This is a genomic window from Parapedobacter sp. GCM10030251 (genome assembly GCF_042666505.1).
In the GTDB taxonomy this organism is placed as follows: domain Bacteria; phylum Bacteroidota; class Bacteroidia; order Sphingobacteriales; family Sphingobacteriaceae; genus Parapedobacter.
The window spans coordinates 518165-575835 of the sequence record NZ_JBHTDN010000003.1 but is presented as its reverse complement, the minus strand read 5'-3'; the positions used below and the strand labels follow the sequence as shown (position 1 = coordinate 575835).

Genomic DNA, 57671 nt, shown 5'->3' with positions numbered 1-57671 from the left:
AGTACAATATTTCGTATTGAAATCGAACGTGAAAAATTATACCATTGATCCTAAAAAATAGTACAATAACAGTTTATACCAACTGGTTATACCAACTGGCGTAAAGGCTAGGCGTTCGTAAGTTAGGGTTGGGAGAAGAAGATCGAATACGTACCGAAAGGGATTAATCCTTCAAAACCAACGTATCGCCCGTGTCGATTACCTCATAGATCTGCGCACGCTCCTTGCCGCCCGGCGAATTGGGCTGATGAAAGGTGAGCATAAGCCGGCCATCGAACGTCTTGAACAGCATACCGTGCCCACCGTGCTGGTCGAACAATGGGTTTTCTTGTTGCCTCCAGGGCCCGGTCACCTTTCCGGTTGTAGATTCTGCAATACCAATCGCGTAACTGCCTTCTTTGAAGCTCGACCAGATCATCAGCAGCTTACCGGTCTTGGTCCGATGAAGGAAACAGCCATCCGTAACATACGTGAGCGTACCGTCCGGATGTTGATCTCCGGTAGACCACGGGGCGCTTGATGCATGAAAAAGCGTTAACGACGATCCCACTGTTTTGGAAAGATCCGGCTCCAGTTGCACCAGTTCCATCGTCCCATCTTCGATCTGCACCCACTCGTGGCAGTAAATCATATAGGGAGTTCCATTTTCGATCCACAACGTACCGTCCAATGCCATGCGATCCATCGGGGTATGTGGCAACTTCCCTTCAAACGGCAAGAATGGTCCCATCGGATTATCTGCGTAAAATATCTGCGTACCCCGGAAGGTGTACTTCGGAAAATCTTTCCGCTGCAGTTTCCATTCGATATCCGAATTAAGGGTGGCAAACAGATAGTATTTACCTTGATACGCGTGCACTTCAGGCGCCCATATGGCGCCTTTGATCCAATTGTCCTGCGGCGTTGCATAGACCACGTACGGTCCCTCCCAATATTCCAGATCTTTACTTCGGTAAGCAACCACCCCGCTCGCATCGGCCCCTTGTTTATCTTTGACCGGCGCTGATTTATAAAGGAAGTACGACCGACTCGGTTGATCGGCCACGATATACGGATCACGTACGTGCAGATCCCTTATGTGTATTTTTGAAGTTTTTTCCTGCGCTGTTATGTACTGCGCACCCAAAAGAAAAAACGCTGTGAAAATAACCAATTGAAGTAGGTGCCCGTTCTTTCGCATGGCTCAAAAATAACAACAATTGTTACAAATCACCTAACTATCTATGATCGGTTCCGGCTCGCTACTGTCCAGCGTCCCGCGTAGGCCCCATGCTCGACAACCGTGAGACTATCATATAACGCGACGGTGGGGCAAATATGCTGCGGCAATCCATAGAGCACATCGCCTGTTTTCCAGGCGTGTCCGACCGGCGCTTCCAATACCAGGTGTTCCTCGCTTTGGCTGATCGGCTTTAGATCCGGGGCATTAAGGAAATATACCCGTCGTTCCAAGGGGTTTTCGGCTGCGACCGCTTTGTGGCCTAAGTCCACGCACAGCCGGTTCGCTGCGGGCATGGACACAATTCGCGTCAACAGCACCGCCGCGGGAAGAAACGGCTGATCAGGCAGACCATCTGCATATCCTTTATCCCATAAAATGAAGGTTCCCGGACTGCACTCCACATCGGGATAGGTTGCATAAATTGGAAACGACGGTGAGCCTCCAATAACAATGCGCGGCTTGGCAAAACCCGCTGCTTGTACCTGCTCTGCCATGCGCTTGACCTGTTCAAAATTTTGCGTACAGATTACCTTCCGCTTTTCGATATCCCGTTCATGCACCTGACCGTCGTATGCGTGGAAACCCTGAATAGCCAACCCCTCCGACTGCCCACATTGTTGATACAAGGCCATCGCCGCTGCTCCCGGCTGGATACCGGTACGGCCCATACCGATATTCAGGTCTACAAAAACATCAATGATCACCCCTGCTTGCATTGCCGCGTCCGCCAGTGCACGTGCAGCATCGGGATGGTCTACAATTGCTGAAAAATTGGTCTTTGGGAACCTTTTCGTCAACGACACAAAGCGGGATAGCTTCGGACCATACAGCGGGTATGCCATTAGTACATCGGGGGCCTCGCATTCACCCAGCATTACCGCCTCAGCCACGGTCGCACACTTAAACCGCGAAATTCCGGCTTCCAGCTGGAGGCGGGTTAACTCCTTGGTTTTATGCGTCTTCACATGCGGCCGCAAACGCCTGGGATCGTCAATCATGCTTTTCAGAAGGACGATGTTCTGTTGAATACGATCCGGGAACACGAGCAATGCGGGAGAATCGACGTCGGATTCGTTGCGGATCCGGTACCAAGTATCAAGGGGTTGCATAGAATAATGTGGTTTAAAGACTATTGATTTGTGCCTCCAGACTATTTTTAAGAAGTTCTTCGGAATTTTCCGCTAAATGACTTGATCGGCAGCGCCAGCATTCGTAGCCGCCCTGTTCCAACTCATGGACTGGCGGCACATAGCCCACGTAATCATTGGCCAGGCAAATCGTAAAATATTTTTTATCGGGTCGTCCCGCCTTGATATTCAAACCGGTTTCGGCGAAAAATTCACCCGGAAGCGCACCGATCACACCTGATCCGATCCGGAATGCTTGTACCGGCACCTGTTTTTGGTCGGGGTATTCAGCCAGCAACACCTGTTCCCGCGCATATACCTGTCGGTATCCCTGTTGGTCGAAATGGATGTTTTCGTAGTCCGTTTGTCTCACCAGTTCTTTCGCGGACTCCAATTCGGCCGGCGTTGGTTTACGTAACCCCACCGTTACCTCATCATAGCGGCTCCCTAATAAGGGTTGCGCCTCCCAGGTCACACCCGCTAGCGAAGCCGCGACGCCCTCGGCAAGTTCTTTGCCGATCACCCGGCTTTTCGCGTGGTTTCCCGCCGGGTAACGATCCGGTTCCAAGAAATCCCAGATATTCACTTCACCGCTGGTTCCGTTGCTCATCATGCCTACGAAACCGGGCCCCGCTCCCAATAATTCGGTCAGTTCGTTTGCAAACCATCCGAAATAATCCGCGCTGATCGTACCTCGCTCGCAGTCGCCCACGTAATGCAACGAATAATTGGCAAGTAAGCCGATCCATTGATCGTTGGTTCCTTTTACGGCTAAGTACCGCAGTTCCGTATCCGGTTTGGATGTACGCTCTACAATATCGCCTTCATCGCCGAAAGGATTGGTTTTTATCGCATCCACGCCTCCACTTACGGGGTTAAACGGTCGGTAGCCGGCCTTCATGCGATAACGCCTGCATACCATATGCCGGGGCTCGTCGAACCAACCATAGGCAATTTGTGCAGGAACCAGCCGTTGCTGCGCTTTCAAGGCAGCCTCCACAAGCCATGCAGGCAACTTCTTCCGGTAGCCCCAGTCCACATGCCCCATCAACAAATCGGCAACCGAACCAGCTGAATGGGTATGTGTACTTGAGATCAACTGATTTTCCTTCGGGATGCCCGTTTTTGCTAAAATCATGGCTTTTACCTCGTCCAGAAAATCCCGTTGCATGACACAGATGTCGACGACCAGGATGAGCAACGTGGTCGAATCGTCCTGCATAACCATGGCTTTGGCATAAAGCGGATCGGCGATATGATTCGCATAGCGACTCGTAAATTCACCGTTGATCACGGTCCCCAATGGTGGTGTAATGTCCACCTGTGCCGTGCCGGCTTTAAATGAATAATCTTGCATAGTCTATTTATTTCTTCCACGCATTCCGTAAAAACCGAAGCCAATTGCCATGAAAAATATGATCGATATCCATCTCACTGTATCCGCGCCTTTGCAACATGGCTTCAAATTTTTGTAAATCGGCTATCGAATTCATGTCCCAGGGGCTTTGTTCGGTACCAAAGATACCATCCAGGTCGCTTCCGATGCCAATGTGGTGACTGTTACCGGCAAGTTGGCAGATGTGATCCCAATGATCTACCAACTGCTCAAGCCGGATATCCAGTTGCCACGGGTCCGATACGGTATCGATAAACCGTATATCCATTGCCCAGCAATCCAACATTCCGCCAATGACAGCGCCTCTTCGGATCAGCTTTTTGATCTGCTCATCAGTGAGCTGCCGCTGGTTAGGAACGAGTTTACGCACATTGTGATGGCTGGCCCATATCGGGCCCTCGTATACATCAACGGCTTGGTCAAACCCTTCATCCGTAAGGTGAGTGATATCCAAAATCAGATTTAACTCGCCCATCACCTTCATTAACGCCAGTCCCTGCGGATGGATCCGCCCCGCGGTCTTCGTACCGTCCGCATACCGACCCGGGCCGAAATGCGACAAGCCCATTGCCCGCAAACCATAGTCGTATGCCCGATACAGGTAATCAATATTCACCAACGAATCGGCACCTTCCAGACTGAGGATATACCCAATGGGCTTTTCTTCATCTGCCAATTGGTTGTTATTCCATAAGTCGATATGCTTTTCCAGTCCGTCCGGATCCACAATCTGTACCATCTCTCCCAGGGCTTCCATCTCCCGGTACCAGCTGAGCTGCGCCTGGGTCATAGCCCATGCTTGTTGCGGAGAGTTCCAGGTAGTAGGCGTATAGCGGGATGGACTGACCCGCGCCAACTGTGTAGCAACCACCAAGCCTACCTTACCTTTGCGCAGTTCGGGCAGACAGACTGTCCCCTTTCCGCGATCCGGCCGGTCCCGCAGGTTCAATTCCCCTCGGCGTATTTCATCCAATGGGCGGGATAGATCCCGGTTCCATTCCAGGGCGTTCATCGCCAGGTCCAGATGGGCATCAATGATCAATCGGTTCATTCGAAAGAATTTTGTTTTTCAATGGCCTCATGGAACCTGAATTTTCATCGCCTTTTATGCGGCGCTGACACGTCAGGTTTCATGTGGGTATTTTAAAATCAATTCCCGGATTTCCGCACTAAATGTACGAACTATTTTTTCCCAATCGTCCGGCTGGTCAGTGGCATACCCTTGTAAGTTAGCAATCACGGAATCCGGCACTTGGGTGGCTTTCGAAAGCTCGGGGTTCAGGTCTTTCATCACCACACCGTACGCATAGGTACCCATGAGGTCCATGTATCGGAAATTGCCGGCAAAGGGCAGGTAATATCCGGCATCATTTCGGCAGGCGCGGTCGATGCTTTCCATGGAAGCGTAGCCATTCTCCACCAGATAAAACGCCTCCCTCGCCCAAGCGGCCATCATCCGCGCACGCACGCTGAATCCAGATTTTACGGTATAGGGATCTTTATGCCATCCCTCGGTTGCTATTGCCTGCAGTGCACGTAGGTGATCGGGATGGGTCTTTTCATTGCTTATGATTTCCAGAAAGAAAGTCAGATCAGCGGGGTAACACCAATTCAATCCCAACACCCGCTCAGGGTGCCGACTGGAAGTTTGCAATTCCGCCAAAGGGATGCTCTCGGTATTGATGGCAATCAGGGCATCTGCACTAGCGCACTCGTCCAATCGCCGGATGAGTCGCTGTTTTGTATCGATGCGTTCATCCGTAACGATGACGATCCACCGATGGGGTAAAACGGCAGGCCAAACGCTCGGTAAAATCAGTTGTTCCACGTTATCGGATACCGCTTCCTTCACCGCTGAGTAAGCGGCCGCTACATCCGAGGTCAACAAAGTGGTTTCTTGATTGGCGCGCAACATCATAGCAGCGACGCTGTAAGCAAGCTTTCCATCGCCGACGATTGCTATGGGGGGGAGTGATACGTTCGTTTCTTCCATAATTCGGGTCATCGTTCGTTATAAGGACGCTAACACTTCCGTGGCCACCGCGATGGCCTGATCAATCTCTTCCTCGGTATGCACTGCACTGATATACCACAACCCCCTGCCGATCACACGGACGCCCCGATCGTGCAGCCCCGCGATGAACGCATTTAACAGGGCTTTGTCGTTCGAAAGCGTATCCCGGTAATCGCGCACCCGCGTCAACGAGGTAAAGGCGGTATTGAACATCGGCCCCATTCCCTGCACCAAAAGGGGTCGGTCTGCTTTCTGTGCCGCTTCCTGCAGCCCGTTCATCAGTTTCCTTCCCAACCGGAACATGCGGTCGTATGTAAGGGGGTCCTGCTCCAACACCTGAATCGTAGCCAACGCGGCGGCCACCGTCGGGTTACCAGCATTCATGGTACCGGCATGGATCACGCGGGCCGTTTCGATTTCTTCCATCCACTCCCGTTTTCCTACAATGGCACTGATCGGATATCCGCTGGCAATCGCTTTTGCAAAAATGGACAGATCCGGGGTAATCCCGAAATACCGCTGTGCACCGCCAAGGCCAAGCCGGAATCCGGTGATCACCTCGTCAAAAATCAACGCCATGCCGTACGCATCACAAATTTCACGCAACCCTTCCAAAAACCCTGCCTCCGGCGGGATGCAGCCATTGTTGCACATGACCGGTTCGGTGATGATTGCCGCTAATTCCGCATGGTGTTGTGCCACCGTCTGGCGTACCAACTCGATGTCGTTCCAGGGAAGGATGATAAACTCCTCCCGGCTGTGAGCCGATAAGCCCCCCGACCAAGGGTAGGCCTGCGGATGTTCACGGCTGCCCAACGCCTCCGCAGATGGCGTACTGATTCCCCACGCGACGTTGTCCAGCCAACCGTGATAATGGCCTTCAAACCGCAGGAATTTCGGCCTCCCGGTTTTAGCGCGGGCTACGCGAAAAGCCGTCTGTACCGCTTCCGATCCGTCCAGGCAGAAGCGCATCAACTGGGCCGATGGGATGAGTTCACAAAGTTTTTCAGCAAGCTCGATTTCTTTCAGATGCTGCCCTGCAAATAATTGCCCCTGTTCCGAATACGCCTGTATCGCATCCAGTACCGAGGGGTGGGAATGGCCCACGATCAACGGCCCTTGGCTCAGGGTGAAATCGAGGTATTCATTGCCATCCACGTCATAAATACGGCTTCCACGGCCATGTGTATAAAAAATAGCATGCGGATGATTGTACTTCCGGAATTCGGAGGAAACCCCACTTGCCAACACTTGTTTCGCCCGGTCCAACAACCGGGCCGACGCTTGGTAACGATCTATCGCCATGCTTTTTATGGTATTTGTTCTTCTCTTTTCAGGGGAAAAAGCGCTTCGTTATACCGCGAGGCCAGTTCATAAATCTCTTGATTGAATTGTCCAAAAGCCGTTTCCCATTTTTTTGCGCTTTCCTCGGTATAGGTATATAGTCCCGACCGGTTATGTATCCCTTTCGCTTCACTAGCTACCAACTGCCGCATGATCTCAGGGACATCTTCCCGATTGCTGAGTTGACCAAATAGCTGCTTACAGGTGTTTATGGAATCCTCCATGCCCACGAAAGCCATTCGCCTGAAGATTCCCATCAAGGTAATCCACGATCCTGCATCGTAGCGAAGCGCTTTGTCGGCGTCCGCTAACGTCGTATGCCCGGCTTCTACCAACGACAGTGCTTCGCGGTAAACGGCATACATCAACCGATTCGTGATGAATCCGCGGATATCTTTCTTGAGCAGTGTAGGCTCTTTACCCCATTTGAACCCCAGGGACACGACGTATTCTGCAATCCGCAGATCCGTATCGCTCCCGCATGTCACCTCCAAGAAACGCGTCATGTAAGCGGGTTCTGCCCAATGGATTCCGAGGAAGCGTTCGGGATGCGGCACCAATTGCTGTAATTGGCTGATCGGTATAGCCGATGTATTGGAAGCGATAATCGCGCTGCGATCCACCGAAGCCGCTATCTGTTCGTAAACCCTTCTTTTTATTTCCGGATCCTCTACGACACATTCCAACACAACCCTGCAGTCCGCTAGTTGCCCGTATGCTTCGACCAATTTCAGCGCATCGATGCACGGTGGGATACCGCGCGGCAAAACACCCGCCGAATCCGCGTGGCGTAGCAAATCGCCGATATGCTTGGCCGCCTTATCCTTTTCGCCCGGTACCGGAGCAAGGGCAGTTACCGGATATCCGGAGGCCAATAACGATACGACGATACTGCTTCCCATCAGCCCCAATCCCACCACACCGATCTGTATGGGTTTGATTTGTCCGTTGTCCATACGTTTCTACGGCAGCTTCGCGATGCAATCAATCTCCACACGGATACCCTCCGCCAATACCGATTGCACGGTTGTACGCGCAGGCCGTACGCCCGTGAAATAGGTAGCATATACCGCGTTGAAGCGGTCAAATTCAGCAATATCTTTGAGGTGTACCGTGGTTTTTACCACGTCGTCCAGCGAAATTCCGGCTGCGGTCAGAATGGATTGAATATTGTCGAGCGTGCGTTGGGTTTCTTCCTCAATAGAACCCAATACAAATCTGGAAGTCTTGAAGTCAACAGAAGCCTGGCCGCTCACAAAAAGAAAACCTCCCGCAATAACCCCATCGGAATAAGCCCCCGTTACAAAGTCCGCGGCCCGATCCGGATGTACAATTTTTTGTTTACTCATATTCACTACGTTTTTATAGCTAGTAATTACTTGTAAACAAAGGTAGGTCGATCGCGTTTGGAGGTCTATTACATTTATGTGGATTTGTAATATTATTTTTCAACCCCCGTATGCACGGAATACGTTCCTTTACGGCTATAACAAAGTCAGTTCTTTCATCCAGTAAACGCACCGGCCAAACCATTCATCAAATGCCGGAGCCGTTAAAAAGCCGTGTTCTCCGGTAGCGTAAATGTGCAGTCCGGCAGTGACACGATGCTTACGGAGCGCCTCATAAAAAAGCACGCTGTTTTCGACAGACACGACGACATCTGCATCCGAATGGACAAGAAAAGTTGGCGGGGTCAGTGAGTCAACCTGCAATTCATTTGAAAAAAAGCCGATCTGCTTAACGGAGGGTGTGTTGCCCAGCAGGTTGCCGCGGGAACCCGTATGACCAACCGCATCGGTCATACTGATCACTGGGTTGATTAACAGCATAAAATCCGGACGGAGACTGGTCTTCTGCGGATTGGGCACGTAATCTTTTTTGAAATGCGTTCCCGCCGTAGCTGCCAGGTGCCCACCTGCCGAAAATCCCATGATTCCGATTTTCGCGGGATCGATTCCCCAAACGCTGGCGTTTTCCCGCACCAGCCGGATCGCTTGCTGTGCATCTTGCAGCGGGCCGATGGATTTATCAACCATGATTTCGTCATCCGGTAAACGGTATCGAAGTACAAAGGCAGCAACACCAAGCTCGTTAAACGTGCGGGCAACATCCGACCCTTCCCGCTTTGTCAACAATACATGATATCCGCCACCCGGGCAAATGATCACGGCCGTACCGTTGGCCTTTCCGGGCGGGGGCAAAAAAACGGTTAAGCTGGGTTCGGAAACGTGGAAGGTCAACGTATCAACCAGCGCATTCGCTTCCTCGCGCTCCCGGTCAGCTGCCGGTCTGGCGTTAGGCACCGTGCCGTCATATAGAGGGATACGCTGCTGCGCTTGGCAGTAGGTAATCACGAGAAACAGAGCCAAACAAAGTCGCATGATTTTAAAAGCTAGCATGAAGTGAGACCATCTGCTAAAGTACAAGGATTTATTAAACAAACAAGCAGCATCGCCAGACAAGCGAAGCGTGACTGCCGAACTTTGGGAGCCGTACTATTCATAGATTTCCGGCACGTCGATCAACGTACGGGTATACATCCGCAAAGAGCCGTTCACATTGGGGTGATGGTAAATTTTACCCCAATCATAGTCCTCAAAATACATCGTCGTTTTATCCACTACCTGGCCATCGTGAGCCAATGAAGTGGCCAGATCAAACCTGCACCCCTTGATCCCGTATTTCTGACGTATTTTTTCAATCATTTCATTTACCGGAATCTGCGTGCCGCTTTCGTTGCAGGGAATATTGTTCAATATCGGAATGGAACCTTGTGAGCGGACGTACTCCACCAGCTCACTTAGGTTTTCTTCCGTATTTCCACCATTGGTACCGATGGTTATCATCACATACTTAGCCTGCACATAAGGAAGTTCGTTTTTTATGCGTCCGAGCAGCTCATGGATGGTGGTTCCGCCACGGCCGCTTGCCATTGCATTTCCCGACACATTTTTCATGATCAGCTGCGTCCACGATTGCGGAAAATCCACCGTCGGAAAATACCCTTCCGGTTCGGTGATGGAATCGCCATAGATCAGCAAGGTCAAATCCGTTTCCTTAGCCAGCACACAAATCTGCTTGACCCGCATTTCGGTTCCTTCCGCCAATCCGAAACAATAGTAATCATGTTGAAGCCCCACAAAAAAACCTGTACCTTCCGCCCCTGCCCCTACGCCGCCGGTACCATTCAGCGTCGCCTCAACGCTCGCTTGTTCACCTGTAAATAAATCGACGATTCGCAGCGTGGAGGTTTGGTAGTTCCGATGCACTTCGACGAGGTATTCGTGGGTTGGGTCCAAAAAATCCACCTTCCCTTCACTAATGGGATCAGTACCGATGGAGATGCGCTGGCGGCGGACATCCACCATGGCTTTGAAATCGCCTTGATCGCTTTGAAATATACCTACGGCATCTGCCGAAAACCGCACATGATATCGGATCAATCGCTCGGCCAATGCGTAATACTGGTTGAGTCTAACCAGGCTGCCATTCTTCGTCATGCGCAATCCGTCTTCCGTGAACTGTGCGCCTGTACCTTCAGTTAACAACTCCGGGTAGTCTCCGGTCCCGGAAATTATCCGGTTGTACAATACAGGTGTAGGGTCTTTACCATAGAGGGAAGCTACGATACTAAACCACGCAGATAACAACAACGTATATTTCATAATTCATAAGTTTACAAATTCACTTAGTTGGAAATGCCACTCGCGGCGATTCGAGATCAAAATGATTGATTGCACTGATGCTGAGGCTGGAGTCGGCACCCTCCGGCAAAGCAACCACGGTTCTCATCGGCAATGCCGGCATTGGAATCGCATCGTCGCCATTGGTGTCGAAACGTTGGTATACTCCCTGTTCAGGAAACCGCGCAATGAGTCGATCCCCGTCGTAAATACAAAATTGTTTGATACCCGATTCAACATCGGCATCTCCGTGCCAGGTCAATTCAACGGCCATATTATGACGCCGTGTTTTCGTAAGTCCGTAGGGTGCGGGCGGTGATGTGCGATCGATCACGGTACCGGTAATGACAAATTCTTTCCATTTCGCCGCGATCGCCGAATCGGGCAACCACGACCCTGCGGATCGATCTTCGGGATATTTGCTGTAGGCGTACGTATTCAATGACCGTATATCCCCCAGCCACCCCGCGGTTTTATCCAGATCTTTCATGTGCTCAAAGGAAACCTGAGTCCTTGTGGGAAGGCGTTTGGACAGTACCGATTCGTAAAATGGAATGGCCATGTACCTTACAAAACTGTAGTTGTGGTTTTGATAGGGTGTATAGGCAATACTAACCAGTCCCCCTTCCGCCCTCAACTTTTGGAAGGTATTTACCGCCGTTTGCCAACAGCGCACACCGGACGCATTGGCATCTCCGGCTCCCGCGTGACGGATCATTAACGGGATTCTTAACGCGGCCTCCGGGTAATCCCATGCCGGATCAAAGGCGGGGGAATAACAAAACGCAGCCAGTATCCGGTCCGGATAATCTTTCATCATCCCCAGCGTCCAATATCCGCCGCCGGAATGGCCCCATAAAAGCCAAGGAGCCTCCTTCAATTCCGGGTGGGTCGATACCGTACCCACTTCCTCCAGGGCACGCATCAGCGACGGACCTGAACCTGACGCTGGATCCCGCCATTCCATACAACCCGATCGGTAATATAAATCAGGCCCCACAATCGCCAACCCCCATTTCTTTGCAAACGCCTGATACTGGACATCGTATGCCGTAGACTCGCCACGCCCTTCCATACCGCATCCATGCTGGTGGACAAACACTCCGCGAACCGTGTCTAGCCCCTTGGGAATGAAAATGTGATACACCGCATAGTCGGCGGTGTCGGGATTTTTCACAACCACCCGGTAAACCGTGCCATTTTCGATCGCCTGCTTTCCGACTGGCAAAATCGGTGATGCCGTCATGTGAGGCATCCGTTCGACTTGCCACGAAAGCGTCAGCAAGGACAACGCAAACAGCGTACTGACAAAAACGCTTCGGATCCAGGTTGTTTTCACCATTTCGATTGATTGAAGTTACCAGTTACCATACCTGAAACTAAGCCTTCCGAGGGGTGCGCTGTCGCCAGTCACGTAATAATCCATGATGTCATCGTATTTCGTAACATGATCGGCTACCTTAAATTCGATTGCGCAACTTTCAGGTGTCAACCCCAACTGTTCCAACGATACCGCCACCTCCATTACATTTCCGCTAATCTTATAGGATGCCTCTCCGGTCGACACCCACTCGTACCCTCCGATAGACCGTTCCACCGACGTGCGACTTGATCCGGGCTTCCGGTTGATGATATATTGATACCCTGCAAAGTCTTTCTCGCCCGTCGAGCGGACCAAGATGTTCATCCAATTGAGGTCGGTTCCGTTGTAGGGTGTGATGTCGGCCTGGGTTTTAATCCGGAAATACAACTGCTCATCGTCATGGCTAACGTGTATTTCCGTGATATCATTGCGGTTGCTCGTATCGACATAGGTACCTGTGCCCGTTGCGTTCGAAAAATCCCTGGGCCGGGCATCCCCCGCGAAATCGACATACGTCGCCTGCCGCTCGCTTCCCCGCGAATCGCCACCGGCCGCATTTCCGTCCAGAAATTTGAACTTCCGCACATTACGAACCAGCTGCAGGTAAAAATTGTCGTTATAGCCTCCTTTCATCATTTCAATATCGCGCGAAAATTCGTTGTTGTAGACGTCCACGAAAAACACATTATGCGCATCGTTGGCATACTTAATCGCCATCCATTCATTGAAAGAGGTGGCCAACACGTTATCGACCTTCTCCCTGCTGGCGAAAACCGCGTCCCACATCGTCTCAAAATTCGCCCCCGCGGTCCAATCCCTCTCGACTTCCTTGGTCCGGTTGTTATAGCCCCTGCTGCATTCGGGGTCCATACTGCTGGCATAGATGACCGAATGACTGTGCTGGGCTACGGGTACCGCTACCGTCCCGCTGTGATTCCGTTGCGGATACTGCCAGCTCATCCAGGGAATCGAATGCGGATGGTAATCGCCGTTCGGCCATTGGGATTCGCGGACATCGAAATAGTCGTTCATCGCTGGCTTTATGTATTCGGTAAACGGCCTTTCCGGTTGTGCATACTTAGTCTGGTCGGATGCGTTTCCGTTCCTTTCCGTAATCCCGATCATCAGGGGCTTTCCGCCCGGTTTAAACCACAAGGTTTCATACATCCCTGATTTATAAAATAGATCGTAGAGTTTAGCTACCGTAATTCCGGAAGATGAATTGGTATAAAATACAACCTTCGGAACGTCGAATCCCTGCCGTTGGAAATTCAACAAGGCATCCAATAGGTTTTTCGTAGCTGACTCATAAACCACATTGTTCGTCGCATCGATGCAAAGGTAATCAATGGCCGCATTGGTTAGCAATTCGATATGACGGGTCACAATCCAGGGGTCACTCATGCTGTAATAGCCATACAGCGGCTCACCCCAGAAATGGAATTCATGCAGCGGGCTCTCTGAGGTACCTTTCGGATTCTTCAGGGCCGATGGATTCGTGTCCAGTAATCGTTGAATATCGTATATCCCCTGCTGTTCGGAATGATGTTGTCCCAACCAAACGGAATAAAATACGCCGACATACCGGGTATCATCCGGCCTTTTGCGTACAGCTTCGATACGTCTCCCGAGGGCATCCGTACCCGAAAGTTTCATTACGGAAAAGCGGCTGGCTTCCGGTTGAAAATCAACGTTACCCTGAGCGTGTACCCCAGAAACGGATTGCCAGGCGATAACGGTATAGATAACAGTATAAAGGAAATGCTTCATGCTTAATTTACTGGTCTCCGGAACCGATTTCAACCCACACACGGTGATAATCTTCGCGGTTTCGGCAAGACGGCATATACCTACCGGCTTGTTCGGAATCGATATGTGCCCGAACCCGTTTCCACCACCGTATAGCCACCTACACTGCGAATATTTGCAATCTCAGCTACCTGATCCAGAGGCTTTCCTCCTTCCGTGATCACCGTTCCATGGGTTTGCGGAATCCAGACCTCCGCACGGGTGTTTACCGGAATATCCACCGTTAGCTCCAATCCCTTTTCGTCGATGCGCCAAGCACTGCCAATGGCACCGTATACCGACCGGAACTCTCCCTGCGCTTGGTGCAGATCTCCTGCCGGTTGCGGCTTGATCACGATTTTTTTAAATCCCGGTGCACCCTCATTTATTCCCAATAACGACCGGTAAAACCACTCACCCACCGAGCCGAACATGGGATGATTTTTAGAAAACATATCGTCGGAATATTTCCAGGTTTCCCAAAGCGTGGTTGCACCGTTTTCAATCATATGCCCCCATCCCGGGAAATCACGTTGGTCGGCGATTCGGTAAGCCACGTCATTCCGGTCACTTGTTCTTAACACGTCAAACAGCATTTTCGTACCGAATATACCCGTAGATAAATGCCAGTTCTTTTGCGCAAAAGCATCCATGAGTACTTCCCATGCCGCATCACGGTCGATGGCATCTGCCGCGCCGCTCCATAAAGCAAACAACTGGTCCGACTGTGTACCCCTGGCAAAGAAACCATTCCCCCGGTTGAATTCCCGCGCAATGGCATTCCGGATGGTTTGTGCCAACTCGCGATACCGCGCAACATCGCCTTCCTTGCCCAGAATAGCGGCCATATCGGCCAGCAACTGAACGTGCTGGTAGTAAAAGACCGAAGCGGTTAGCGGTTTAGATTTCTCTTCCAGCGACTCGTGATCGCCCAAATCCGTATCGAACAAGTGATTCACCGCCCTGGACCGCAAAAATTCCACCTGCTTACGCACGGCTCCGTAATATCGCTCCACCATGCGTTTGTCGCCGTAGAAGTCGTACATTTTCTTGATAACATGTGCAAACCCCAGCTGAAAACCCAGCGGTCCGGATTGATCGCCCGGTCCTTCATCCGCAATACCGACAAAGGGTGCGGTTTCTGTAATTCCGCCAAGCGGGCGTTGTTCATTGGCATGGTCCTCAACAATCTTCGCGTAAAGATTGGGCATGTCATAGTTGAACATGAACGCTTCCGTCGTACAGAAGATGTCGCCTCCATAAGCCAGCTTTTCGCGACCCGGGCAATCCGATATGGTACTGAACACATTGCTCATAAAGGTCCAGCGGATATTTTCCTGCAGTTGGTTAAACATCGTATTCGATGAAGAGAAGCGGCCATTTTCTGCTAAATCCGTATTCATCCGGAGGCCTTCGATGTTTTCGGCTGTAGGCGCCCCCGGCCACCCCCGTATTTCCACATAACGGAAACCGTGAAAAGTAAAACGCGGTGCCCAGATTTCCTCGCCCTCCCCTTTCAGTGTATAGCTGTCTTCCTGCCAGGCTACCGCTGGTGCACCCGGGCCACCGTTATTCCGCTTAATCTGGCCGGCCACGGCCGTCATTCCGTTTACATGACCATCGGGATATTTATCTTCTCCATAGCGGAGCGAAATCGTTGTGCCGGCCGGACCACTTACCCGGATTCGGGCTACTCCTGCAAAATTCTGTCCCATATCCGCCACAAACACGCCCGGTGAAACTTCTTGTATCGCAATGGGCTTTAACACCTTGGTAACGCGTATGGGAGGTTGCTTCTGTGCCGTGAGTTTACCCGGGGGGCCGCTCACTTCGACAGCGGGTTTCCACGTTCCCGCGGAAGCAGGGCCAGTACACCATGCCGGATCGTAGCGTCTGCCGTCGAAATGTTCTCCCAAGTAAATGTTGTTTCGGATTATCGGTCCGGGAGCCGTTTGCCAGTCATTGCCGGTTCCCAGGGTCTCTACGGCGCCGTCGTCATACACCAAACGAACCATTGCCTTGACCTTTGGCCGCCCGGTTTCCAGTGCATCGCGCATGTTGATAGCTCCCCAAAAGCGCAACGGAAGGGGGTTATACCAACCATTACCCAGCATAAATCCGATGACGTTATCTCCCTTTTTGAGCCGTTCCGTTACATCATAAACTGCATATAGCACTTGCTTTCCATAGGATGTCCAACCGGGATCCAAGACGTGATCGCCCGCCTTTTCGCCATTCAGATACGCCTCGTAATATCCCATCCCGCTTACATACAAGCGAGCCGAAGCGATTTTTTTCGAGGCATGGAAGGATTTGCGAAACAGGGGCATGGGATCTTCCTGATAAAAATCCTCATCCCGGGTAAACTGCTGACTTCCGTCGCCTATCCATTTCCCCTCCCAATCCGAGGGGTCCAACATCGCCGTCTCAAACCAAGCCGGCTTACTCCAGCCGGAAGCTTTTCCCTGCTTATCGTAAACCCGGACACGCCAGTAATACCGGGTAAACGATTGAAGCGGCCGACCGTTGTACGTGACGTGAATATTCTGTTCTGAATCGACCTTCCCGGTAGCCCAAACCGTACCTTTTTTTTTCTGGATATCTTTCAGGTTATCTGCTACGATCAGTTCGTAGGCGGTTTGCTTCTGATCCCGTTTATCCGATACAAGTGTCCAGCTTAACCTGGGCAAACGCTCATCCAATCCCAGCGGGTTTTCCAGGTACTCGCATGTAAGCTTATCCGGGCGAACCGTGTTCGCTAAAGACGCTAACGGAAAAAATACAAAAAGATAAGGTATTATTTTTGAAAGGTGAATCATACAAATCATTGAGTTAAATACGTGTGCTTCCGCTTTTGGCGCATGGATTCCAGCACAATGTAAGGGACGCTCACTGTGGTCAGGTAAACAGGTCCACGCGTATACTGTGGTGGAAAATAGCACTCATAGGGTCCTGAAAACCCGATTCCCTTTCGGAAATCGCTTTCCCTCAGGCCCGCAATGTAGTCGCTTATTAAACGCGATGCGACCGCCGCATCGACATTCGCAATGGCGTAGGCAACCCATCCGGTGGCGGTTCCCCAATAGGCGCCATTCTGATATTGGTTCTTGGGTACGATGGCATCTTCCCAGGCGGTTTCTTCACTAAAATCTTCCCCGTGGATAATGTGCCTTACACTTCCTTTATACGCCAATTTTCCTGCTGCATAGGCTTGGGCCAGATGCTGCCCAGCTTGTTTTGCGTTTTCCCCCTCCAAAATGCCCAGGTAAACCGCCAGCGCAGTTCCCCATACATCGGCCTGTCCGCCTTTACCCGTGGACGCGCGCAACATTCCGTCCTTATTTAAAAAGGTGCGGGGTATCGCTTCTTTTAGCTGCTGGGCGATTTGCCGGTAGCCCCTCGCCTTTTCCCGATCACCCACTTCATCAAAAATAGCGGCCAGTTGATATGCCGCCCGGTACTTCAGAATGGACGGATAGCTAAGATCACCGGTAATACGGATGGCGTCCCGGAAACCGAAGTCAACACCCCGGAATGTATCGTTCGTATAAATTAGGTGATTATCCTGCCGTGACGGTGGTATTTTAAATGCAATCTCCAACCGGTCTACCAAACGCATTCCGTTGATCAATTTATCCAGTATGTTGCGATCTTTCGTGGTGCGAAGATAGTAATCGGCCATGTAAATAAAATAATACTGATCGCAGTAAGGCGGCGTCATACCGAACGCTTCCACACCCTGTTCATCGTAATCATAAGTTCCGGGAAAATAAATGGGCTTCAGATCATCTACCCGGATATGGTCCGCAATGGCGCCAAAAGGCACCAAACTCCCTCCCTCGGTAATCCAGGATTGGTCACACTGGGTGGAAGCAGTCAGGAGCAGCATGTGTTTCTGCTCTTCCTTGGTTACGAAACCCGTTTCCAGTGTCATGGCATAGTCCCGGATCCAGAACGACGGATAGGTTTCCCGGCCTCCAGGTCTGATGAGCGTACCACCCGTGTTGTTCGCACCAAACGGAGACACCAATTGCTGGCCCGGACGTATGCGTGAACTGTCCAGCACGGCTTGGGTCAGTCCCTTCAGAAACTCGAAATCTTCTGCGGTTACGATCGGCTGGGCAATGCTCCACCCCATGGTCAGAAATAGGTATATCGGCGTAATCAGTATCCTTTTCATTTTCGTTATTTTTTAGTTGTTTCGAAAAGATACAATTTTCCTTCCCCTGGAAGAAAACGATCCTCCATCCGCCCGCCGTTAATGCGGACGGCCTTTTTTCTGCCGCTTATGTCGGATATTCGATAGACCCGTTTGATGTTCGCATCCAGAACACCTTGGATATCTTTTTCCTCAGTGAGCGATTTATTGACGATCATCATATACTGTCGGTTGTTCCGTGGATTCCGGAATTCAGTGATAATCAGCTGGTCATTGGTATTGGCGGGCTGCCAGCCAAAATCCGCGGGCAGGGAAACGATTCCTTTTCCTGGCGCTTCCCCGGTGTGATAGACCGCTACCGCATCCAATCCGGCCAGCACACTTCCGATCCGATGGAGCTGTTTGTTTAACCGCCGGAACGGACGGTATAAATCCGTCTTTTTTCCTACGCTATCGATGATGGCGCTGGTAAACTTCTCCACGGGCTGCCCAACGGGTGTATTGTACGTAAACCAAACCAAATTCTTGATCCCATAGGCCAGGTTGGAGAAGGCACTGAATCGCAATTCATGCTCCGTTGGGCGCCGGTAATGCCCTTTGATACCAACCGATTGCAGATACGATGAGGTGCGGACGCCATGTTTTAATCCAGCCCGCCGAATGACATCCAGGTTGTAAAAATTAGTGAGCCTAAAGGACCCGTCGATCAGGAAGGGATAGTTGTCAAACGAAAGGAAAATAAGATTTTCCCTGCCGACCTTGCCAATCCACTTCTCGACATAATTGTGCTCATAGTCCTCATAAACAAAATCCGGCAATAGATTTACATAGGGTACTCGGTCCGGATCGAGTGTTCGTATAAACTGATACGTTTTCGCGGGCCAGTCCAACGCGTCGGCACCCGGTTCGTCTACGATGTAATATCCCCCCGTTGCGGGGTGCCCTTTGTAAGTCTCAACCAGGTCTCGAACATCTTCGTCCGAACCGTGTACGCGCGGATCACCTACGTAATAGGTCAAACCGTGCTTCTGTGCCAAATCGAGTATCTGAAAGTTCCTTTTCTGGGACGCCGTGGCTTCCTGCCGTTTTGCGTCTTCGATAAACTGAATAAAATCGATATGGGCACGTTTAATCCACCGGAACTGCCGGTCATTCGTCAGTTCCGGTGTAGGGCCGTAAAAAATGCCAATTTGAAAGGGACGCTCGACTCCGCCGGGTGCTACTTCTTGCGCCTGAACAGCGGCAATACGGAAACAAACCGCCAGAAACGCCAATGTCGAGTAACGCCTTAACATACTATTGATCATCATTTAACAACCCTACGGCGTGCCTAAGCTACCCATTAATTCGATTTCCATCATGACGATGGGACTTACGTCTGTACCGTAACCCCAAGTGGACGAAACTTGAATTCGCAAATACCGGAATGCGGGGGCACCCGGGGGGATTTCGAATAGTTCCCCTTCCGATATTACGTGCGTCTCCGAAGTAAAATCACCGAGCTTTGTCCAGCTATCCCAGCTGCCGTCGGGAGCCGGATCATTGCTGCCCCATAATGCAAACGTTTTTGGGTTACCATGCCCATAGGCAGTGTCCCAATCTGTACGCTGCCAAAGCCGGAACGAATACAGGGGATGATCTGATGTGCCCAAGTCGATAGTTACATGGGCCGGTTTGGATACATCCGGTGTATGAAAACCGGGGTCAGGATTCGTTCTTCCATCCCACATGTTCCGAAGGAACCATCCGATGTCTTCCCTGGCTGACGCATCGGTGGGAAGACGCAATTCCCGGAATTTCGATTTGTCCAGCTTAAACCTCACGGTATTTCCCGGCACAACGGCCGCCGTAGTTTTTAACGTATCGATGGAGGTTGTATCCGCCAGGTACCAGGTGGTGTAGGAAAGATCCGTTCCTTTTTTATAATCCGCCAAGGCAGTAGCTTCGGTTTCCGGATTGATAAACAACCGCTTTTCAGTCCCCGTCTCGTCCGTGTAGGTGAGCTGGTGCCCGATGCTTCCGTTATGGACATCTGCACCGCCCCAGAACAATTGCAGCTGGCCGTTCGCATTGTCAACAAACGCCTGCGTCAGCGGGCGGTTGAACATATTACCGAGAAAGGTCTCGCCGACAGACCGGCCTTGCACCTCCACGGGTACGGACTGGTTACCCGCATCATCGTAGGTTTTGATAATGAAGGAATAATTGCCTTCGGCTATATCCAGGACATAGGAAACCGTATCCGCATCAGCCGGTATATCGATCTCTACCGAATCCTGATAATTATTCCAGTAGATACGTGCTTGGCTTACGTTGGGATCCGCCGGTGCCTTCCAACCAAATAGTACACGGTTCAGACCGGAATACGTCTTTACCATCTTTGCACGCTCCACGTAGGTAATACCGGAGGGTACCACAAACTTTTTGTACGTATCGTCCATTTTCTTACAGCCGGAAATTACTGCCAGTGCTGCAATTAGGTAATATATACTGATTTTCATGTTATTCGATTCTTGATTTAAGCGTTAATTACTGCCCATCTTGCCCCCATAAGGTAAGCTCCTGTATAACCACCTGTGCCCTACCGCTTGGGATGCCCCAGGTATTCAACGTTTTGAAGCGGATATACCGGACCGCAGGAATACCGGATTCAAATTCGAAATCTTCCCCTAGCGTCAATGCATAGTCCCGGTCCTCCTGGGTCACGGGCCCCGGTCCGGATGGTTTAAAAGAACTGAACGTACCCAATTTTACCCAGTTATCCCGGTATATCTTGTTTTCCAGATCCACGTAATCTCCGTCGGGATTCACACTGTTTGACCCCCAAATTTCAAAGTCCTTGGGGTGGGATCCTTGGTAGGCACCTTCGGGATGAAGCCACGTTTTCATACGGCTTATAATTGTCGGTTGCCCCAAATCGAGGGTAATCGTATGCGGCAGCTGAAATTGGTCTGAGGCAAACAGGCAGCAATAGCCAAAACCACCATCGAATATCTTGTACAGTGGGTAATTTTCAACGTATTGAAAATTGTCCCCGGGCAATTCCAGGGCTTTCCAGGGAGCCTTGTCGATCAGCTTTTCGAACAATGGGGTTACCACAGACTCTTTTGGCTCGGTTTTGTTATTCCACCGGTCTCTTAAGAAAATCGCGACCTTCTTTTCCTCCGTATCCATTCCCCGGACGGAAAAGTTCACTTTATCGGCCGCCGTATAATAGGTAGTCAGCTCGCTGTAGTGGCCGTTGTTGGCGGTGTCTAACAGGACGACGACCGCCAGATTGGCCCGATCCGGATTCTGTAGTTTCACATTGATGCCCCCAAAGGTACCCGAAACAGCCAACGTTTCGTACACCGACTGGATAGCCGGGATGAGCGGCTTCACTGGAACCACCAACGGCTCGGACTCTTTTTCATTTTTCCCGACACTGTATAGCTTCACCTCGTATTCCTGCGTGTCGCCAAACCCTTCGATTTTCAACGTATCGGTGTAGTAAGAGGATTTTACCTCCCATACCGTACCCGGAGCGGTTTCATAAACCGCTTTTACATACCTCAGGTTCGGATCTTTGGGAACTTTATACACAATATGCGCGCCGCCATTCTTCGGTATAACACGCACGTCCTGTACCTGTGCGGGCGCGGGTAGGTTCGGATCCGTATAGTTTATATACTCGTCATTCCGGTCACAGCTAAACGCAACCAGTGAAAGGAGCGCCCAAAACCAGAGCTGAAATTTCTTTTCCATTTTTATAAATAGTTAAAAGGTTGTAAACTCATTACCAACCGATATTTTGTACCAGATTCGTATTCACGTCGCGTTCGCCTTGCGCTATTGGCCAGAAATAATCTTTTATACCGAAGCGTTGCTGAAAAAGATTAGTCGGCCGATAATAGGTCTCCGTGGTGGAGCCGTAAACATTCCAACCGGCAACGGTCTTGTTCATTTCGGTAATGGCCAGCTTCCACCGACGGAGGTCCCAGAAGCGCTGTTGCTCAAATGCGAGTTCATTCAGCCTTTCCCGCTGTATGATTTCACGAACACCATTCTGGGTTGTCACCTTGGCCGGATTGGTGGAAAAATTGGTCCATGCATCCACCACGCCCGGGATGCCAGCGCGCGCCCTTACCTTGTCCAAATACTCAAAAACCTCCGCACCCGGGCCACTCACTTCGTTAAGGCACTCGCTATATAACAGGTAAAGATCAGCCAGACGCATCAGCGGCCAGGGATAATCAATCGTAGTATAGCTGGCCGGGCTTCGTACGTTATCGGGGTGTATCCATTTTTTGATGGAATAGCCCGTAACGGGGCCGTTGAACGCCGAAGTCTTTCCGATCTGATCTCCCAATTTCAGCTGAAGGTAATAAAGATCCGCAGGCACCTTGTCATTAAATTTACCCTGGCCATACCAGATACCGCCATCGAAACCCAAGTATGCATAAAACCGGGGTTCGCGGTCAAAGTTAAGGGCCGCAGTCGCAAATCCGTTTCGTATATATAACTGGTGCTGATCGGCGGTAGTGGCCACTTTGGTTGTATAACGCGCTCCATAGTTCCAGGTTTTATCCTCATTGATGGGTAGCCCGTGATTGGTATAGAACTGTTCAACCACTTTCAATGGTGCATTATACCGGTTGTCCATCCAGACCCTGGCTTGCGCACTGGGCGCCCAGTCTGGTGAAGCCAACACCTGTACCCGGCTGATCCAGCTTTGCGTATTGGCCCAGATGATCTCCGAGTTCCATCGTTCCGAAAACGCCATACGTAGGCTCAGCTCGGTTTGCGTCGTATCGCCGATTAAAAACGCCGCTTTTACGTTCGGGTGCTCATAGAGCAGTATGCCTGCGCTTTCGCAGATGTCAATGGCTTCCCGGCAGGCATCGGCTGCCAGCTGCCACTTGGCGCCGGAGTATTCCGGATTGAACAGCGGGGTTCCGTCGGGATTTTTGAGGCTAGCCTGTTCGGTGTTGCCATTGAAGAGCGGGCTGGCCGCAAACGTCAGCACCTTCGCTTTCAGTCCATACGCCACGGGTTGCGATATCTTGCCATAATACTGCGGATCTACTACGGTTAGCAGTAGGTCGTCTTTGGCTTCATCGAGCAGCTGCACTACATAGCTGAAGCAGTCATCTACCGGTTCTCGAAACACCTTCACCGCATCAGTGCCCGCTGAAATGGGCAAATTGGTTTTGATAAGCGGGATCGGACCATACATGCGTATCAACCAGAAATGGTAATAGGCTTTCAGTACTTTTACCTCGGCGATCCATTGCCGTTTTTCCCGCGGCTCGATATCGGGTACCCGATCAATATTTTCGAGAAAAATATTACAATCGCGTATGGCGGCATACATGTGGTTCCAGAAATTGCCGATCGGGTTATTTACGTTCTGGTTTCCTTCGGCGAGCTGCCGGTATACGCTTGTTTCATTGATCTCCGGAAGTTCCCATACTTCGTCGCCGCCTAATAAAGCTGGACTACCGTTAAACTCTGCGTCGCGGGGCATATACGAATAACAGGTAAACAGGTATTTTTCCGCTTCTCCCCGCATGGCAAAGGCGTTATCGAGTGTAGCTACGTTATCGGGAACAATATCGAGGTAGTTCGAACAGGACGAAAAACAAGAGATGATTGCAACAAGGAAACCTGATGCGAAATTTTGTATGTTGAGCATTTTCATGAGCTTAATTGAAATTAACGTGAACACCCAAATTGAACACCTTCTGGATGGGGTATCCTAAACCGTTGCCTCCCATTTCGACATCCCAAAGCTTGAATTGGCTGATGGTAAGAAGGTTATTCCCGCTGAAATAGACCCTGATAGCGGAGGAACCGATCCTACTGGTAAGCCGCTGTGGCAGGGTATAGCCGAATTCGAGGGTTTTCAGGCGCAAAAAGCTGCCGTTCCGCATGAACCAGGTGCTGGTCTGTGCATTGTTCGGGTGGTCGAAGTTACTGAGACGCGGCCAGAATGCATAAACATTCTGGTTTTGCTCGCTCCAATAATTGTCAGCAATCACCTTGAGCACCTGCCGGTCACCCACAAATGGGTTAATGGCCTCGTACGGCCGATCGGGGCTCGGAGCCTTGTAGTTTATCCAGAATGATTCGTTCGCCAAGCCTTGGAAGAACAGCGAAAGGTCAAAGCCCTTAAAGGAGACAGAGGGGCCGAAGCCATAGACGATTTCCGGCACCGTAGGAAAACCAATGGGCACTTGATCCGCCGGGGTAATCTGTCCGTCTCCGTTTACATCCAGAAATTTAATGTCGCCCCCCAGCACCGGACGGCCGAAATTCTGACCCGGGGAGTTCAATGCTTCCTCGTCGTCCACAAAAAGGCGTTCGGCAATGTACCCATAGACCTGGTTAATGTTCTGTCCGATTCTGGAACGGTAGGTTTCTTTGTAAGCCGGTTCTTCGTATACCAGGAATTTATTGGTGGAATAGGTAAAATTCCCCATCGCCGACAAAAACAATCCGTTGTCGAAAGACTTGCTTACCGTGAGCGATGCGTCGATACCTTGAGAAGAAGCCTCGCCGACATTCGCCCGCACCGGGGCCGACAGGCCCATGGAAGCAGGAATGTGCGCCCGCGTCATGAGGATGTTGGTGCGATGCTGTTTAAACAGGTCCACGTTGAGGGTAATGGCGCTGAGCAATCCCAGTTCCAACCCTAAATTTTGCTGTATGGACTTTTCCCACGTAATGTCTTCGTTGGCATACCTAGAAACGGATACTCCGTTCAGGTACTTACTGGCTCCCACGATGTCCCGCCCGAATCGGGCAGCTCTGCCAGTGGCATTCATATTCACCTCGGATAAATAGAAGAAGCGGTCCGAAGGCTCGCCAATGGCATCGTTACCGATGATGCCGTAGGTATACCGAACTTTCAACGTATTGACGGTACTCTTCAGGTTTTCAAAGAACCGTTCGTTGTGAATGGACCACGCAATCCCTCCCGAGGGGAAAAAACCGAAACGTTTGTCCTGGTAGAATCGCTCGGTACCGTTATATCCAAAATTAAACTCGGCATGGTACCGGCTATCATACCCATAAGTAAACCGGCCCGACAACCCCGTATTTCTAAATGGCAGGGACGTAAGTAGCGTACCCGCGGTTGAATTAAGCCGCTGTTGCACGATCCCCACCAGCATTCCGCTTACCGAATGGGTCTCATTGAATAGGTTATCGTAGTTCAACACCCCCTGTGCATAAAAATTAGCATTGACTTCCCGGAGAGCGGGATGACTATCAAAGCTCAGGTACTCGGTACCGATGGGCCCCACGGGCTGCGGATTGGCGGAAGAGTTGATGACATTGTATGAATAATCTTGTGTAAAGGGATCGTAATTACCCACTTCGTAGTAGAAAGGGTTATAAGCGCGGGTTACCGTATTATAAGCATAGCGCTCGACGTTGAACATCCCCCTGAAATTAAGCCCTTTTACCCAATCTCCTAAATTTTGGGCAATTTCCATCTGCGCCATCATTTTGGAGCGGTTCCAATCGCGGTAGCCCCTTACCATTTCCGCATAAGGGTTTAGATATAAGGACCCCCGGTTACTGCGGGTCACATTATTTCCAAAAAGGATATGTTTCACGTACGCGTGGTCCTCGTCCCTTGGAAAGGTAGCCGGAAATTGCACGGGATTGGAATGCATCAACATGGCATACATTTCCTCCCCATTGTAGATAGGCCCACGGTAGTCGTCGAAATTCCCGTAAAGCCGCACGGTAAGCATCGTGCTTTTGGTTAGGTCAATATCAATATTGGAGCGCAATGAATAGCTTTTCAGATTGATGTTGCTGTTAAAGTTGTTCACCGGATCCACTTTCAGTACGCCGTTGTCCTGATTCAACCCGCCGGAAATAAAGTAGCGGGCCACGCCGCCACCGCCGCTTACGTTAAGGGCATAGCGCTGGTTGCTGGTGTAATCTTTGAATAAGATTTTCCGCCAATCGTTTGCCGGATAAATATAGGGGCTGGCATCCGGTTGTCCCGTCCGATTTATTTTATCGTCCGGATACAGAATGCTTCCCAAGCGATCCCTGGTAAGCACCGCTTCGTTGGCCATTTTCATATAGGTGATCGGGTCGGCCAGTTCAAGATTCGTCGTAGGCGCAGAAAATGCCTGGTCCACGCGGAACGATATTTTCGCCCGTCCTTCCTTTCCTTTTTTGGTCTCGACGAGAATAACGCCGTTGGCGCCCCGGGCGCCATATACAGCCGTGGAAGTGGCATCCTTAAGAATGGAAAACGATGCAACGTCATCCACCGTTATCCGTGCGAGGTCCGTATTGGACGATTCAATTCCGTCAATCAGGATCAGCGGACCGTTTTTATATCCGAATGTGGTTACCCCTCGTACGAAAAAGTCCGCGTTGTCACGGCCGGGCTCTCCCGAACGCTGATACGCGATGATTCCGGCAGCCCTTCCCGCTAACGCATTGGTTAGGTTGCTCGAAGGGATCCGCAGCTCTTCCGGAGAAATGGATGTTACCGCACCTACAACGGCCTCCTTCTTCACCACCCTTCCAAACGCTGTGACGACGACTTCGCCTACCTCCTGGGTAGATGGTTCGAGTGTAACGTTCAAATCGATGCTGCGCGACACCTCGATTTCCTGGGTGACATACCCCAGCATCTGGAAAACCAACGTAACATTCCGGCCCGGCGCCACCAGAATAAAGCGACCGTTGTCATCAGTCGCAGTACCGATTTTGGGATTATCCTTAACGGTAATCGTAACGTTTGGAAGCACGCCCATCGAATCCCGAACAATGCCCTTCACTTCGATCTCATCCTGTGGAATCGGGTTGGGCCGGAGTCCGTGGGCACTGATCTTTTCCGGAATCAAAAAAATGGAAAAGACAAGTGAACATAGCAGAATCGCCAAACTCCGATTTTCAAGTAGTCTATTTTTTCTCATATAAATTAATTAAGTTAATTACTTCACAACCAAGTCATTTATAAATCAATACTAGCGATCTTATATTTATCATTGCAACCGTCCAACCCAAAAAAATATGCGATTCAAAAAGGTTATGTATGAATTGATTACCAAAACAAAACTATCCTAAAACCGTTCAGACACAAATACTGTATTGCCGGAAACTTATACTAAATTGATGCCCTCGTCGCGACGCTCTTTTTGAGGGAAGCCAACCTTACCGAAAGATAAATGTCAGGTGATCTGCGCTTTTTTTCGCATTATCTATCTCATGGATTACGGTATTTCCGATGCGGTTCTTAAAGGCGCGAAGCCGCCTGCCTGTACCATCGGTCACAGTAACCTTGGTTCCATACGCGGTAGGCCAGCCAACCCGGACATCCATGCGGCTTGTTCCACCCCGGATGGCATAACGAATGCTGGCAGAACTACCTTCCCAATCGATTTCAACATCCAGATCGCCTCCATCGGGTAAAGGGATATGCCTGAGCGCCATTTTCTCTCCTTTTAACGATTGGCACAGGTTGGGAGTGATCCGCATTTCCCCGGTAAATCGATCGTAGTCAATGCCAAATATATTTTCGATCAACAGTTGAATGTACTGCGCTGCAGACCACGCATAGCGTTCCACACCCTGTCCGCTGCCGTCGGATGGTTTCAGAAACTCAAAATAGTTATTATTGAATTGCCTGACGGTCTGTAGGGCCAGATAGGCCGAGTGATCATACCTTCCGGCATCTGCTAGTCCCCTAACGATTACTTCATTCCGAAGGCTCCAGATACTTCCTGACCACGCCGGCGCCCCATTGTAGGGGCCGGTCGTTTCGTGATAAATAGCCGATGTTTTTGCGGCACTTGTCAACGGTCGTGTATCCCAGTTGAAATAGGCATCATCCGTAAGCAGGCGAACCATCCGGTCAGCCCGGCTGGAAGGAGCGATCTTCGAATAAAGTGGGTCAAACGCATACACAATCAGCGTGGTATCCTGGCGCCTGTTGACGACATCGTAGGAGAAATAAGCACCAAACCGCTCATTCCACATATAGGTGTTTATGGCGTTCACAAGTTGTTGCCGATTGTCCAGGTGTCGCCTGCGGTCGTGCGGCAAGCCTAACCGGTCGGCAAGCGTTGCCATGTATTGACAGGCCCCGGCCACCTCCACGTTTAGATCAACCTGTGCGGTGGCTTTTAACCGGCTTTCAACCGGAGGAAAAGACTCTTCGAAAACGCCCGTTATCAATCCTGTGGCGGCATCCCGCCGCGCATCAGACAACCACCAGTCCATATAACGGCTAAGCATGGGGTAAACGGTCTGCAACAGCGTGGTATCCTCGCTGCGTTTTAATACGGCATACGCAGCTTGGAACAATTTTGGCAACGAACTGCAGGTAGGAAAGCCCGGCACCTCATCGTGGCCATAAAGAGGAATTCTTCCATCTCCTCGCTGCACGGAAACAAATCCGCGCAGCATGTTTTCGGAAAACCGTTGGTTGATCCACTTGGCTGCCTGCAGACTGATGGACGCGTCCAATTGCCACCAACATCCACCATAATGCCCTCCCGGCGCAATAAAAGGATAGGAAAACCCGTAGCCCGGTTCTCTTACCACACATGCATCCATCACATTGAAGGCTTCTTGAAAATCCGACTGCGCAACCCCCGGAAAGACAATTTGAGGGACATCCTCGTTCATCTTGAGCGTATCTACCGGTCCGGCAATCGCGTGCGATAGGAGTAAAATATTACAGAATAGTGCTGCTAAGGTCATCAAAATCCGGTCTAAAGTTGCCTCACATTACCTTTCAGATCGAACCCGCTTAGGGTAAGCAACGGAAACACGAGAGATTTTGATCGGAATTTCTGTGGTTTAATACGGCTTTGCATCGAACATCAGGAGTATAATTTACATGCAAAAAAAGCCGTAAATGGCCATCCATACCAGTACGGATTTGGCCACTTTCAATACATTTTTGACTTGGGATATGTCCGGTTTACCTGCTGCCTTGCCTGTTTATTTGTATTGCGGTAAATGCCCCGTATATTGGTGCGGTATTGCTGCGGGGTAATGCCCTTAATCTCCTTAAATCGCCGGTTAAAGTTGGAAATGTTATTGAATCCCGCTTCAAAGCAGATCTGCGTGATGCTGAGCCGGTTTTCTTCCAACAACTGACAAGCGCAATTGATGCGCAGATCATTCACAAACTCTTTCAGTGTCCGCTTGGTCCGGGCTTTAAAATATCGGCAGAATGCCGAAGGAGAAATATGTGCCTGTGTAGCGATCTCATCCAGCGCAATCTCTTTCGTGAAGTTTTTAATAATGTACTCATAGATCCCGCTCATCCGTACCGCGTCGTTATCGTTGAGGTTGTCCCAGTAGCCTGCTGATGATAAAAGCTTATATTCTTTCGTAGTGGATAACTCTTCCAGTATCTGCAACAATAAAATAACCCGTTTTGATCCCGTGTGGTTCACCAGCTCCGTCATCCATTGGGCAATGCGTTTTCGCGATGTTCCGTACACCACCAGACCCCGCGTACTTTTCTTAAGGATTGCCTGTATGGCACTCATTTCCGGAATGGCAAAAAAAGACTCACCAAGACAGGACTCGCTGAAATGGACCACAATGGCATCATATAAAAGTCCTTCATTATACGAGATACCCTCTTCCTCAACAGTGGGTTCATGTGACCAGGCGTGGGGTAGATTGGGTCCATAAAACACCAAATCGCCTTCCTCAAACGTAGCAATGCTATTGCCTGCTACCCGCTTACCATGCGGATAATTGATGTACGCTAATTCGTACTCCGAATGATAATGCCATTTGGTATCGAGTACATCAAAATAATCTTTCCGAACCTGGAAAGCCGCGCGACTGCCCAGCGGTGGTTTGGCATAAATGGGTTTCATTGGCTAAGCATATATTTTTTTAACAGCAAACTGATAATTTTACAGCGATCATGTCAATTAAATATCGAAAATAAAACAAATAGATCAATAAATCAGCAATAAATCAAAATCGTACAGAAACTGGCTAATCGGATACCACCGCTGCGCTTATTTTTCACATACCTTTAAAAAATTTTTATGACAACGTTACACACCAATTATAGCAACCTCCGAATCACAGATGCACATGTGCATCTATGGGATCTTGCTAAAATGAATTACCCGTGGCTGGATGACGTCCCGGCCATCAAGAAATCCTTTGGATTGACGGAATATCAAAAGGCTACAGAAGGCATTCCAGTTTCAAGTATGATTTTTCTTCAGTGTGAATGCCTGCCCACCGAATACCAAATCGAAGTAGATCATGTGACGCAACTGGCCAACGTAGATTCTCGCATCCGGGGCATGGTAGCCTACTTTCCGTTGGAAGCTGCGGATGCCGCTGAAGAATTGCAGGCGCTTGTATCGAATAAACTGGTAAAAGGCATCCGTCGGCTGGAAGAGGAACCTGTCACCTTATATGGGAATCCGCGTTTTGCCGCCAACATGAAGTTGCTATTCCAGCATAACCTAAGTTTTGACCTCGGGGTAAAAGCCCATCAATTGCCCGCCGCTCTGAAACTTGTGCAGACCGCACCCGATGTCCGTTATATGCTGGATCATTTTGGTAACCCCCCCATCCGTACCCGAACGTTCACGCAATGGGAGCACCAAATGAAAGAGCTTGCCGAAAACCCGAATGTATATTGTAAGCTTTCGGGCCTGGTAACCGAAGCAGACTGGGAACGCTGGGAGATCGCCGACCTACAACCCTACGTGGATAAGGCCTTGGCATATTTCGGCCCAAAGCGTATGGTCTTCGGCAGCGACTGGCCCGTGGTGACACTCGCGTCTACGTATGCGCGTTGGTTTGATACGGCTGTGCAAGTATGCCGGTCACTCTCCCCCGATGACCTTCATCGGGTATTTTATCAGAATGCCCTCGACTTTTATCAAATTGATTCAGACGTTCCGCATGACTCATTATAAGCTTTCCGCCGACTTTAAACTACCCGCCAATCCCAAACCGATTGTGGTCATCGGTGCGGGAGGCATCATGGAAGAAGCCCATCTCCCCGCATACCGAAAAGCGAATTGGCCGGTTCTTGGCATCTATGATCTTCAACTTGAAAAAGCGCAGCGCGTGGCGTCGCTGTTTGGCATCCCGGCAGTATATGATTCCCTGGAAGCGCTTGTCAGCAACGTTCCGCCTGACGTCGTATTTGACATCGCCGTACCGGCATCCCGACTGATTGACATCCTCAATCAACTGCCCCTAGGGGCCAACGTCATGATGCAAAAGCCCATGGGTGAAACCCTCGAAGCGGCGAAAGAAATCCTGCATATCTGTGAGACCAAACACTTCACAGCCAGTGTGAATTTCCAAATGAAATTGATCCCCTCGATCATCGCCGCAAAACACCTCATCAACCAAGGTGCTATCGGCGACCTGCATGACATGGAAATACGGATGAACATCTATCACCCCTGGGAATTGTGGGAGTTCCTATTCGGCATACCACGCATGGAAATGCTCTACCACAGCATCCATTATATGGATATGATAGCGTACTTTCTGGGAATGCCTAAACAGATTTATGCGAAAACATTCCAACATCCCAAGCAAATGCAGCTGGCTTCCACCCGGTCGATCATCATTTTTGACTACGACCGGCCCATCCGTGCATTTGTGAACACCAACCATGGACATGATTTCGGATTGGATCACCAGGATTCGTTCGTAAAATGGGAAGGAACGAAAGGCGCTATCAAAGCAACGCTTGGCAAAAACATCAATTTTCCGAAAGGCGAGGCGGACCACTTCGCCTATTTTCTGTCAGACCATTCGACCGACGGCTGGATCGAAGCAACCATTCCCGGCGCCTGGTACCCGGATGCCTTCATAGCCACCATGGCCGACTTGCAATGTGCCATTGAGGACCCGACGTCCGCGCACATCACTTCCGTGAAACACGCATATGACACTATGCGGCTCGTAGAAGCCGCTTATTTATCAAATGACAGGGGCGGCACACCCCTTCCCGATTAACCTTTATTGATCAAGATTAACAAACACATTATTCAATTCACTTTACTTAATGGATACCGTATTAAATAAATTTAGCCGCAAACTCACCGAAAATGAAGACCAACCCGGCTCACGGGCGATGCTCCATGCCATCGGCTTGGACGAAAGAACCATCAAATTACCGCAGATAGGTGTAGCCAGTGCGGGTTGGGCGGGAAACCCGTGTAACATGCACCTCAATGACCTGGCGGCGATTGTAACCGACGCCCTGAAAACGGTCGAATTAAACGGACTTACTTTCAATACCATCGGGGTGAGCGATGCCATCAGCATGGGAACCTTCGGTATGAATTTCTCCTTACCTTCGCGCGACCTCATTGCAGACTGCATCGAGACCGTGATGGGCGGCCAATGGTACGACGGATTGGTAACCATCATGGGTTGCGACAAGAATTTACCCGGCGCAGCAATCGCAATGGGCCGGCTCAACCGCCCTGCACTCATGATCTATGGCGGCAGCATCCATTCGGGTCGTCATAAAGGGAAGAAAATCAATGTGCTTTCTACGTTTGAAGCCTATGGCGCGAAAGTGGCAGGACTTATTGACGAAGAGGAACTTGGTCAGATCATCCGCAACGCGTGCCCGGGAGCGGGAGCCTGCGGGGGTATGTACACCGCCAATACCATGTCTTCCTCCATCGAAGCACTCGGTCTGTCATTGCCCTACAGTTCGTCCAATCCTGCCACCAGCGACGAAAAGAAACAGGAATGCGTTACGGCTGCAGCGGCGATCAAAAACCTGCTCGAATTAGACCTGAAACCGCGCGACATCGTTACCCGCAGGTCATTGGAGAATGCGCTGGTTGTCGTGATGGCCTTGGGCGGATCTACCAATGCCGTCTTACATTACCTGGCCATTGCCCAAGCTTTTGGCCTTCCGCTTACTTTGGACGATTTCCAGTACGTCAGCAACCATACGCCATTGATCGCCGATTTGAAACCAAGCGGCAAATACATGATGGAAGATGTACACGATAGCGGCGGTACACCAGCCGTTTTGAAAATCTTGTTGGATGAAGGCCTGCTCGATGGGGATTGCCTCACCGTTACCGGCAAATCGCTTCGCGAAAACCTCGAACACATTCAGCCATGGAACAACGAATTGAAAATCCTGACACCTTTGGATAAACCACTGAAGCCTACCGGACATCTGCAAATCCTTTATGGAAACATCGCCCCCCAGGGTGCCGTTGCGAAAATAACCGGTAAAGAAGGCGAATTCTTTGAAGGTACAGCAAGGGTATTCGATAGCGAAGACGAAACCGTAGCCGCCGTAAAGGAGGGCCGCATCTGCAAAGGGGATGTGATCGTGATCCGTTACGTCGGCCCCAAAGGCGGGCCCGGAATGCCAGAGATGCTTAAAGTGACCGCCGCGATCATGGGAGCTGGCCTGGGTAACGACGTCGCCCTGATTACCGATGGACGCTTTTCGGGAGGTACACACGGCTTTGTCGTTGGGCATGTTTCACCGGAGGCTGTTGAAGGCGGGCTCATTGCGCTGCTGAAAGACGGTGATATGCTGACCATCGATGTCCGTAATAACCGGGTGGACGCCAAAATAAGCGAAGAAGAAATAGCCCTGCGGCGAGCACAATGGGTCAAACCTACGCCAAAAATCACGCAAGGAGTATTGTTCAAGTATGCGCAGATGGTATCTTCGGCATCCGTCGGATGCGTTACAGACACCTTTTCAGTCTTTTAACTGCAATACCGCCACAACTGGCCGGTGATCGGAAGCGTAGGTTTCCGCAATTACCCGGTGCTCGATTACGTGCATGGCCCGCGATGGACGATAAAAAATATAATCGATCACCCGGTTGGGAGTCGCTACGGGGATGGTTCCCGGACAGTTATCGCCTTTGCAGGTAGGTTGGAACGATCGGTCCATGATGTCGATCGGTTCACTTCCTGCTACGTCGTTGAAATCGCCCGCCACGATTACGAGGCTGGTGTCGTTGGCGAACGTTTCCGTGATCTTTAAGGTCTGCAAAGAACGATGCTGTACGCGCAGATCGAGATGCGTGCTGGCAAATGTTAGCAACCTGCCATTAGGTAGCTTCACCTTCACCGCGGCGACAGCGCGGGGTTCTCCGCTGAGCCCGGTTGCCATGGGCAATGCAACTCCCAGGGTGTCCTCAATCGGAAACCTCGAAAGCACCGCGATACCGTATGCGCCTCCTTCGTAGTCAATGGCCTTTTTGAAATAATAGTACATGCCGGTCATTTCAGCCAGCGCCTTCGCCTGGTGCAGGTCCTTACCCGAGCGGAGCGTATGCACATCCACCTCTTGCAAGGCCACCAAGTCTGGCGATTCCTCCTGGATAACCTTGGCGATAGCAGCCACGTCAATCCTATCGGGCTTACTGGGCGGATTGCAATGGTGTATGTTGTAGGCCATTACTTTCAATTTACCGGGGTCCTCTGCATATCCGAGTAAAGCGATCAACATAACCGGAAGGCAAAGCATGTGTTTCAGCAGTCGTTGGGGATGTATCATCGTGTAAGTCTTAAAATAGCGTCGGAGTGAACATTCGCTCCATGGCAAAGTTATCATTTTAACCTGCTTTGCCGATCCTGCTTTCCGCATTTTTCACAAAGTTGCAAGCATGTTCCGTTGGATCTCTCGACAAGGACCTCTTCATCCATTTCGGAGTGAAACAAGCAAGCGCAAACAAAACTAAATGCTGGGTGTTTTATTACCATACACCCAATTGTTACCATAAACGGATGACTATAAAACCCTGAATAAAACCCATGATCGCTTCATTGCCGTTAAAACCGCCGAAGGCAGCAGGAATGCCTTTAAAAACGAACAAGTAATGGAAATAAACAAGTGATTCAAATGAAAACTATTTCTCTGATCAAACCAGCTCTGTTAGGCGTTTTGGCTTTCGGGCTGACGACAGGATGTGCAGCGCAGACTACCGATGCACAAACTGAATTGGATAAACGCATTGAGCAATTCCTGACAGAAAAACGGGAGGCGTGGCACGACCTTAATGTGCCTTACGAGGATGGCCGGGTGTTACACGACCTCATTGTCAACAACAAGTACCAGTCGGCACTGGAAATCGGTACGTCAACGGGTCACTCCACCGTCTGGATTGCGTGGGCGCTCAGCAAAACCGGCGGCAAGCTTGTTACCATTGAGATCGACGAAAACAGGCAGCGGGAAGCCATCAAAAACCTGAAAGCCCTGGGATTGGCCGACATAGTGGATTTTAGATTGGGCGACGCCCATCAATTGGTAAAGACGTTGAAAGGTCCCTTCGATTTTGTCTTTTCGGATGCCGACAAAGATTGGTACATCCAATATTTCAAAGATGTCGATCCCAAGCTCCGAGCAGGTGGTACTTTCACGGCGCATAACGTGCTGCAATCCATCAACGGCATACCGGCATACATGGATTTCGTGAACAGTCATCCGGGATACGAAACCACGGTCAACCGGTCAAGCGATTCCGGTATCGCCATCAGCCGGAAAAAATAGCGCTAGACGCCAAACAGCAACTGGATTATTTAATCGCCCGGTAATATTCAGGTAATGTTTAGTAATCAAATTTGTGTGCAATATGGTATACCTATTAGAAATAACCATTTGCATGATCATCCTGTGTTTAGGTGGGCTATCGTATGTATTTGCCAAATACGTTGACGTGCGGTTTGAAGAAGGAGAAGATTAATTAAGCACCCGCAGCCTATGAACAAACGGGAGGTAGATCTGGTTGTACTATCAGACGTACATTTGGGCACATATGGATGCCACGCCAAAGAACTTCTACGCTATCTGAAGAGCATCAAACCAAAAAAAATCCTTTTGAATGGTGATGTCATCGATATCTGGCAATTCAGTAAACGCTACTGGCCGGAATCACACATGAAAGTCGTCAGAAAAATCCTGAAATTCGTCTCCGAAGGAACTCCGGTAGTCTATCTGACAGGAAACCACGATGAGATGCTGCGGAAATTTGCAGACTTCCAGTTAGGGTCGCTAACGATCACCAACAAACTTTCCCTGCGCATCGGTAAAAAACGCGCATGGGTTTTCCACGGCGATATTTTCGATGTCACCATGCAGCACGCGAAATGGCTCGCGCGACTTGGCGCCGTCGGATACGATACGCTTATTTTATTGAATAGCCTGGTTAATTGGATATTGACGAAACTGGGTCGGGAAAAAATGAGCCTTTCGAAAAAAATCAAAAACAGCATAAAAAATGCGGTAAAATTCATCAACGATTTTGAAGTAACCGCGGCCACATTGGCTATTGAGAAAGGGTACCAATACGTAATTTGCGGACATATCCACCAACCGGCAATTCGGCAGATCCAAACCGAAAAGGGAGAAGTAACGTATCTCAATTCGGGCGATTGGGTTGAAAATCTAACGGCATTGGAATACCACAAGGGCAATTGGCAGGTATACCGTTACCAAGCGGCTGATTACCTCATCGACGACCCCGATCCGGACGCTTCCGAAAACGACAACCTGGATGGCAAACTTGATATTCACCGACTACTCGACTTACTGAAATCGGAACCGACGGTTTAGTTAGTTTCCATTCTTAAATTCCATTTTCCATTGTCAAATTTTCAAAATCCCCGTTTTCAAATTTTCAAATCTCCAACTTTCAATTAAAAATTAACCCCTATACTTGTAGCACTTTCGGTGCTTACAAAATGATTGATCAGTTTCGGAAATATACGCCGCTTAATATTTTATTGTTGTCCCTCATAGGCCTTGTCCTGTGCCTAGGCGTATTTATGCATTTACCGGAAAATCTGATGCCGGTTTTTTTTGAGCCAGCCATTGCCAATTTTACAGGTAAGCTGTCGCCCGAAAACATTACCCCCCAAGCGAACGTGTTAATTACGTTGGTGCTTACCGTCATTCAGGCGCTGTTGATCAACCGGGCGGTCAATCACGTTAACCTTGTGGGCAGGTCGAGCTTTCTACCGGCGCTCATGTACATGACGCTGGCCAGCCTTATCTTGCCTTTCCTTGTGCTGTCTCCGATCCTTATTTGCAACTTCCTTTCTATTTGGATGTTGGACAAATTATTCAGCATTTACCGTCGCACGGAAATCAAACCCCTGATGTTTGACCTGGGCATGATTGTCGCCCTGGGCAGCCTGGTGTACTTTCCGTTCATCGTCATGTTGCTGCTGCTTTCGTGCAGCTTGATCATTTTCCGGCCTTTCGATTGGCGTGAATGGCTGGCTGCGCCGATTGGCTTTGCAACGGTGTATTTTTTGTTGGGCGTGGTATATCTTTGGTTTGACCGCATGGCAGAGTTTTATGAAATCTGGCTTCCGCTTACCTACCCTTTTCCGACATCCATACACATTGATATCTACGATTACCTCGTATTGCTTCCGGTGATCGTGATCCTTGGACTGTTTTTTGTTTCCCTGCGTCAAAATCTTTTGAAAAGCGTCGTGCATATCCGCAAGTCGTTTCAATTGCTCTTTTGCATGTTCGTGCTGTCTGTTATATCCTTTTACCTCAATGCAGATTGGTCCATCAATCATTTCCTGCTGGCCGTGCCCCCGGTAGCCATCTACATGACCTATTATTTCAATTATGCGACCAAGCGATGGTTTTATGAAACCATTTACGTCGTATTAGTCCTCACAATCATCTATTTTCAGTTTTTCTAAACGATTTATAAAGAGCATTTTAACCTTTTTTAACAAAAAGGGTGCCCTCTGACAACTAAAAATTAAATAGCTTTGCATACATTTTTAATTAACAGCGTTGCATGAAGTTTGGTGTCGTTATATTTCCGGGTTCCAATTGCGATGAAGACGTCATCTATGTATTGGAACACATCATGGGGCAAGAAGTGGTTCGTTTATGGCATAAGGATCACGACCTGCAAGGTGCAGAGTTTATCGTACTGCCAGGTGGGTTTTCCTATGGCGACTATTTACGCTCCGGTGCGATCGCGCGCTTTTCTCCGATCATGCAGGAAATCATTGCTTATGCAAATAAAGGCGGTTACCTTCTGGGTATCTGCAACGGTTTCCAGATATTAGCCGAGGCCGGTTTGGTACCTGGTGCACTGCTGCACAACCGTCAACGGAAGTTCATTTGCCAAAACATCTACTTAACCCCTCAAACTACGCAGTCCTTGATTACGGCGCAGATGGATACCAGCCGCGCCTATAAAATTCCGGTTGCCCATGGTGAGGGAAATTACTTTGTTGACAACGATACGTTGAAGGCCTTAAATGACCACGACCAGATATTATTCCGTTATTGCGATGCAGCTGGGAATGTAACCGACGCCGCAAATCCGAACGGCTCCGTGGAAAACATCGCCGGTGTGTGCAACCGCACGCGGAATGTATTCGGCATGATGCCCCACCCCGAACGGGCTGCAGACAATCTGTTGGGCAACACCGATGGGCTGGTCATCTTTGAGTCCATACTTGCTACGGCTCTATCGCATTCCCTTTAATGAAGCACATGCAGCATTTCTCCCGCATTCCAAAGTACCCTCACGATATCATGCAGCATACTCTGAAAGCCCTTGTTTTTATTACGTTTCTTTTGCCGATTACCTTGGTGCATGGTCAACGTTCCACCACCAGTTCCCCTTATTCCCGGTTTGGCCTGGGGGAGATCCGCGGTGACCAGTTGCCGCAAACACGGGCAATGGGCGGTATCGCAACGGGCGTACGCTACCTGAGCGGCTATGGAAACATCAATGTGGGCAATCCGGCGTCCTATTCGGCCCTGGCACTGACCACCGTAGATGTCGGCGTATTCGGGAATATCACCCAGTTGAGCAGGAATCAACTTTCTGAAAACTCCTACAATTTCTCACTTGGCCATATCAACTTCGGCATTCCCTTAGGACGTCCGGGCGGCCTCAGTTTTGGCATTATGCCCTTTTCGGATGTCGGCTTTAGTTATGCCATTCCCGGATCGATTGATACCGTAGACATCCGGACGGTGTATGCAGGTGCAGGTGGTGCCACAAAAGCGTATTTAGGTTATGGGATCCAATTGAACAAAAATTTCAGTGTGGGGGCCAACGTATCCTACCTCTTCGGCACGCTGAACAACATCCGATCGGTCGAATTGCCCAATGACGTGGGCGGCCTGAATGTCCGTATAGACAGCAGCCAATACATCAATGGTTTCAGCTTCGACTACGGCGCCCAGTATTTTCAGCCCTTGGGCAACAGCGTAAATTTGACCGTCGGCTATACCGGAACAGCCGGTACCCCGCTCAACACCACAGCATCGCGCGTCGTGACCCGTACCCCTACCAGCGTCGAGGACGATTTTGAAAATCTACCGGTTGACTCCATTGGCCCTCCTTATGAAGGCCGGAAACAAAGCGTCAGTATGCCCATGAAGCACAGCGTCGGCTTTAGCATAGCCAAAGGAAACCATTGGATGGTCGGTGGTGATTTTAACTATGCCAAATGGAGCGATTTCCGGATCGGGGAAGACAATCCGAACCTTACTGATAGCTATGGCTTCGCAGTCGGCGGCCAGATCACCCCGGACATTACTTCGGTGAATTACCTTGGCGTTGTGGATTACCGTCTCGGTTTTAAATACAATAAATCCCATATCAACATCGCCGATCAAAACATTAAGCAAATGGCACTTACGGTGGGCTTTGGCTTCCCCTTGCCTTCCCTGTTCGGCGGTTCTTTTTACAAAATCAATTTTGCTACCGAATTCGGGCAAACGGGTGCGCTGACCGATCGGTTGGTCAGGGAACGGTACATCAACTTCCACTTAGGATTCACCCTGAACGAACGGTGGTTTCAGCGAAGACGCTACGATTAATGCTGACAATGACGCGCCATGGGTTTAGCTGGCAAAAATATCCTTCATTCCGTTACGTATGCGCTATTCGGCAGCATGCTGCTGGTTGGGTGTGAAACCGACCTGAAAGAAGTCGATCGGATTGCCTCCATACAGGCCGAAGAGCCGGTAGACATTTCCCAGAACGTCACCGTGATCTATAGCGACTCGGCCAAGGTCAAGGCCAAGATGACCGCTCCGGAAATGCGGCGTTACAATGTCGAAAAGCCCTACTACGAATTTCAAAAGGGGGTCACCATCATCTTTTTTGACGAGAAAGGAGCCGAAACCCAACGCATTACTTCAGATTATGCCATCCAAAAAGAAGCCGAAGAACTGACGGAATTCAGGAGAAATGTGGTCATCACCCGTGCCGACGGTTCGGTTATTAAAACCGAAGAACTCATCCACGATCAGAAAGCCAATACCTTTTATAACCACGTTCCCATCGAGGCCGATTTCAAGGACGGCAGAGGACACGTTATGGGCTCCTCGTTCCATTCAGATGGAAGCTTTGAAATGATCGACGTACAAAACATGACTGGAGTTCATGTCTTCCTGCCCGGAGAAGGCCCGACGTTTCGTTAGGTATATCGGCTATAAAGCTTGCATGAGCTATTCAATCAATTTATTTTTGAGCGGTTGCTCATACAGGTTCCATTTATTTTACTCTTTTTTTGATAAAAGTTGTATCTTGCGCCTCATTTTGAAAAAGGGTGGAAAATCACCTGAAAAGACAAGAACTTAACAATATAAAATAACAGCTTAAAGAAACAGTTTTAGATAGGCTATGGGATTTATGAATTATTTGCGTAACCGGGCGGGCGTGGTTATCGTTGTTTTTATCGGTTTCGCGATTTTTGCGTTTTTATTGGGAGACGTGATTAATTATGGTACTCCTTTTTGGGCGCGCCACCAGAATCAGGTAGGCAGCATCAACGGGGAGGCCATAGACATCAATGAATTTAACGCACAGGTAGACCAAACGTCGGAAATGTTCCGCCAGCAAATGGGTGGAGGCACCCTAAATCCGCAAATGAAATCCTATGCCGTTCAACAAGTATGGGGTCAATACTTAACCCGCGAATTGTTAAGAAACGAGGTCGAACGCATTGGCCTGACCGTAGGCAAGACGGAATTGAATGACTTGGTTCAGGGCGACAATCCGTCCATGCAGATCCAACAGGCGTTCCGCAACCCACAAACCGGTCAATTCGACCGTGGCCAGCTCAATAACTTCATTTCACAGGTAGGCACCCTGCCCCAGGGCCACGAAGCACATGCGCAATGGGACGCCCTGCTGCAAAGCATACGGGATGAACGGTTAGGTGCAAAATACACCAACCTGATCAATAACAGTGTGTACGTGACTGCACTGGAAGCTAATGAAGAATACAGCCAGCGGAATAAGCTAGCTAATTTCGAATATGTGTTGCTGGACTACGAATCGGTACCTGACAGCTCGGTAACCCTTACCGACCAGGACTACAAAGATTATTACAACGAAAACAAAGGCGTATTCAAGAATGAAGAGGAAACACGTAGCCTGGAATACGTTGTATTTGATGCAAGTCCTACTGCTCAGGACACCGCAAGGGTTAAAGCCACCATCGATGAATTGAAGGCCCAATTAGCCGAGTCTACGAGCGATTCCCTCTTTGCCTCCGTCAATTCGGACACCAAATATCCCTACATCTTCCGCAAACAAGGCGAATTCAGCCCCGCATTGGATACGTTGGTATTCGGGGCACCGGTCGGCACAACGGTAGGACCGGTGCTGGCAAATGGCCGGTTTGAAATTGCCAAAATCATTGATACCAAGGTAGGACCGGACTCGGTAAAAGCCAGCCACATTTTACTGAATCCCGCCACTGAAGGTGGGATAGACAAGGCCCGGGCAAAAGCTGATTCCATCAAGGGACTCATCGAAAAGGGAGAGAGTTTTGCCGCACTGGCCGTACAATTCAGTGTCGACGAAGGCAGCAAAGTGAACGGCGGTGAACTGGGTACCTTTGGCCGCGGAATGATGGTTCCGGCGTTCGAAAATGCAGCATTTGATGCGAAAGAAGGACAGGTGGTGATCGCGAATTCGCAATTCGGCATCCACATCATTAAAGTCGAGGACCAGATCGGCTCCTCACGCGTAGTGAAAGCCGCCATCATCGACAAGCAGATAACCAGCGGGAAAGAAACCATGAACGCAGCTTACAACAAAGCAACCCAGTTCTTTGGCGCACTTAACAAGAATAATTTTCAGGAGGTCGCCACGCAACAGGGTGTTTCCGTACTGAAAGCCGATAACATCACCGCCATGGAAACCATGCTGATGGGCACAGAAGTGCCCCGTGAATTGGTACGCTGGGCTTTTGAAGCCGATCAGGGCGACTTTTCCGACAAGATCTATGAATCGGAAACCAAATACGTAGTTGCACGGGTTACCGGAATCCGCGAAAAAGGCCAATTGCCTCTGGAAGCGGTAAAAACAGAAATCGAACCGATCGTCCGCAATCGGGTGAAAGCCAAGAAGCTGATCGCCCAGGCAGACGAGGCCGCCAAAGGAGCTACCTCCATTGCGCAAATCGGCGAAAAGTTGAAAAAAACACCGGCGTCCGCGGAAAACATTGTGTTTGCAAATCCCGTTATTCCCGGTGTTGCGCAGGAAAATGCCGTCGTCGGTACGGTATTCGGTTTGCAGCCCAAACAACCCTCGAAACCCATACGGGGCTCTCAAGGGGTATACGTCGTAGAAGTGACCGGCTTTGTAAATCCCGAGGCCCCCAGCGACCTGGCCGCGCAGAAAAAGCAAATGGCGCAATCCCAGGCTCAACGCTCCTGGTCCCGGGCCTTCCGCGCATTGCAGGATAAGGCCGATATCGTAGATAACCGGGCGAGGTTCTTTTAACAGTCGGCGCTAATAATTTATTTCGTAACTTTGTATCCGGATGGCTAACAGTGCTATCCGGATTTTTTGTTATGGAAATACAGGAAACCATTATCAATAAAGTGGCACAAAGTGGCTTGGTGACCGTAGACCTTGCGCATTTTGCCCCACAAGGAAAGCGCGTGGTATACGACATCAAAGACAATCTATTCCACGGCCTCATCTTACGTGAGAAAGACTTTAGGGAATTTGTCAAGACACACGACTGGTCGCAATACACGGATACATACGTGGCAATTACCTGCACGGCAGATGCAATTGTGCCCACCTGGGCGTATATGCTGCTGGCCAACCGACTGGAACCTTACGCTAAGGACATGGTATTTGGCGATTTGAATACCCTAGAAACGGTACTATACGAACGAGCGCTCGAAAAACTAGACATGGAAGCCTATCGGGATCAACGCGTAGTTGTCAAAGGCTGTGGCGACATAAACATCCCCGAATCTGCCTTTGTCAAGTTTACCGCTCAGCTGAGCAAAGTTGCTAAAAGCATCCTATACGGAGAGCCTTGTTCCACGGTTCCCGTTTTTAAGCGCAAGGCCTGACATGACCAAAAGCGGTATTTTATTGATAACCTTTCTTTGGGGGGCACTGTTTGCCCAGGGACAGTCACTTCCGTTCCTGAAAGAGCCCGCATTCAAGGCGGGTGAGGAACTGCAGTACCGCCTACGTTACGGCGTCATTTCGGCCGCCGTCGGCACATTGAAAGTTGAAGACTCGAAGATCAAGTTTAGCAGTCCGCATTCTTTTCACCTGACTGCACGTGGTCAAACCTCCAAGGCATTCAGCGTTTTCTATACCGTGGACAACCGCTACGACTCGTACATTGATTCACGGACATTCTTACCGCATTATTACACTGAAAACATACGCGAAGGCAATTACCGGCGGACAGACATTGTTCGCTTTGATCATCGCAACCGAACCGTGCAAGGGAACAAAGGCACCTTCAAGAGCCCGTCTGCCCAAACCTTTGATCTGCTGTCCGCATATTACTTTTCCCGTAACCTTGACCTGAGGAATGTACAACCGGGTCAGTCGTTTAAAATGACCTATTTCCTGAATGACGAAATTGCCACTTTAGGTATCGAATACCTAGGAGTAGAAAGCATAAAAACCTCCATTGGCACGTTGGAATGCCTGAAATTCAGTCCGGAAATAACACCCGGTAGGATATTTCGAAAAGACAGCCGGCTATATCTTTGGGTAACCAATGACGGCAATCGCATTCCGGTAAAAGCGCAGGTCGAAATACTGATCGGTTCGGTGACTCTGGAGCTCTCCGAAGCCAAGGGATTGAAATATCCGTTAGGTGAAAAACTGGCCGGCGTATCCAAATAGCAGACAACCATGATGATTGAAGTAGGTACCGTATTGGTAAGTGAGGAGTTGATTAAGGAAGAATTTGTGTGCAACCTTGGCAAATGCCACGGCGCGTGTTGTGTCGAAGGCGATGCCGGAGCTCCGTTGCAGCGCGATGAACTGGCTGTGCTCGATTCGGTCTACCCACAGGTAAAACGCTATATGACCGAGAAGGGAATCGCCGCCGTAGAAGAGCAAGGCACCCATGTGGTCGATATGGATGGCGACCTGACTACTCCGTGTGTGGATGGCAACAAAGAATGCGCATACGTGACCTGGGAAAACGGCATCACCAAATGTGCGATCGAGAAAGCCTATGAGCGCGGGGAGATCAACTGGAAAAAACCGATCTCGTGTCACCTCTACCCCATCCGCACCACTGCCTATCCAGAGTTTGATGTGCTGCATTACGACCGTTGGCATATCTGTCATTCTGCCTGCTCTCTGGGCAGAGAATTGAAAGTACCGGTATATGCGTTTTTGAAAGAGCCGCTCATCCGCAAATATGGGCAAAAGTGGTACGAGGAGCTGGAAGAATCCATAGCACTGCTATAGGTTATTGTGGATTATCTTAGTATCTTGCGCCGGTCTTACGCACATGCTCAAACTAAGCGAAATACAAAAACCCATTGCCAACGAGCTGGCAACTTTTGAAGACAAATTCAAAGAGTCGATGCGGAGTTCCGTTCCGTTACTCGACCGGATCACGCACTACATCGTAAAGCGAAAAGGCAAACAAATGCGTCCGATGTTTGTCTTTTTTTCTGCAGGGCTGTGTGGGGGTATCAACGATGCGACCCATCGCGGCGCTGCCCTGGTGGAGCTGCTACATACAGCTACCCTGGTACATGATGACGTGGTAGACAATGCCAATGTACGACGCGGCTTCTTTTCTGTAAATGCTTTATGGAAAAACAAAATTGCGGTCCTCGTCGGAGATTTCCTTCTCGCCAAAGGGCTGTCGCTATCGATCCGTAATCATGATTTCAGATTGCTTGAAATCGTTACCCATGCTGTGGAACAAATGAGCGAAGGAGAATTGCTCCAAATCGAAAAAGCCCGCCGGATGGACATCGAGGAAGCGGTTTACTTTGAAGTAATCCGGCAAAAAACGGCCTCGCTGATTGCCTCCTGCTGCGCTTGTGGTGCGGCATCAGGCGGTGCGGATGAATCTACCATCGATCTCCTGCGCCAATTCGGGGAGAAAGTAGGGATCGCCTTCCAAATCAAAGATGATTTATTTGATTTCGGTATCGACGATGTAGGCAAACCCCTGGGGAACGATATCAAGGAAAAGAAAATTACGTTGCCGTTGATTTATGCATTGCGGCGGGTAAAGAAGTCCGAAAAGCGATATATCATCAATTTGGTGAAAAACCATAACGAAGACTCGCAAAAGGTGCGCGAAGTCATCGCATTTGTGAAAGCAAACAGGGGCATGGAATACGCTACTGCTAAAATGCAGGCATATCAGCAGGAAGCATTTGATATCCTGGCCCGTTTCCCGGTCAACGATTATCGCAACGGGTTGGAACAATTGGTAAGATACACAACTGAACGTAACAAATAAACATGAGCAACGAACTTCTATTCTTTGGCGGCTTTTTACTGTTTATCATTCTCATGCTGGCCATTGACTTGGGACTCTTTAGCAAAAGCGAAAAGGCGGTAAGCCTCACCCAAGCCGCTATTATGAGTACAGTATGGGTATGCTTTGCATTAGGGTTCTACGTGGTGCTGCGGATCTGGGGACACGAATTGCATGACGTCCATGATTTTGGCAGGTTAGCAGAAATTACCAAAAAACATCTGCATAACATCCGATTGATACCCGATGATTTCGCCGCCAGCTTGGCCATTTACAAGAATAACCTGGCACTGGAATACCTTACGGGATATGTGGTGGAATACGCCTTGTCAGTAGACAACATATTCGTCATGGTGCTGATTTTCAGCTCGTTTGGCGTGCCTCCAAAATACTATCACAAAGTCTTGGTGTGGGGAATCATCGGAGCCATCGTCCTTCGGTTCCTTTTCATATTTTTGGGCGCTGCGCTCATCAGCCAATTTGGATGGATACTTTACATCTTCGGCTTTTTCTTGGTTTACACAGGTATCAATATGTTTCTGCACCGGAGCGATGAAGAAGAAATCGATCCACAGAACCATACGGTGGTAAAGTTTGCTTCCCGGTATTTCTCGGTCTATCCCACCTTTGTGGGCGGTCAATTCTTCCACAAAGAAGCAGGAAAAAAATACGTCACACCTCTTTTCCTCGTCTTGTTGGTGATTGAGTTTACCGATTTGATTTTCGCAGTGGATTCGATTCCAGCGATCTTTGCCGTAACCAAGGATCCCTACATCGTCTTTTTCTCCAACATATTTGCGATCCTGGGTTTGCGGTCGATGTTTTTCCTACTGGTTAACATCATTCACAAATTCCATTACCTTAAAACGGGTCTCTCCTTTCTGTTGGTATTCATCGGTGCCAAAATGCTGTTGCATCACTGGTTAGACGGATGGGGCTTCACCACATCGCATTCATTGATCGTGATTGTTTCCATTCTGGCCCTCAGCGTTATTGCCTCTTTGGTTTTCCCGAAAAAGGCAAAGGCCGGTTAACCGACACTTAAGACCACCGTACGTCCTGTATCTCGGGTGTTCGCTCAAACACCTTCTTGGCGTACGGACACAGGGGAAGGATCTTTAGGTTATTGTCGCGCGCAAATGCAACCGCAGACATTACCAGCTGTTTTCCGATGCCTTTTCCCGAGAAATCCGGGTTTACTTCCGTATGATCAATGATGAACTTATGATCCCCTGCCCATGTGTAAGTCATCAGGCCTGCTTCTTCGCCATCAATCAATGCGCTGAATTGACCCTTTTTACCGTTATCATCTCGTTTAATTTCCATACTACTAATTATTTAACGTTGCTCCGTGTAAGAGGTTTGGGTATTCTGGAAGAAAAAAGCCCACTTATCTGCCTGTTCGGCAATGATCATCGCCGTCGGCTTTCCGGCACCGTGCCCCGCTTTGGTCTCTATGCGGATCAGCACGGGGTTCGTTCCTCCATGATATGCCTGCAATCGCGCAGCGAATTTGAAAGAATGCGCAGGTACCACGCGGTCGTCGTGATCGGCAGTGGTCACCAGCGTGGCCGGATAATCCGTTCCTGCCTTCAACGCATGGTATGGGGAATACGTAAACAGATACCTAAACATCTCCTCGTTATCATCGGCTGTACCGTAGTCATACGCCCACCCGGCTCCGGCCGTGAATTTATGATAGCGCAGCATGTCCAACACGCCCACCGCCGGAAAGGCTACTTTAAACAGTTCAGGCCGCTGGGTCATTGCGGCTCCCACCAATAACCCTCCGTTTGAACCGCCCGCAATCCCTAATTTCTCCGAAGACGTATATTTTTCAGCGATGAGGTATTCAGCCGCCGCGACGAAATCGTCAAATACATTTTGCTTTTTCAGCTTCGTCCCGGCCAGATGCCATTTTTCACCGTATTCTCCACCACCCCGCAGGTTAGCCACGGCATATACGCCTCCTTGTTCCAGTAATACGATATTGGAAGTACTGAACGAAGGGGTGAGGCTAATGTTAAACCCACCGTAACCATACAGAAGCGTTGGATTTGAACCGTCCAGCTCCAGTCCTTTCTTATGGGTAATAATCATGGGTACTTTAGTGCCGTCTTTGGACGTATAAAACACCTGCTTGGACTCGTATTTGGTCGGATCGAAATCCACACCCGACGTTTTGTACACCGTTGACTCGCCGGAAGCAATGTTATATTTAAATATTGTCGGCGGATACACATACGAGGTAAACGTATAATAAAGTTCGGTATCGTCTATTTTCGCTCCGAAGCCGCCTGCAGAACCAACATCCGGCAATTCGATGGTACGTTCCAGCTTGCCTGATCGATCGTATTGCTGCACGAGAGAGGTTGCGTCTTTTAGGTAATTGGCAAAAATCTTCCCGCCACCCGTACTGGGGCTCAGCACGTTTTCGGTTTCGGGAATGAGATCTACCCAGTTTTCGGGCCCCGGATTCCCCGCATCCACGGTCACAATTTTTCCGTTGGGCGCATTCAAGTTGGTGTAAATAAAAAGGGTTGAGCCGTTGTTGTCAATAATCGCATGGTTTTTTTCAAAATTGTCAACCACATTTACGATCGGGCTGCCTGCTCGGGAAAGATCTTGAATATACAGTTCTCCGCCGCTGGTCGCATTTGCAGCGGCGATAACCAAAAACCGCTCATCTTCGGTTAGGTATCCATCGACGTAACGACGGGGCGTACCGGCTCCGCCAAAGATCAGCTGGTCTTCACTTTGGGGTGTATTAAGCTTATGGAAATACAATTTATGTTGGTCGGTAATACCTGAAAGTGTACTTCCTTCCTTAGGCTTGTCATAGCTGCTATAATAAAACCCTTCGTTGGCACGCCAGGCTAAACCGCTAAACTTAACGTCCACCAGTGTATCCCCCACGAGCGATTTATCCTCGGCCCGGATAACCACCACTTTGCGCCAATCCGACCCACCTTCCGATAGTTGATATGCCACCAAACTCCCATCCTTGCTGAATGCGATTCCCGCCAATGAGGTGGTGCCGTCATTTGAAAATTTATTGGGATCCAAAAATACTTCGACCTCCCCGTCATCTCCTTTCTGGCGGTACAGCACCGATTGATTCTGCAACCCGTCATTTTTATAAAAATAGGTGTAGTTCCCTTCTTTGAAAGGCGCGGAGTATTTTTCGTAATTCCACAGCTTCTCCAATCGTTGATAAATTGCGTCGCGGAACGGTATCTGCTCGAGGTAGTTGTTGGTAACCTTGTTTTCAGCTTCCACCCACGCTTTGGTATCAGTCGCGGTGTCATTTTCAAGCCAGCGATACGGGTCGGGCACTTCCGTGCCGAAATAGTTGTCTACTACATTCTCCTTCTGGGTTTCTGGATACGGCAATAACGTCATGGTGGGTGCAGGATCAATGGCTTTTTCCGATTCCTGGCAGGCAATGGCAAATGCCGCCAGAATCAGGATGTTTACGGTTTTATTCATGTTATAATTCAATATGTGCGAAACAAACTTAGGTAAAGTTGCTTTTATTTACAAACTGTTCGGCTGTGCTATGTCAACGAGACTGTATGCAAGTCAGTAGTTCGATAGTCTCTCCAGACAAAAATTAACTTTTGCTTTGGAATTGTCATCCTATCCGATTAATTTTGAATTAGCTGCCGATTCCAGATTTAGCAAATTCCATTCGCTTTCATCCTGCTAAATTCAAGACAAGACAAGGAAGAGATAAGCAAGGTACCATTTTAGGGTTGTCTTGAATATGAGTCCATTATTTTATAGAAATTTATGGAGTTATTATGGACTTGTTATAGAGTAACCATACTATCATAGCGAAGCCAATACAAAGCGGATACAGCTCGGGGGTTCATCCAATTCCCAGCATTACTCAGAAAGTTCATAACAAGAAAAAGTGCGCGAAGGACAAACCTCCGCGCACTCAACATAAAAACCTTTATGTACTTTGCGTGAAAAAATCAGACGTCGTAGGTAGTCGAAGAAGTTTCTCCTCCACGTCCTGTCCAGTTGGTATGGAAAAATTCGCCACGTGGCTTATCCAGACGCTCGTAGGTATGGGCGCCGAAGTAATCGCGTTGTGCCTGTAGCAAGTTTGCCGGCAGGCGTTCGCAGCGATATCCATCGTAATAAATCAATCCTGCACTTAAGCAAGGAACGGGAATTCCGTTTGTGATAGCAGACGCGATCACTTTCCGCCAACCCGTTTGTGCGGCCTGAATTTTTTCCCGGAAGAAATCATCGAGGATGAGATTCTGTAAATCTGGATTTTTGTCAAACGCTTCCTTGATTTTACCTAAAAATGCAGACCGGATGATGCATCCCTCGCGCCACATGAGCGCAATGCTGCCATAGTTAAGTTTCCAGCCATATTCCTTAGCCGCGGCAGCCATCATCTGGTAACCCTGTGCATAAGAGATAACTTTTGCGGCATACAATGCGTCGCGTAGGTCGTTAATAAACGTTTGCCGATCCCCATTGAATGAAGGGACTGGTCCGTTTAGTACCTTTGAAGCAGCCACACGTTCTTCCTTCAGAGCCGAAAGGCAGCGGGCAAATACCGATTCAGCGATCAGCGTTAGGGGCACCCCTAATTCAAGCGCTACGGTACCCGTCCATTTACCGGTACCTTTCTGTCCTGCCGTGTCCAGGATCTTATCGACCAACGGCTGCCCGTCTTCGTCCTTAAATGCCAGGATATCGCGGGTGATTTCAATCAGGTAACTATCCAATTCGCCTTCGTTCCATTCCTTGAACACCTCGTGCATTTCATCGGGTGTCATGCCCAGTACGTCTTTCATGATCTGATATGTTTCGTTGATCAGCTGCATATCGCCGTACTCAATACCGTTGTGTACCATTTTGACGAAATGGCCGGCGCCACCGTCGCCTACCCAATCACAGCACGGGGTCCCGTCAGCAACCTTTGCGGCGATTGATTGAAAGATCGGTTTGACCGCGGGCCAAGCAGCAGGCGATCCTCCCGGCATAATAGACGGACCCAAGAGCGCCCCTTCTTCACCTCCCGAGACCCCGGTTCCAATATAATATAACCCCTTGCTCTCAACATACTTTGTCCGACGTTCGGTATCCGGGAAATGGGAGTTCCCCCCATCGATGATGATGTCTCCCGGATCCAGATGCGGAATCAGCAGCTCGGTGAAATCATCAACGGGTTTTCCGGCCTTAACCATCAGCATCACTTTCCGGGGGCTTTTCAGCGACTGGATTAAATCTTCAATGGATGTAGCCCCATAGATGTTTTTGCCTTTTGCCCGGCCGTTTACAAAACGCTCAACCTTGTCTACCGTACGATTGTAAGCCGACACATGAAAGCCTTTGCTTTCCATATTCAGGATGAGGTTTTCCCCCATCACGGCGATACCAATAACGCCTATATCAGATTTTGCTTGCATATTCCTAGTTAATTTGCTTCCAAAGTTATACTTTACCCATGCAAGAACAAATAGAAAGTGTCGAAAATTTGTAAACTAACGCCTCTGTATGTCCATCGCCCCATCCGGTTTTATCAAATTTTATGTGGAACGATACGAAAAGCACCGGTTACCCCGGTATTTAACTCGAAGGTTTACGCCGTTTCTAAGGAAGCGAAAATGTTTTCGGGCAAATCAGCCGGTCGAAAGCGATAGCGGACAGTTCCGGAATTCGGCACTCGCCGTCGGGCACCATCAACGTAGCCGTGCTACCGTGGAATAATGATATCCCAGACCTACGATGACCTATCGGATCAATGTTCCCGGAAAATCCGTTACGGTCTCACAGCATACCTGTTCCATCACCTGCTTCAATTGAGCTTTAAGCATACCGATGGTATGATCGCCTCCTTGCTTACCCAATGCAGACACACCGTACATAAACGGACGCCCCATGAACGTGAACTTGGCGCCGCATGCCAAGGAACGACCGATATCGGGTCCTGACCGCAAGCCACTGTCGATCATGATGGTCATTTTGTCACCATATTTGTCGGTGAGCCCCTTCAGTGGCTTAATGGTAGATTCACCTGCATCAATTTGCCGGCCGCCATGGTTGGATACGATGATGCCATCAGCACCAATGCGGATGCTTTCTTCCATGTCCTCATCGCTTACCACCCCTTTTATGACCAATTTGCCCTTCCAAAGGTCCCGAATGGCTTTAATCTTTTCTGAATCCACACGTCCGGTAAACGTAGCGTTCATAAATTTACCAAGCTGCTTGATATCAAGGTCTTTTCCCATATAGGGCTTCAACGTGGCAAAAGTCGGCATGCCCATTTTCAAAAACTCAACAGACCATGCAGGCCGCACAGCCGCTTGGATGAAATTATTAATGGTAATTTTCGGCGGCATGGATAATCCTGCCTTGATTTCCCGATAGCGTAGACCAAACGACGGTACATCTACCAAAACAACGAGCACCGAGCAGCCCGCAGCTTCCAAACGCCGGAGGATATCGTCCCGCAGCTTATTTTCGGTCGGATGGTACAGTTGGAACCAGAATTGGGAGCCGGCAACTTCGGCAATCTCTTCGATGCTTGCCGTAGAAACGGTACTAAGAATATATGGAACGTTGTGTTTTTGCGCAGCTTTTGCAAGAATAATCGGTGCGTTCGGCCACATCAATCCCTGTAATCCAATGGGCGATATACCAAACGGTGCGTCGTAAACATGGCCAAACAGCTCCGTCCGCATATCGACACCATTGTGTTTCCTCAGATACCGGGGCATAAGTTGGATATCCCTGAAGTCCATTTCGTTCCGCAGGAGATTCAGTTCGTCGTTGCAGCCCCCTTCCAGGTAATCAAAAGCGAATTTAGGGATACGCTGTTTCGCCTTTTTCTTCAGATCCTGCACCGACGGATATTGGGGATTGTATTTTAATAAATCAGGGTTCATTGATTTCCTTCTTTTATATGGGTCCTTCTTTACGGATTATGCGCATAAAAGCGCAATTCAATCAAATCATTAGGCAGTGGGCGCTCATTCCACGCCGAGTGAATGGCCAATGCCGCCCCCACTGCCGTGGCTTGAGCCATCGAAGCCGCGAAAACTTCCATTTCCGGAAACGCATCGGCCAGCAGATTCATGTAAATCGCATTCTTGCTGAATCCGCCGTCCACAAAGATACGTTTCACCGTAGAGCCCTTGATTACCAGTTGGGTAGCCACCTGTTGGAGATCAACCAGGTCCATGATAAGCCGATGATAGGCTTCCTCGTACGATCGATAATCGGATAGATTCCGTTGCGCGAAGGCAGACACTTTACCGCCGATGGGTTTCGGCCCCTGTTTTTCTTCACGTAGCCTGGATACGATACTCCGGTTGTAGGCCAGGTTGCGGTATCGGCTGGAAGGTTGACCGAAATGCTCCGCAATCCGCTTTACCTGCTGCTCATGTTCGTAGCCCGCAAAAAGCCGGGAGGCCTTCACCGGGGTTCCCTGATAATGCATATAACACAGGCAATCCGATTCCAGTTCCTCTTTGGTCAGTGGCGTATGGTTAAACGGATTGAGACTGATACACCAGGTACCTGTCGAGATTAGTACGAAAGGTTCATGAAAACTAACCAGGTAAGGAATCAACGCAGCTGAGCTATCGTGCAAACCCACCCCGACTCCATATCCGTTACCAGGGAACGATGCAGGCAACACCTGATCGCCCAGTGCGATCGGCGCCAACTTGTCTATGATGCCCTCCCGGTATACCCATTCATGATAATCATTTTTGGTGAAATCCCACAGATGCGTGTGACAGCCGATGCTGGTCATGTCGGAGTACATCTGCCCGGATACCAAAAAACTCAGGTATTGCGGTAGATGCAACGCATAGTGGATACGTTCAAACAGTGCAGGCTTTTCATACTTGGTGCGGTACAATTGCATGCCCGAATTGAGACTTCCTAAAACCGGGGACGCGGTAACGAAGGCCACCGTATCTTCCCCTCCGTACGTTTCGTAAAACTTGTGTTGGAGCGCTTCCGGATAAGGCTTCAGGTAGTTGCATAACGGGGCCAGTGGTTTGCCATCTTCGTCGACGTACACCAAGCTCGCGCCATATGCCGCGAAATTGATCGCACGCACGTCGAACTCCGGCTTCCGGAATACCTCATGCAGGGAATCGAATACCGATAGCCGCAGACTTTCCAGATTCTCGCAAGGATCGCCGTCCTCATCTACGGTTTCGGTAAACCGCGCAGACCGTTCAAAAACTATTTTATATTGTTCATTAAACAGAAATAGCTTCTTATTGGTCTTACCTACATCAAATATCGCTATTACAGGTGTTCGCATTTTTTATAATCCCGTAGCTACTGTTTTTGATCCGCGTTCTTTAATCAGCTGGCCACGCACATCGAGGTCTCTGAACAGTTGAACAGGATTCACCGCTGCGCCAGCCCTTCTCCGTGCCTCTGCTACCAACGGGCGCACATCCGTGCGGAAAGCGTGCTGCAGGACTTCCTGTGCGCGCACCACATCGTTCCGCGATTGTGCCTCGGCCAGTGCAACCCGGTCGATCAACAAGGCCTGAGCATACGCAATCAGGATGGCTTCCACCGATTGCAGCAGATCCTCAAGCGGATCCTTGAGGTTATGGGAAGCATCAATCATCCACCCCAGATCCGTGGTATGGTTCATACCCCGGTTGTCCATCCCTTCGACCAATTCGTTGAAGATCAAAAATAATTGGTAGGGTTTGATGCTGCCGGTAGTCAGGTCATCATCTCCGTATTTCGAATCATTGAAATGGAATCCGCCGAGCTTTCCCTCCATCAGGAGCAGGGCTACAATCTGCTCAATATTGGCATTGGGTAGGTGATGGCCCAGATCGACCAACGTATACGCCTTATCGCCCAGTTTATTAGCATATAGCAGGGATTGGCCCCAATCGCCTACCGTGGTGGAATAAAAATTGGGTTCGAAAGCCTTGTATTCCACGAATATTTTCCAATCCTCCGGAAGCGCTTGGTAAACCTCCTGCAAGCTTTCCAAGGTATTTTGGAACGCACGGCGGAAGTTTAACTGACCGGGAAAACTCGATCCATCGGCCAACCAAACGGTGAGCGACTTTGATCCCAGTTCCACACCGTGCTTAATTACCTCGATGTTGTGATCAACCGCTTGCTTTCGTACCGCTTTGTCTACGTGTTGCATGGAGCCGAATTTATAGCTCAAGGCTTGGCCCGGTTGATCCTGGAACGTGTTGGAGTTCATTGCATCGAAACTCAGACCGTGTTGGCCGGCCAGTGTGCGTATGGCGGCATAATCTTCGGGAATATCCCATGGAATGTGCAGAGAAATTGCACCGCTGGACTGGTTGAGTGCATGCAAAAGGCCGATGTCTGCAATTTTTTCTTCCAGGTTACGCGGTTCTCCCCCACCTGAAAACCGGCCAAAACGTGTACCACCGGTACCCAATGCCCAACTGGGTATGGCTACCTGGAAATCTATTAACTTCTGAACTATGGATTCGATGTCCGACAGTTCTTCCGCCAGTTGACTGAATCGGCGGCTTTGAACCGCCTCATGTTGTTGGTTATGGGCTGCTATTTGATTTTTATCGATATTCATCTATTTGTTTTTTGTTTTCAGTTGTCAGATAGAGCCTTTGATGATCAAAATAACCGAAGCGACAGCGGCGAAGCTCGTCATTGCCCTGTGGGCTTAATGATTATTTTGATCATGCCGGGTTCATAACGGATCTACTTATCAAAGATAAATAGAATTGCCAATCAAATGCCGTTTAGGCACATTTAATTGACAATTCTGCTTATAAGAAATTATCGGACGAATGCCATGGCGACACCTCCATCCACATTCAATACATTGCCCGTAGACTTTTTCATCAATCCACCTACCAGCACAAAGCAGGCATTGGCAATGTCGTCCGGCAAGATGATTTCACCGAGCAGGGTACGCTTGGCGTAGTACGCAGGCAGTTCCTCTACGGTAATTCCGTAGGCTTTGGCACGCCCCTCGGCCCAGCCGCCTGCCCAGATGTTGCTGTCGCTAATAACCGCGTCCGGGTTCACCACATTTACGCGGATTTTGTCGGCCCCCAGTTCGGCTGCATTCAACCGGCTTAAGTGCAATTGTGCGGCTTTAGCCGAGCCATAACCTGCGTTATTGGGACCGCTGACCAATGCATTTTTGCTAACGATATTAATGATATCACCACCGATGGCTTGCTTCTTCAACACCTGAACGGCCGCCTGGGTTACCAAAAACTGTCCCTTTACCAATACATCGTAAAGCAGATCCCAGTCTTTCTGGGTATGATCCCCGATGGATTTCGAAATCGACAACCCCGCATTATTGACGACGATATCTATCCCACCGAAGGCCAGCGAAGCCGTATCAAACGCCTGCTGGATCTGATCTGCATTCGTTACATCCAATTGAGCGGTAGCATATGCGTCTTTTCCGAAGGCAGCCTTAAATTCTTCGGCAGCCCCTTCCAATCGCTCTGCATTGAGGTCATTGAGGATCACAACGGCACCTTCTTGCACGAATTTCTTGGCGATCGCCTTTCCGATACCTCCAGCGCTCCCCGTCACCAAGGCGATTTTGCCCGACAAGGGTTTGGGCTTGGGCATACGTTGCAACTTTGCCTCTTCCAGAAGCCAATATTCGATATCAAACGCCTCTTGCCGGGGCAGCGACGTATATTCAGATATTGCGTCGGCTCCCTTCATTACATTGATGGCGTTGGTGTAAAATTCGGCCGCTACGCGCGCGGTTTGCTTATCCTTCGAGAAGGAAAACATTCCGATACCCGGATACAGGATGATAACCGGATTTGGGTCGCGCATAGCCGGACTGTTGGGGTGCTTGCACGTTTCATAATATTCCTTGTACATCGCACGGTAGGCTTCGAAGGCCGGCGCCAGCGTTGCCTTAAGCGCTTCCGCATCCGACAGGTCGGCGTCGGGTGCCAAGTCCAATACCAGCGGGCTGATCTTGGTACGCAGGAAATGGTCCGGGCAACTTGTGCCCAAAGGAGCCAGCCGATCGAGGTCATTCGAATTGATAAACTCCAATACACGGCCATCATCGGTAAAATGACCAACCATATGGCGTTCTGACGAGCAGAATCCGCGAAGTACCGGGGCCAACGCCGCAGCTTGCTTTTTACGTTGCTCGGCAGGTACGTCTGCTAACCTGGCTCCACCGAACACAGGGCGCTTTTTACCGTAGTTTGCCTCTAGGTATTCGGCGCAGCGCTCGATGACGGTGAGTGTGTTGATGTAACTTTCATAAGCGGTGTCTCCCCACGTGAAAAGTCCGTGTGAGCCCAACATGATCCCTTTTATACCCGGATTTTCATTGAGGCATTCCCGAAGCTTCAGTCCCAGGTCGAATCCCGGCCGCTGCCATTCCACCCAGCCTATTTCTCCGTTGAACAACTCCTTTGTAATCTGCTTACCGTCCTTTGCCGCGGCAATGGCGATCGCTGCATCGGGATGCAAATGGTCAATATGCTTGAAAGGGAGAAAACCATGCAGCGGTGTATCGATAGACGGAGCCTTCGACGCTAGGTCGTAAATGCAATGGTTGAACAATTCGACCATTTCATCCTCGTGCTCAATACCGCGATAGACGTGCTCCAAGCTTCGCAGGCGATCTACATAGAGCGCCGCCAGTCCGCTGCGCGTCAACGTGCCGATATCTCCTCCAGAACCTTTAATCCACATAACTTCCGTGTCAAGTCCCGTAAGCGGGTCTTTGGCGATCGCTTTGCACGAGGTGTTGCCTCCCCCGTAATTGGTAAGACGCAAATCAGCTCCCAACAGGTTGGATCGATAAA

Annotated in this window: 44 protein-coding genes (1 of these 44 cut by a window edge); 15 read left to right on the top strand and 29 right to left on the bottom strand. The window is 49.7% G+C overall.

Translation table 11 applies throughout. From position 1 onward, the window contains the following. Positions 1-163: 163 nt before the first annotated feature. The 21 genes from ACFQRK_RS11510 to ACFQRK_RS11410 form a co-directional block, all read right to left on the bottom strand. Complete coding sequence (locus ACFQRK_RS11510) at positions 164-1180, bottom strand: glycoside hydrolase family 43 protein (RefSeq protein ID WP_379006720.1); 1017 nt, start codon at positions 1178-1180, stop codon at positions 164-166. Positions 1181-1221: 41 nt separating this feature from the next. After that, the gene (locus ACFQRK_RS11505) at positions 1222-2331 is read right to left on the bottom strand and encodes a D-TA family PLP-dependent enzyme (RefSeq protein WP_379006718.1); all 1110 of its coding nucleotides are present in this window, start codon (positions 2329-2331) and stop codon (positions 1222-1224) included. A gap of 13 nt (positions 2332-2344) precedes the next feature. Beyond that, positions 2345-3706: a hypothetical protein gene (locus ACFQRK_RS11500; RefSeq protein WP_379006716.1), complete on the bottom strand. Its 1362-nt coding sequence runs from the start codon at positions 3704-3706 to the stop codon at positions 2345-2347. Between the two features lie 7 nt (positions 3707-3713). Next, positions 3714-4796, bottom strand: a complete 1083-nt coding sequence (locus ACFQRK_RS11495) for a dipeptidase (RefSeq protein ID WP_379006715.1) — start codon at positions 4794-4796, stop codon at positions 3714-3716. Positions 4797-4868: 72 nt separating this feature from the next. Next, on the bottom strand, positions 4869-5750 hold the full coding sequence (locus tag ACFQRK_RS11490; RefSeq protein ID WP_379006713.1) for a 3-hydroxyacyl-CoA dehydrogenase NAD-binding domain-containing protein: 882 nt from the start codon (positions 5748-5750) through the stop codon (positions 4869-4871). A gap of 6 nt (positions 5751-5756) precedes the next feature. Then, a complete protein-coding gene (locus tag ACFQRK_RS11485; RefSeq protein WP_379006712.1) occupies positions 5757-7064 on the bottom strand; it encodes an aspartate aminotransferase family protein in 1308 nt (435 codons plus the stop codon). Positions 7065-7069: 5 nt separating this feature from the next. Beyond that, entirely contained in the window at positions 7070-8059 is a 990-nt protein-coding gene (locus ACFQRK_RS11480) for a 3-hydroxyacyl-CoA dehydrogenase family protein (RefSeq protein WP_379006711.1), read from the bottom strand. A gap of 6 nt (positions 8060-8065) precedes the next feature. Then, positions 8066-8452 carry a RidA family protein gene (locus tag ACFQRK_RS11475; protein WP_379006709.1) on the bottom strand — a complete coding sequence of 129 codons (387 nt, stop codon included), beginning with the start codon at positions 8450-8452 and terminating at the stop codon, positions 8066-8068. A gap of 135 nt (positions 8453-8587) precedes the next feature. Continuing rightward, positions 8588-9484, bottom strand: coding sequence for an alpha/beta hydrolase (locus ACFQRK_RS11470; protein ID WP_379006708.1), 897 nt, complete (start codon positions 9482-9484; stop codon positions 8588-8590). 114 nt (positions 9485-9598) lie between these two features. After that, a complete protein-coding gene (locus ACFQRK_RS11465) occupies positions 9599-10768 on the bottom strand; it encodes an SGNH/GDSL hydrolase family protein (RefSeq protein WP_379006706.1) in 1170 nt (389 codons plus the stop codon). A 19-nt stretch (positions 10769-10787) separates the two neighbouring features. After that, complete coding sequence (locus ACFQRK_RS11460; RefSeq protein ID WP_379006704.1) at positions 10788-12128, bottom strand: alpha/beta hydrolase family protein; 1341 nt, start codon at positions 12126-12128, stop codon at positions 10788-10790. Between the two features lie 15 nt (positions 12129-12143). Beyond that, on the bottom strand, positions 12144-13919 hold the full coding sequence (locus ACFQRK_RS11455; protein WP_379006703.1) for a hypothetical protein: 1776 nt from the start codon (positions 13917-13919) through the stop codon (positions 12144-12146). Between the two features lie 80 nt (positions 13920-13999). Continuing rightward, the gene (locus ACFQRK_RS11450; RefSeq protein ID WP_379006701.1) at positions 14000-16756 is read right to left on the bottom strand and encodes a family 78 glycoside hydrolase catalytic domain; all 2757 of its coding nucleotides are present in this window, start codon (positions 16754-16756) and stop codon (positions 14000-14002) included. 5 nt (positions 16757-16761) lie between these two features. Beyond that, complete coding sequence (locus ACFQRK_RS11445; RefSeq protein ID WP_379006698.1) at positions 16762-18117, bottom strand: hypothetical protein; 1356 nt, start codon at positions 18115-18117, stop codon at positions 16762-16764. 5 nt (positions 18118-18122) lie between these two features. Then, on the bottom strand, positions 18123-19391 hold the full coding sequence (locus tag ACFQRK_RS11440) for a hypothetical protein (protein ID WP_379006695.1): 1269 nt from the start codon (positions 19389-19391) through the stop codon (positions 18123-18125). A gap of 24 nt (positions 19392-19415) precedes the next feature. Further along, the gene (locus tag ACFQRK_RS11435; RefSeq protein ID WP_379006692.1) at positions 19416-20597 is read right to left on the bottom strand and encodes a DUF4998 domain-containing protein; all 1182 of its coding nucleotides are present in this window, start codon (positions 20595-20597) and stop codon (positions 19416-19418) included. Positions 20598-20625: 28 nt separating this feature from the next. Further along, on the bottom strand, positions 20626-21840 hold the full coding sequence (locus tag ACFQRK_RS11430) for a DUF4959 domain-containing protein (protein WP_379006690.1): 1215 nt from the start codon (positions 21838-21840) through the stop codon (positions 20626-20628). 31 nt (positions 21841-21871) lie between these two features. Continuing rightward, on the bottom strand, positions 21872-23770 hold the full coding sequence (locus ACFQRK_RS11425; protein ID WP_379006687.1) for a RagB/SusD family nutrient uptake outer membrane protein: 1899 nt from the start codon (positions 23768-23770) through the stop codon (positions 21872-21874). A 10-nt stretch (positions 23771-23780) separates the two neighbouring features. Further along, positions 23781-27026, bottom strand: coding sequence for a SusC/RagA family TonB-linked outer membrane protein (locus ACFQRK_RS11420; RefSeq protein ID WP_379006686.1), 3246 nt, complete (start codon positions 27024-27026; stop codon positions 23781-23783). 238 nt (positions 27027-27264) lie between these two features. Then, positions 27265-28815, bottom strand: coding sequence for a trehalase family glycosidase (locus ACFQRK_RS11415; protein ID WP_379006684.1), 1551 nt, complete (start codon positions 28813-28815; stop codon positions 27265-27267). Positions 28816-29006: 191 nt separating this feature from the next. Continuing rightward, a complete protein-coding gene (locus ACFQRK_RS11410; protein WP_379006682.1) occupies positions 29007-29954 on the bottom strand; it encodes an AraC family transcriptional regulator in 948 nt (315 codons plus the stop codon). 177 nt (positions 29955-30131) lie between these two features. Between ACFQRK_RS11410 and ACFQRK_RS11405 the strand changes: the two genes are divergently transcribed. The 3 genes from ACFQRK_RS11405 to ilvD are packed head-to-tail and all read left to right on the top strand — an operon-like array spanning position 30132 to position 33823. Continuing rightward, positions 30132-31022, top strand: a complete 891-nt coding sequence (locus ACFQRK_RS11405; RefSeq protein ID WP_379006679.1) for an amidohydrolase family protein — start codon at positions 30132-30134, stop codon at positions 31020-31022. Next, positions 31009-32082: a Gfo/Idh/MocA family protein gene (locus tag ACFQRK_RS11400; RefSeq protein ID WP_379006678.1), complete on the top strand. Its 1074-nt coding sequence runs from the start codon at positions 31009-31011 to the stop codon at positions 32080-32082. The genes ACFQRK_RS11405 and ACFQRK_RS11400 overlap by 14 nt, the downstream gene beginning before the upstream one ends. A 49-nt stretch (positions 32083-32131) precedes the next feature. After that, positions 32132-33823, top strand: a complete 1692-nt coding sequence (gene ilvD, locus ACFQRK_RS11395) for a dihydroxy-acid dehydratase (protein WP_379006676.1) — start codon at positions 32132-32134, stop codon at positions 33821-33823. On the opposite strand, the gene ACFQRK_RS11390 is transcribed toward ilvD, so the two are convergent. Further along, positions 33812-34618 carry an endonuclease/exonuclease/phosphatase family protein gene (locus tag ACFQRK_RS11390; RefSeq protein ID WP_379006673.1) on the bottom strand — a complete coding sequence of 269 codons (807 nt, stop codon included), beginning with the start codon at positions 34616-34618 and terminating at the stop codon, positions 33812-33814. The two genes, ilvD and ACFQRK_RS11390, sit on opposite strands and share 12 nt — an antisense overlap. Before the next feature lie 345 nt (positions 34619-34963). Here ACFQRK_RS11390 and ACFQRK_RS11385 point away from each other — a divergent pair, with 345 nt between their 5' ends. From ACFQRK_RS11385 to ACFQRK_RS11330, 12 genes are all read left to right on the top strand, one after another. After that, entirely contained in the window at positions 34964-35611 is a 648-nt protein-coding gene (locus ACFQRK_RS11385) for an O-methyltransferase (protein ID WP_379006670.1), read from the top strand. 210 nt (positions 35612-35821) lie between these two features. Further along, positions 35822-36673 (top strand): UDP-2,3-diacylglucosamine diphosphatase, encoded by an 852-nt coding sequence (locus ACFQRK_RS11380; RefSeq protein WP_379006668.1) that lies wholly within the window; start codon positions 35822-35824, stop codon positions 36671-36673. A gap of 233 nt (positions 36674-36906) precedes the next feature. Then, positions 36907-37782, top strand: coding sequence for a DUF6427 family protein (locus tag ACFQRK_RS11375; protein WP_379006665.1), 876 nt, complete (start codon positions 36907-36909; stop codon positions 37780-37782). Between the two features lie 101 nt (positions 37783-37883). Continuing rightward, positions 37884-38585 (top strand): phosphoribosylformylglycinamidine synthase subunit PurQ, encoded by a 702-nt coding sequence (gene purQ, locus ACFQRK_RS11370; RefSeq protein WP_379006662.1) that lies wholly within the window; start codon positions 37884-37886, stop codon positions 38583-38585. A gap of 50 nt (positions 38586-38635) precedes the next feature. Continuing rightward, complete coding sequence (locus tag ACFQRK_RS11365) at positions 38636-39934, top strand: hypothetical protein (protein WP_379006661.1); 1299 nt, start codon at positions 38636-38638, stop codon at positions 39932-39934. An 18-nt stretch (positions 39935-39952) separates the two neighbouring features. Next, entirely contained in the window at positions 39953-40540 is a 588-nt protein-coding gene (gene lptC, locus ACFQRK_RS11360) for an LPS export ABC transporter periplasmic protein LptC (RefSeq protein ID WP_379006659.1), read from the top strand. Between the two features lie 202 nt (positions 40541-40742). Then, on the top strand, positions 40743-42854 hold the full coding sequence (locus ACFQRK_RS11355; RefSeq protein ID WP_379006657.1) for a SurA N-terminal domain-containing protein: 2112 nt from the start codon (positions 40743-40745) through the stop codon (positions 42852-42854). 71 nt (positions 42855-42925) lie between these two features. Beyond that, on the top strand, positions 42926-43441 hold the full coding sequence (locus tag ACFQRK_RS11350) for a DUF2480 family protein (RefSeq protein ID WP_379006656.1): 516 nt from the start codon (positions 42926-42928) through the stop codon (positions 43439-43441). A 1-nt stretch (position 43442) separates the two neighbouring features. Next, entirely contained in the window at positions 43443-44237 is a 795-nt protein-coding gene (locus tag ACFQRK_RS11345) for a DUF3108 domain-containing protein (RefSeq protein WP_379006654.1), read from the top strand. Between the two features lie 12 nt (positions 44238-44249). Next, positions 44250-44813: a DUF3109 family protein gene (locus ACFQRK_RS11340; protein ID WP_379006985.1), complete on the top strand. Its 564-nt coding sequence runs from the start codon at positions 44250-44252 to the stop codon at positions 44811-44813. A 43-nt stretch (positions 44814-44856) separates the two neighbouring features. After that, positions 44857-45828 carry a polyprenyl synthetase family protein gene (locus tag ACFQRK_RS11335; protein WP_379006652.1) on the top strand — a complete coding sequence of 324 codons (972 nt, stop codon included), beginning with the start codon at positions 44857-44859 and terminating at the stop codon, positions 45826-45828. 2 nt (positions 45829-45830) lie between these two features. Further along, a complete protein-coding gene (locus ACFQRK_RS11330; protein ID WP_379006651.1) occupies positions 45831-46880 on the top strand; it encodes a TerC family protein in 1050 nt (349 codons plus the stop codon). Between the two features lie 7 nt (positions 46881-46887). Here ACFQRK_RS11330 and ACFQRK_RS11325 read toward each other — a convergent pair whose 3' ends face one another. The 7 genes from ACFQRK_RS11325 to ACFQRK_RS11295 all read right to left on the bottom strand — a co-directional run. After that, positions 46888-47172, bottom strand: a complete 285-nt coding sequence (locus ACFQRK_RS11325; RefSeq protein WP_379006649.1) for a GNAT family N-acetyltransferase — start codon at positions 47170-47172, stop codon at positions 46888-46890. 12 nt (positions 47173-47184) lie between these two features. After that, positions 47185-49335 carry a prolyl oligopeptidase family protein gene (locus ACFQRK_RS11320; protein ID WP_379006647.1) on the bottom strand — a complete coding sequence of 717 codons (2151 nt, stop codon included), beginning with the start codon at positions 49333-49335 and terminating at the stop codon, positions 47185-47187. Between the two features lie 491 nt (positions 49336-49826). After that, positions 49827-51281, bottom strand: a complete 1455-nt coding sequence (gene gnd, locus ACFQRK_RS11315) for a decarboxylating NADP(+)-dependent phosphogluconate dehydrogenase (RefSeq protein WP_379006645.1) — start codon at positions 51279-51281, stop codon at positions 49827-49829. 324 nt (positions 51282-51605) lie between these two features. Next, positions 51606-52763, bottom strand: coding sequence for an alpha-hydroxy-acid oxidizing protein (locus ACFQRK_RS11310; RefSeq protein ID WP_379006644.1), 1158 nt, complete (start codon positions 52761-52763; stop codon positions 51606-51608). A 29-nt stretch (positions 52764-52792) separates the two neighbouring features. Then, positions 52793-54157 (bottom strand): FGGY-family carbohydrate kinase, encoded by a 1365-nt coding sequence (locus ACFQRK_RS11305; RefSeq protein WP_379006642.1) that lies wholly within the window; start codon positions 54155-54157, stop codon positions 52793-52795. Between the two features lie 3 nt (positions 54158-54160). Further along, positions 54161-55435 carry a sugar isomerase gene (locus tag ACFQRK_RS11300; RefSeq protein ID WP_379006640.1) on the bottom strand — a complete coding sequence of 425 codons (1275 nt, stop codon included), beginning with the start codon at positions 55433-55435 and terminating at the stop codon, positions 54161-54163. A gap of 209 nt (positions 55436-55644) precedes the next feature. Then, positions 55645-57671: the 3' portion of a bifunctional aldolase/short-chain dehydrogenase gene (locus ACFQRK_RS11295; RefSeq protein WP_379006638.1), read on the bottom strand. The gene runs 100 nt beyond the window's last position; 2027 of the gene's 2127 nt are visible here — the last part of the coding sequence; its start codon lies beyond the right edge, outside the window; the stop codon is at positions 55645-55647.

What these genes read in the sequence shown, in the direction of transcription:
- ACFQRK_RS11380 (WP_379006668.1), top strand. Translation starts at nt 35,822, where the DNA reads ATGAACAAACGGGAGGTAGATCTGGTTGTACTATCAGACGTACATTTG.
- ACFQRK_RS11330 (WP_379006651.1), top strand. Translation starts at nt 45,831, where the DNA reads ATGAGCAACGAACTTCTATTCTTTGGCGGCTTTTTACTGTTTATCATT.
- ACFQRK_RS11495 (WP_379006715.1), bottom strand. Translation starts at nt 4,796, where the DNA reads ATGAACCGATTGATCATTGATGCCCATCTGGACCTGGCGATGAACGCC.
- ACFQRK_RS11365 (WP_379006661.1), top strand. Translation starts at nt 38,636, where the DNA reads ATGCAGCATACTCTGAAAGCCCTTGTTTTTATTACGTTTCTTTTGCCG.
- ACFQRK_RS11385 (WP_379006670.1), top strand. Translation starts at nt 34,964, where the DNA reads ATGAAAACTATTTCTCTGATCAAACCAGCTCTGTTAGGCGTTTTGGCT.
- ACFQRK_RS11450 (WP_379006701.1), bottom strand. Translation starts at nt 16,756, where the DNA reads ATGATTCACCTTTCAAAAATAATACCTTATCTTTTTGTATTTTTTCCG.
- lptC (WP_379006659.1), top strand. Translation starts at nt 39,953, where the DNA reads ATGGGTTTAGCTGGCAAAAATATCCTTCATTCCGTTACGTATGCGCTA.
- ACFQRK_RS11305 (WP_379006642.1), bottom strand. Translation starts at nt 54,157, where the DNA reads ATGCGAACACCTGTAATAGCGATATTTGATGTAGGTAAGACCAATAAG.
- ACFQRK_RS11445 (WP_379006698.1), bottom strand. Translation starts at nt 18,117, where the DNA reads ATGAAAAGGATACTGATTACGCCGATATACCTATTTCTGACCATGGGG.
- ACFQRK_RS11355 (WP_379006657.1), top strand. Translation starts at nt 40,743, where the DNA reads ATGGGATTTATGAATTATTTGCGTAACCGGGCGGGCGTGGTTATCGTT.
- ACFQRK_RS11490 (WP_379006713.1), bottom strand. Translation starts at nt 5,750, where the DNA reads ATGACCCGAATTATGGAAGAAACGAACGTATCACTCCCCCCCATAGCA.
- ACFQRK_RS11510 (WP_379006720.1), bottom strand. Translation starts at nt 1,180, where the DNA reads ATGCGAAAGAACGGGCACCTACTTCAATTGGTTATTTTCACAGCGTTT.
- ACFQRK_RS11405 (WP_379006679.1), top strand. Translation starts at nt 30,132, where the DNA reads ATGACAACGTTACACACCAATTATAGCAACCTCCGAATCACAGATGCA.
- ACFQRK_RS11300 (WP_379006640.1), bottom strand. Translation starts at nt 55,435, where the DNA reads ATGAATATCGATAAAAATCAAATAGCAGCCCATAACCAACAACATGAG.
- ACFQRK_RS11505 (WP_379006718.1), bottom strand. Translation starts at nt 2,331, where the DNA reads ATGCAACCCCTTGATACTTGGTACCGGATCCGCAACGAATCCGACGTC.
- ACFQRK_RS11500 (WP_379006716.1), bottom strand. Translation starts at nt 3,706, where the DNA reads ATGCAAGATTATTCATTTAAAGCCGGCACGGCACAGGTGGACATTACA.
- ACFQRK_RS11460 (WP_379006704.1), bottom strand. Translation starts at nt 12,128, where the DNA reads ATGGTGAAAACAACCTGGATCCGAAGCGTTTTTGTCAGTACGCTGTTT.
- gnd (WP_379006645.1), bottom strand. Translation starts at nt 51,281, where the DNA reads ATGCAAGCAAAATCTGATATAGGCGTTATTGGTATCGCCGTGATGGGG.
- ACFQRK_RS11310 (WP_379006644.1), bottom strand. Translation starts at nt 52,763, where the DNA reads ATGAACCCTGATTTATTAAAATACAATCCCCAATATCCGTCGGTGCAG.
- ACFQRK_RS11340 (WP_379006985.1), top strand. Translation starts at nt 44,250, where the DNA reads ATGATTGAAGTAGGTACCGTATTGGTAAGTGAGGAGTTGATTAAGGAA.
- ACFQRK_RS11420 (WP_379006686.1), bottom strand. Translation starts at nt 27,026, where the DNA reads ATGAGAAAAAATAGACTACTTGAAAATCGGAGTTTGGCGATTCTGCTA.
- ACFQRK_RS11465 (WP_379006706.1), bottom strand. Translation starts at nt 10,768, where the DNA reads ATGAAATATACGTTGTTGTTATCTGCGTGGTTTAGTATCGTAGCTTCC.
- ACFQRK_RS11475 (WP_379006709.1), bottom strand. Translation starts at nt 8,452, where the DNA reads ATGAGTAAACAAAAAATTGTACATCCGGATCGGGCCGCGGACTTTGTA.
- ACFQRK_RS11480 (WP_379006711.1), bottom strand. Translation starts at nt 8,059, where the DNA reads ATGGACAACGGACAAATCAAACCCATACAGATCGGTGTGGTGGGATTG.
- ACFQRK_RS11485 (WP_379006712.1), bottom strand. Translation starts at nt 7,064, where the DNA reads ATGGCGATAGATCGTTACCAAGCGTCGGCCCGGTTGTTGGACCGGGCG.
- ACFQRK_RS11415 (WP_379006684.1), bottom strand. Translation starts at nt 28,815, where the DNA reads ATGACCTTAGCAGCACTATTCTGTAATATTTTACTCCTATCGCACGCG.
- ACFQRK_RS11430 (WP_379006690.1), bottom strand. Translation starts at nt 21,840, where the DNA reads ATGGAAAAGAAATTTCAGCTCTGGTTTTGGGCGCTCCTTTCACTGGTT.
- ACFQRK_RS11345 (WP_379006654.1), top strand. Translation starts at nt 43,443, where the DNA reads ATGACCAAAAGCGGTATTTTATTGATAACCTTTCTTTGGGGGGCACTG.
- purQ (WP_379006662.1), top strand. Translation starts at nt 37,884, where the DNA reads ATGAAGTTTGGTGTCGTTATATTTCCGGGTTCCAATTGCGATGAAGAC.
- ACFQRK_RS11455 (WP_379006703.1), bottom strand. Translation starts at nt 13,919, where the DNA reads ATGAAGCATTTCCTTTATACTGTTATCTATACCGTTATCGCCTGGCAA.
- ilvD (WP_379006676.1), top strand. Translation starts at nt 32,132, where the DNA reads ATGGATACCGTATTAAATAAATTTAGCCGCAAACTCACCGAAAATGAA.
- ACFQRK_RS11410 (WP_379006682.1), bottom strand. Translation starts at nt 29,954, where the DNA reads ATGAAACCCATTTATGCCAAACCACCGCTGGGCAGTCGCGCGGCTTTC.
- ACFQRK_RS11440 (WP_379006695.1), bottom strand. Translation starts at nt 19,391, where the DNA reads ATGTTAAGGCGTTACTCGACATTGGCGTTTCTGGCGGTTTGTTTCCGT.
- ACFQRK_RS11325 (WP_379006649.1), bottom strand. Translation starts at nt 47,172, where the DNA reads ATGGAAATTAAACGAGATGATAACGGTAAAAAGGGTCAATTCAGCGCA.
- ACFQRK_RS11390 (WP_379006673.1), bottom strand. Translation starts at nt 34,618, where the DNA reads ATGATACATCCCCAACGACTGCTGAAACACATGCTTTGCCTTCCGGTT.
- ACFQRK_RS11425 (WP_379006687.1), bottom strand. Translation starts at nt 23,770, where the DNA reads ATGCTCAACATACAAAATTTCGCATCAGGTTTCCTTGTTGCAATCATC.
- ACFQRK_RS11435 (WP_379006692.1), bottom strand. Translation starts at nt 20,597, where the DNA reads ATGAAAATCAGTATATATTACCTAATTGCAGCACTGGCAGTAATTTCC.
- ACFQRK_RS11335 (WP_379006652.1), top strand. Translation starts at nt 44,857, where the DNA reads ATGCTCAAACTAAGCGAAATACAAAAACCCATTGCCAACGAGCTGGCA.
- ACFQRK_RS11400 (WP_379006678.1), top strand. Translation starts at nt 31,009, where the DNA reads ATGACTCATTATAAGCTTTCCGCCGACTTTAAACTACCCGCCAATCCC.
- ACFQRK_RS11470 (WP_379006708.1), bottom strand. Translation starts at nt 9,484, where the DNA reads ATGCGACTTTGTTTGGCTCTGTTTCTCGTGATTACCTACTGCCAAGCG.
- ACFQRK_RS11350 (WP_379006656.1), top strand. Translation starts at nt 42,926, where the DNA reads ATGGAAATACAGGAAACCATTATCAATAAAGTGGCACAAAGTGGCTTG.
- ACFQRK_RS11375 (WP_379006665.1), top strand. Translation starts at nt 36,907, where the DNA reads ATGCCGGTTTTTTTTGAGCCAGCCATTGCCAATTTTACAGGTAAGCTG.
- ACFQRK_RS11320 (WP_379006647.1), bottom strand. Translation starts at nt 49,335, where the DNA reads ATGAATAAAACCGTAAACATCCTGATTCTGGCGGCATTTGCCATTGCC.